The 54,714-nt window shown below is 72.6% G+C and carries 56 protein-coding genes (2 of these 56 only partly in view); 26 read left to right on the forward strand and 30 right to left on the reverse strand.

The window, feature by feature from the left end; all coding sequences use genetic code 11:
* From DSM112329_RS02665 to DSM112329_RS02675, 3 genes are all read right to left on the reverse strand, one after another.
* Nucleotides 1-50, reverse strand: partial view of a hypothetical protein gene (locus tag DSM112329_RS02665; protein WP_354700262.1) — the start only. 634 nt of this gene lie to the left of the window's left edge; 50 of the gene's 684 nt are visible here — the first part of the coding sequence; its start codon is at nt 48-50; the stop codon falls past the left edge of the window.
* A 109-nt stretch (nt 51-159) separates the two neighbouring features.
* Complete coding sequence (locus tag DSM112329_RS02670) at nt 160-3,576, reverse strand: VCBS repeat-containing protein (protein WP_354700263.1); 3,417 nt, start codon at nt 3,574-3,576, stop codon at nt 160-162.
* 259 nt (nt 3,577-3,835) lie between these two features.
* Nucleotides 3,836-5,227 (reverse strand): CAP domain-containing protein, encoded by a 1,392-nt coding sequence (locus tag DSM112329_RS02675; protein ID WP_354700264.1) that lies wholly within the window; start codon nt 5,225-5,227, stop codon nt 3,836-3,838.
* A gap of 293 nt (nt 5,228-5,520) precedes the next feature.
* Between DSM112329_RS02675 and DSM112329_RS02680 the strand changes: the two genes are divergently transcribed.
* Together DSM112329_RS02680 and DSM112329_RS02685 are read left to right on the forward strand one after the other, a co-directional pair.
* Nucleotides 5,521-5,733, forward strand: a complete 213-nt coding sequence (locus DSM112329_RS02680) for a type II toxin-antitoxin system VapB family antitoxin (RefSeq protein ID WP_354700265.1) — start codon at nt 5,521-5,523, stop codon at nt 5,731-5,733.
* A complete protein-coding gene (locus DSM112329_RS02685; protein WP_354700266.1) occupies nt 5,730-6,152 on the forward strand; it encodes a PIN domain-containing protein in 423 nt (140 codons plus the stop codon). Before DSM112329_RS02680 ends, DSM112329_RS02685 begins: the two co-directional genes overlap by 4 nt.
* Before the next feature lie 4 nt (nt 6,153-6,156).
* On the opposite strand, the gene DSM112329_RS02690 is transcribed toward DSM112329_RS02685, so the two are convergent.
* Genes DSM112329_RS02690 through DSM112329_RS02705 form a run of 4 tightly spaced genes read right to left on the reverse strand, consistent with a single transcriptional unit; the run spans nt 6,157 to nt 10,112 of the window.
* Entirely contained in the window at nt 6,157-7,269 is a 1,113-nt protein-coding gene (locus DSM112329_RS02690) for an aminopeptidase (protein ID WP_354700267.1), read from the reverse strand.
* A complete protein-coding gene (locus tag DSM112329_RS02695; RefSeq protein WP_354700268.1) occupies nt 7,266-8,426 on the reverse strand; it encodes an alanine--glyoxylate aminotransferase family protein in 1,161 nt (386 codons plus the stop codon). Before DSM112329_RS02695 ends, DSM112329_RS02690 begins: the two co-directional genes overlap by 4 nt.
* 25 nt (nt 8,427-8,451) lie before the next feature.
* Nucleotides 8,452-8,910: a hypothetical protein gene (locus DSM112329_RS02700; RefSeq protein ID WP_354700269.1), complete on the reverse strand. Its 459-nt coding sequence runs from the start codon at nt 8,908-8,910 to the stop codon at nt 8,452-8,454.
* 11 nt (nt 8,911-8,921) lie between these two features.
* Nucleotides 8,922-10,112 (reverse strand): ester cyclase, encoded by a 1,191-nt coding sequence (locus DSM112329_RS02705; RefSeq protein ID WP_354700270.1) that lies wholly within the window; start codon nt 10,110-10,112, stop codon nt 8,922-8,924.
* 207 nt (nt 10,113-10,319) lie between these two features.
* On the opposite strand from DSM112329_RS02705, the gene DSM112329_RS02710 reads away from it, so the two are divergent.
* Together DSM112329_RS02710 and metF are read left to right on the forward strand one after the other, a co-directional pair.
* Complete coding sequence (locus DSM112329_RS02710) at nt 10,320-11,222, forward strand: MBL fold metallo-hydrolase (protein WP_354700271.1); 903 nt, start codon at nt 10,320-10,322, stop codon at nt 11,220-11,222.
* 46 nt (nt 11,223-11,268) lie between these two features.
* Nucleotides 11,269-12,159 carry a methylenetetrahydrofolate reductase [NAD(P)H] gene (metF, locus tag DSM112329_RS02715; protein ID WP_354700272.1) on the forward strand — a complete coding sequence of 297 codons (891 nt, stop codon included), beginning with the start codon at nt 11,269-11,271 and terminating at the stop codon, nt 12,157-12,159.
* A 9-nt stretch (nt 12,160-12,168) separates the two neighbouring features.
* On the opposite strand, the gene DSM112329_RS02720 is transcribed toward metF, so the two are convergent.
* Together DSM112329_RS02720 and DSM112329_RS02725 are read right to left on the reverse strand one after the other, a co-directional pair.
* The gene (locus DSM112329_RS02720; protein ID WP_354700273.1) at nt 12,169-13,431 is read right to left on the reverse strand and encodes a hypothetical protein; all 1,263 of its coding nucleotides are present in this window, start codon (nt 13,429-13,431) and stop codon (nt 12,169-12,171) included.
* A 101-nt stretch (nt 13,432-13,532) separates the two neighbouring features.
* The gene (locus tag DSM112329_RS02725) at nt 13,533-13,814 is read right to left on the reverse strand and encodes a hypothetical protein (RefSeq protein WP_354700274.1); all 282 of its coding nucleotides are present in this window, start codon (nt 13,812-13,814) and stop codon (nt 13,533-13,535) included.
* 71 nt (nt 13,815-13,885) lie between these two features.
* On the opposite strand from DSM112329_RS02725, the gene DSM112329_RS02730 reads away from it, so the two are divergent.
* A complete protein-coding gene (locus tag DSM112329_RS02730) occupies nt 13,886-14,629 on the forward strand; it encodes a SprT family zinc-dependent metalloprotease (RefSeq protein ID WP_354700275.1) in 744 nt (247 codons plus the stop codon).
* On the opposite strand, the gene DSM112329_RS02735 is transcribed toward DSM112329_RS02730, so the two are convergent.
* From DSM112329_RS02735 to DSM112329_RS02745, 3 genes are all read right to left on the reverse strand, one after another.
* A complete protein-coding gene (locus tag DSM112329_RS02735; protein ID WP_354700276.1) occupies nt 14,593-14,934 on the reverse strand; it encodes a hypothetical protein in 342 nt (113 codons plus the stop codon). The genes DSM112329_RS02730 and DSM112329_RS02735 overlap by 37 nt on opposite strands.
* Nucleotides 14,935-14,961: 27 nt before the next feature.
* Nucleotides 14,962-15,459 carry a GNAT family N-acetyltransferase gene (locus DSM112329_RS02740; RefSeq protein WP_354700277.1) on the reverse strand — a complete coding sequence of 166 codons (498 nt, stop codon included), beginning with the start codon at nt 15,457-15,459 and terminating at the stop codon, nt 14,962-14,964.
* A 114-nt stretch (nt 15,460-15,573) separates the two neighbouring features.
* A complete protein-coding gene (locus tag DSM112329_RS02745; RefSeq protein WP_354702540.1) occupies nt 15,574-16,857 on the reverse strand; it encodes a citrate synthase in 1,284 nt (427 codons plus the stop codon).
* Between the two features lie 268 nt (nt 16,858-17,125).
* On the opposite strand from DSM112329_RS02745, the gene DSM112329_RS02750 reads away from it, so the two are divergent.
* Entirely contained in the window at nt 17,126-18,064 is a 939-nt protein-coding gene (locus tag DSM112329_RS02750) for an SDR family NAD(P)-dependent oxidoreductase (RefSeq protein ID WP_354700278.1), read from the forward strand.
* Nucleotides 18,065-18,160: 96 nt separating this feature from the next.
* On the opposite strand, the gene DSM112329_RS02755 is transcribed toward DSM112329_RS02750, so the two are convergent.
* The 5 genes from DSM112329_RS02755 to DSM112329_RS02775 form a co-directional block, all read right to left on the reverse strand.
* The gene (locus tag DSM112329_RS02755) at nt 18,161-19,003 is read right to left on the reverse strand and encodes a methyltransferase domain-containing protein (protein WP_354700279.1); all 843 of its coding nucleotides are present in this window, start codon (nt 19,001-19,003) and stop codon (nt 18,161-18,163) included.
* Nucleotides 19,004-19,088: 85 nt separating this feature from the next.
* Entirely contained in the window at nt 19,089-19,319 is a 231-nt protein-coding gene (locus DSM112329_RS02760; protein WP_354700280.1) for a hypothetical protein, read from the reverse strand.
* 55 nt (nt 19,320-19,374) lie between these two features.
* Complete coding sequence (locus DSM112329_RS02765) at nt 19,375-20,982, reverse strand: hypothetical protein (RefSeq protein WP_354700281.1); 1,608 nt, start codon at nt 20,980-20,982, stop codon at nt 19,375-19,377.
* A gap of 126 nt (nt 20,983-21,108) precedes the next feature.
* Nucleotides 21,109-21,390 carry a hypothetical protein gene (locus DSM112329_RS02770; protein ID WP_354700282.1) on the reverse strand — a complete coding sequence of 94 codons (282 nt, stop codon included), beginning with the start codon at nt 21,388-21,390 and terminating at the stop codon, nt 21,109-21,111.
* Between the two features lie 82 nt (nt 21,391-21,472).
* The gene (locus DSM112329_RS02775; RefSeq protein WP_354700283.1) at nt 21,473-22,708 is read right to left on the reverse strand and encodes a S8 family serine peptidase; all 1,236 of its coding nucleotides are present in this window, start codon (nt 22,706-22,708) and stop codon (nt 21,473-21,475) included.
* A gap of 168 nt (nt 22,709-22,876) precedes the next feature.
* Here DSM112329_RS02775 and DSM112329_RS02780 point away from each other — a divergent pair, with 168 nt between their 5' ends.
* Nucleotides 22,877-23,476 (forward strand): TetR/AcrR family transcriptional regulator, encoded by a 600-nt coding sequence (locus tag DSM112329_RS02780; RefSeq protein ID WP_354700284.1) that lies wholly within the window; start codon nt 22,877-22,879, stop codon nt 23,474-23,476.
* 68 nt (nt 23,477-23,544) lie between these two features.
* On the opposite strand, the gene DSM112329_RS02785 is transcribed toward DSM112329_RS02780, so the two are convergent.
* Both DSM112329_RS02785 and DSM112329_RS02790 read right to left on the reverse strand, forming a co-directional pair.
* Nucleotides 23,545-24,654 carry a CapA family protein gene (locus tag DSM112329_RS02785; RefSeq protein WP_354700285.1) on the reverse strand — a complete coding sequence of 370 codons (1,110 nt, stop codon included), beginning with the start codon at nt 24,652-24,654 and terminating at the stop codon, nt 23,545-23,547.
* Between the two features lie 21 nt (nt 24,655-24,675).
* Nucleotides 24,676-25,398 carry a hypothetical protein gene (locus tag DSM112329_RS02790; RefSeq protein ID WP_354700286.1) on the reverse strand — a complete coding sequence of 241 codons (723 nt, stop codon included), beginning with the start codon at nt 25,396-25,398 and terminating at the stop codon, nt 24,676-24,678.
* A gap of 146 nt (nt 25,399-25,544) precedes the next feature.
* On the opposite strand from DSM112329_RS02790, the gene DSM112329_RS02795 reads away from it, so the two are divergent.
* Both DSM112329_RS02795 and DSM112329_RS02800 read left to right on the forward strand, forming a co-directional pair.
* Complete coding sequence (locus DSM112329_RS02795; protein WP_354700287.1) at nt 25,545-25,883, forward strand: plastocyanin/azurin family copper-binding protein; 339 nt, start codon at nt 25,545-25,547, stop codon at nt 25,881-25,883.
* Nucleotides 25,884-25,935: 52 nt separating this feature from the next.
* Nucleotides 25,936-26,883, forward strand: coding sequence for a phosphotriesterase (locus DSM112329_RS02800; RefSeq protein ID WP_354700288.1), 948 nt, complete (start codon nt 25,936-25,938; stop codon nt 26,881-26,883).
* A 24-nt stretch (nt 26,884-26,907) separates the two neighbouring features.
* On the opposite strand, the gene DSM112329_RS02805 is transcribed toward DSM112329_RS02800, so the two are convergent.
* Genes DSM112329_RS02805 through DSM112329_RS02815 form a run of 3 tightly spaced genes read right to left on the reverse strand, consistent with a single transcriptional unit; the run spans nt 26,908 to nt 29,614 of the window.
* A complete protein-coding gene (locus tag DSM112329_RS02805; protein WP_354700289.1) occupies nt 26,908-27,840 on the reverse strand; it encodes a PfkB family carbohydrate kinase in 933 nt (310 codons plus the stop codon).
* Nucleotides 27,837-29,123: an MFS transporter gene (locus DSM112329_RS02810; RefSeq protein WP_354700290.1), complete on the reverse strand. Its 1,287-nt coding sequence runs from the start codon at nt 29,121-29,123 to the stop codon at nt 27,837-27,839. The genes DSM112329_RS02805 and DSM112329_RS02810 overlap by 4 nt, the downstream gene beginning before the upstream one ends.
* Complete coding sequence (locus DSM112329_RS02815) at nt 29,120-29,614, reverse strand: hypothetical protein (RefSeq protein WP_354700291.1); 495 nt, start codon at nt 29,612-29,614, stop codon at nt 29,120-29,122. The genes DSM112329_RS02810 and DSM112329_RS02815 overlap by 4 nt, the downstream gene beginning before the upstream one ends.
* Nucleotides 29,615-29,710: 96 nt before the next feature.
* Between DSM112329_RS02815 and DSM112329_RS02820 the strand changes: the two genes are divergently transcribed.
* The 6 genes from DSM112329_RS02820 to DSM112329_RS02845 all read left to right on the forward strand — a co-directional run bounded on the left by DSM112329_RS02820 (nt 29,711) and on the right by DSM112329_RS02845 (nt 36,153).
* On the forward strand, nt 29,711-31,132 hold the full coding sequence (locus DSM112329_RS02820) for a DEAD/DEAH box helicase (protein ID WP_354700292.1): 1,422 nt from the start codon (nt 29,711-29,713) through the stop codon (nt 31,130-31,132).
* Nucleotides 31,133-31,258: 126 nt separating this feature from the next.
* Complete coding sequence (locus DSM112329_RS02825; RefSeq protein WP_354700293.1) at nt 31,259-32,311, forward strand: hypothetical protein; 1,053 nt, start codon at nt 31,259-31,261, stop codon at nt 32,309-32,311.
* Nucleotides 32,312-32,382: 71 nt separating this feature from the next.
* A complete protein-coding gene (locus DSM112329_RS02830) occupies nt 32,383-32,841 on the forward strand; it encodes a peptidylprolyl isomerase (RefSeq protein ID WP_354700294.1) in 459 nt (152 codons plus the stop codon).
* Between the two features lie 133 nt (nt 32,842-32,974).
* Nucleotides 32,975-34,510, forward strand: coding sequence for an aldehyde dehydrogenase family protein (locus tag DSM112329_RS02835; protein WP_354700295.1), 1,536 nt, complete (start codon nt 32,975-32,977; stop codon nt 34,508-34,510).
* Nucleotides 34,511-34,591: 81 nt separating this feature from the next.
* Nucleotides 34,592-35,371 (forward strand): SDR family oxidoreductase, encoded by a 780-nt coding sequence (locus DSM112329_RS02840; RefSeq protein ID WP_354700296.1) that lies wholly within the window; start codon nt 34,592-34,594, stop codon nt 35,369-35,371.
* Nucleotides 35,371-36,153, forward strand: coding sequence for an SDR family NAD(P)-dependent oxidoreductase (locus DSM112329_RS02845; RefSeq protein WP_354700297.1), 783 nt, complete (start codon nt 35,371-35,373; stop codon nt 36,151-36,153). Before DSM112329_RS02840 ends, DSM112329_RS02845 begins: the two co-directional genes overlap by 1 nt.
* Nucleotides 36,154-36,217: 64 nt before the next feature.
* Here the strand turns inward: DSM112329_RS02845 and DSM112329_RS02850 are convergent, their stop codons facing one another.
* Genes DSM112329_RS02850 through DSM112329_RS02860 form a run of 3 tightly spaced genes read right to left on the reverse strand, consistent with a single transcriptional unit; the run spans nt 36,218 to nt 39,861 of the window.
* Entirely contained in the window at nt 36,218-36,589 is a 372-nt protein-coding gene (locus DSM112329_RS02850) for a response regulator (RefSeq protein ID WP_354700298.1), read from the reverse strand.
* The gene (locus tag DSM112329_RS02855) at nt 36,586-37,338 is read right to left on the reverse strand and encodes an HD domain-containing phosphohydrolase (protein ID WP_354700299.1); all 753 of its coding nucleotides are present in this window, start codon (nt 37,336-37,338) and stop codon (nt 36,586-36,588) included. Before DSM112329_RS02855 ends, DSM112329_RS02850 begins: the two co-directional genes overlap by 4 nt.
* A gap of 39 nt (nt 37,339-37,377) precedes the next feature.
* A complete protein-coding gene (locus DSM112329_RS02860; RefSeq protein ID WP_354700300.1) occupies nt 37,378-39,861 on the reverse strand; it encodes an ATP-binding protein in 2,484 nt (827 codons plus the stop codon).
* Nucleotides 39,862-39,990: 129 nt separating this feature from the next.
* Here DSM112329_RS02860 and DSM112329_RS02865 point away from each other — a divergent pair, with 129 nt between their 5' ends.
* From DSM112329_RS02865 to DSM112329_RS02875, 3 genes are all read left to right on the forward strand, one after another.
* Entirely contained in the window at nt 39,991-40,659 is a 669-nt protein-coding gene (locus DSM112329_RS02865; protein WP_354700301.1) for a hypothetical protein, read from the forward strand.
* Nucleotides 40,656-41,576 (forward strand): cytochrome c oxidase assembly protein, encoded by a 921-nt coding sequence (locus DSM112329_RS02870; RefSeq protein ID WP_354700302.1) that lies wholly within the window; start codon nt 40,656-40,658, stop codon nt 41,574-41,576. The genes DSM112329_RS02865 and DSM112329_RS02870 overlap by 4 nt, the downstream gene beginning before the upstream one ends.
* 91 nt (nt 41,577-41,667) lie before the next feature.
* Nucleotides 41,668-42,828, forward strand: a complete 1,161-nt coding sequence (locus DSM112329_RS02875; protein ID WP_354700303.1) for a CapA family protein — start codon at nt 41,668-41,670, stop codon at nt 42,826-42,828.
* Between the two features lie 112 nt (nt 42,829-42,940).
* On the opposite strand, the gene DSM112329_RS02880 is transcribed toward DSM112329_RS02875, so the two are convergent.
* Genes DSM112329_RS02880 through DSM112329_RS02895 form a run of 4 tightly spaced genes read right to left on the reverse strand, consistent with a single transcriptional unit; the run spans nt 42,941 to nt 46,531 of the window.
* A complete protein-coding gene (locus tag DSM112329_RS02880) occupies nt 42,941-43,585 on the reverse strand; it encodes an HAD family phosphatase (RefSeq protein ID WP_354700304.1) in 645 nt (214 codons plus the stop codon).
* Nucleotides 43,575-44,666: a phosphotransferase family protein gene (locus tag DSM112329_RS02885; RefSeq protein ID WP_354700305.1), complete on the reverse strand. Its 1,092-nt coding sequence runs from the start codon at nt 44,664-44,666 to the stop codon at nt 43,575-43,577. The genes DSM112329_RS02880 and DSM112329_RS02885 overlap by 11 nt, the downstream gene beginning before the upstream one ends.
* A gap of 3 nt (nt 44,667-44,669) precedes the next feature.
* Nucleotides 44,670-45,929 carry an acyl-CoA dehydrogenase family protein gene (locus tag DSM112329_RS02890; RefSeq protein ID WP_354700306.1) on the reverse strand — a complete coding sequence of 420 codons (1,260 nt, stop codon included), beginning with the start codon at nt 45,927-45,929 and terminating at the stop codon, nt 44,670-44,672.
* A complete protein-coding gene (locus DSM112329_RS02895; RefSeq protein ID WP_354700307.1) occupies nt 45,926-46,531 on the reverse strand; it encodes a TetR/AcrR family transcriptional regulator in 606 nt (201 codons plus the stop codon). Before DSM112329_RS02895 ends, DSM112329_RS02890 begins: the two co-directional genes overlap by 4 nt.
* A 165-nt stretch (nt 46,532-46,696) precedes the next feature.
* Here DSM112329_RS02895 and DSM112329_RS02900 point away from each other — a divergent pair, with 165 nt between their 5' ends.
* The 5 genes from DSM112329_RS02900 (at nt 46,697) to DSM112329_RS02920 (ending at nt 51,812) form a co-directional block, all read left to right on the forward strand.
* Nucleotides 46,697-48,097: a hypothetical protein gene (locus DSM112329_RS02900; RefSeq protein ID WP_354700308.1), complete on the forward strand. Its 1,401-nt coding sequence runs from the start codon at nt 46,697-46,699 to the stop codon at nt 48,095-48,097.
* Nucleotides 48,098-48,130: 33 nt separating this feature from the next.
* Nucleotides 48,131-48,622 carry a histidine phosphatase family protein gene (locus DSM112329_RS02905; RefSeq protein WP_354700309.1) on the forward strand — a complete coding sequence of 164 codons (492 nt, stop codon included), beginning with the start codon at nt 48,131-48,133 and terminating at the stop codon, nt 48,620-48,622.
* A gap of 13 nt (nt 48,623-48,635) precedes the next feature.
* Nucleotides 48,636-50,357 carry a thioredoxin-like domain-containing protein gene (locus DSM112329_RS02910; RefSeq protein WP_354700310.1) on the forward strand — a complete coding sequence of 574 codons (1,722 nt, stop codon included), beginning with the start codon at nt 48,636-48,638 and terminating at the stop codon, nt 50,355-50,357.
* A gap of 54 nt (nt 50,358-50,411) precedes the next feature.
* Entirely contained in the window at nt 50,412-50,867 is a 456-nt protein-coding gene (locus DSM112329_RS02915; RefSeq protein ID WP_354700311.1) for a hypothetical protein, read from the forward strand.
* A gap of 90 nt (nt 50,868-50,957) precedes the next feature.
* On the forward strand, nt 50,958-51,812 hold the full coding sequence (locus DSM112329_RS02920) for a DNA-formamidopyrimidine glycosylase family protein (RefSeq protein WP_354700312.1): 855 nt from the start codon (nt 50,958-50,960) through the stop codon (nt 51,810-51,812).
* A 14-nt stretch (nt 51,813-51,826) separates the two neighbouring features.
* On the opposite strand, the gene DSM112329_RS02925 is transcribed toward DSM112329_RS02920, so the two are convergent.
* The gene (locus tag DSM112329_RS02925) at nt 51,827-52,405 is read right to left on the reverse strand and encodes a dihydrofolate reductase family protein (RefSeq protein ID WP_354700313.1); all 579 of its coding nucleotides are present in this window, start codon (nt 52,403-52,405) and stop codon (nt 51,827-51,829) included.
* Between the two features lie 276 nt (nt 52,406-52,681).
* On the opposite strand from DSM112329_RS02925, the gene bcp reads away from it, so the two are divergent.
* From bcp to DSM112329_RS02940, 3 genes are all read left to right on the forward strand, one after another.
* A complete protein-coding gene (gene bcp / locus DSM112329_RS02930) occupies nt 52,682-53,143 on the forward strand; it encodes a thioredoxin-dependent thiol peroxidase (RefSeq protein WP_354700314.1) in 462 nt (153 codons plus the stop codon).
* Between the two features lie 33 nt (nt 53,144-53,176).
* A complete protein-coding gene (locus DSM112329_RS02935) occupies nt 53,177-54,151 on the forward strand; it encodes an RNA polymerase subunit sigma-70 (RefSeq protein WP_354700315.1) in 975 nt (324 codons plus the stop codon).
* Nucleotides 54,152-54,257: 106 nt separating this feature from the next.
* On the forward strand, nt 54,258-54,714 hold the 5' portion of the coding sequence (locus tag DSM112329_RS02940; RefSeq protein WP_354700316.1) for a hypothetical protein. The gene runs 5 nt beyond the window's last position; the window shows 457 of its 462 coding nt (coding positions 1-457); it begins with the start codon at nt 54,258-54,260; its stop codon lies off the right edge, out of view.

Below are 54,714 nucleotides of genomic sequence, written 5' to 3' on the forward strand. Positions count from 1 at the left end.
GGCAGCAGGGCGGCGACCGCGAACGCGGCGAGGACAGGTCGTGTGGACACACCAAGAGAACGCTGCTGCCACTCGCAGGTTGGCCGGTGGCGGGTCGGGGGACGGATGTTCCAGGGGCGTCGTCCGTGGTGAACCGCGCACCGGTCCCTCGGCTGAAGCTCAGCCGGGGATCGTGCGGACCACCTGACCGCCGGCTGTGCCCCGGGCCAGACTCCCCGTGTAGGCCACGATCAGCGTGCCTCCCGCGGGGGTCCCGGCCGGCAGGGCCACATCGAGCTTCCACGCGCCGCCGACGATGCTCGAGCGGGCGTCGAAGTTGTAGATCCTGCCGTCGCGGAGCGAGGCGTACCGCACGCGGACGATGCCGGTGGCCTTGCCGGCGATCGTCCCCGCCGCGGTGAGGCGGCCGTTCTTGACCGCCGCGTCGCCGATGGCGAGATTCGAGGGGCTGCGCGCGGCGCGGGCGCGGAGGTCGTCCCGGCCGAGCAGCGTGTTGCCGGTATACGCAAGCGTCAGGATGCCGGTGCCCAGGCGGGCCATCCGCGGCGGCAGCGTCGTGCTGAGACGGATCGGCCCGGCTTTGGCGGGGATCGGGATCGCGAACGACCGGACCAGGCCAGCCGCTCGGTACGTCGCGCGGATCATCCCTGTCGCGCGGCCGTCGATCGACGCGAGGAGGTCCAGCCGGCCGCCGGTCACGCGGGCGCGGTACAGGCGCAGGCGCGCGGGAAGCTGCGCGAAGCGGTCGGTGATGAACGGCGGCAGCACGGCCGTGCCGGGTCCGGCCGGCGGCCCGGGGTCGGGCGTGCCGGCCGGCGTGGTCGGGGTACTGGGCGTCATCGGCGTCATCGGCGTGGTCGGAGTACCGGGCGGCGTCGTCGGCGTGGTGGGGGTCGTCGGCGTCGTCGGGGTGGTGGGAGTCGTGACGGGTCCGCCGCCGCCGCCACCCCCGCCGCCGCCGCCGCCACCGCCGCCGCCGGTCCCGGTGCCGGTGAGGGCGACCGTGTTGGCGGCGCCGGCGCCCGCTCCGGCGTCGCTGGTCAGGCCGAAGCTGGCTGCCGCGGCGCCGGCGGTCGTCGGGGCGTACGTGACGGTGATGGTGCAGCTGCGCCCGTAGGCAAGCGTCTGGCCGGCGGTGCAGCCGCCGGGGCCGACCGCGTACTGCGCGGCACCCGCTCCGGTGATCGGCCCCGCCGTGGTCACGCTGACCAGCCCGAAGGTGCTCTTGAACGTCAGCGTGCGGGCGGTCGATGTCGTGCCCACGATCTGGGACGCGAAGGCCAGCGCGAGCGGCGTCAGCGTCGCCGCCTTCGCGGTGCTCGGCCCGTGCGGGAGCACGGACACGGTCGCTGCCGTGGAGTTGGCGGAGACGAGGTCAGGGAGGTTGTCGCCGTTCACGTCGCCGATGCCGACGGCCGCCGGGCCGCGTCCGGTCCCGTAGGCGACCCTGGTCGTGAAGGCGGGCGCCGTGCTGCCGAGCAGCACGGTCGTGGTGTCGTCGCCGGCGTCCGCGGTCGCGAGATCGGCCGTGCCGTCGCCGTCGAGGTCGCCGATCGCCACGGTGGTCGGCAGGGTGCCGGCGACGTAGTTGGTGCGCGCGGCGAAGACACCGGCGCCGGTGCCGAGCAGGACGGAGACCTGGCCCCCGCTGATGAGGGCGAGGTCGGGCACGCCGTCGCCGTTCAGGTCACCGACGGCGATCGACGCGGGGTTGGTGCCAGTCGGGTAGTCGACCCTGGCGGCGAACGTCCCGTCGCCGCTACCGAGCAGGACGGACACCGAGTTGCTGATGCCGTTGGTGGTGACCAGGTCGGCCTTGCCGTCGCCGTTCAGGTCGGCGATGGCCACTGACCCCGGTGCGGTTCCGGTGCCAGGCGCAGGTGCCTTGGGGGTGAAGGCACCGGCGCCGCCGGTGCCGCTCCCGAGCAGGACGGTGACGTTGTTGCTCAGCTCGTTCGTCACTGCGAGGTCGGGCTTGCCGTCGCCGTTCAGGTCGCCGACCGCCACGGCGGACGGGGATGCCCCGGTGGCGAAGGCGAACGCGCTGGCGAAGGCGGTGCCGGTGCTATTGCGTGTCAGCATCCACACGTTGTTCGTCCCGGAGTCGGTGACGGCAATGTCCGGGACCGCGTCGCCGTCCAGGTTGCCGATCGCCGCCGCTGTCAGCGTGTTGAACTGGATTGCGCTGTCGAGTGGGCTCAGCACAGGAAACCCGGCAGCCCCGTACTTGCGCTGGACCTTCACCTTGTCCGCGGACACGGTCACGGCGTCGGCCTTGCCGTCGTTGTCAAGGTCGCCGACGGCGAGGGCGGCGGGCCCGACCCCGCCCAGGACAACGTCGGTCCGGGCGGCGAACGCGCCGGCCGTGGCCGGGACGGGGTTCTGCAACAGCACCGAAACGGTGCCCGAGGTGGTGCTCGCGGCGGCCAGGTCGCGCCTGCCGTCGCCGTTGACGTCGCCGATCGCGACGCTGGTGAAGGAGGCTGGCGCGGGAAATGGGGCCGCGCTGGTGTTCCCGACGAGGTAGTCGAATCTGGTGCCGAAGCCGACGCTCTGACGCAGCACCGACACGCTGCCGTCGTTGCTGTTGGCGGTGACGATGTCGTCCATGAGGTCGCCGTCCACGTCGCCCACGGTCACCGTGTCCGGCTTAATCCCGGTGGCGTACGTCTGGGTGGGGCCGAAGGCGCCGGTGTTGAGCCCGGGCAGGACGAAGACCGAGGCCTGGAAGTTGCCGCCCGCGAGCACGAGGTCGCGCCCACCGCCCGCGCCGACGAGCTCGCCGATGGCGACGGAGAACGTGCCCGAGAGCCCGCCTGATAGCGGGACGCCAGTGGCTGCGACGGGGAAGAGGCCGATGTTGTCGCTGACCAGGACCGAGGCCTGGTTCGTGCCGTCGCTGTTCGCAGTGGCGATATCGCCGAATCCATCCGAGTTCAGATCGCCGATGGCGACCGAGTAGGGGAAGGTCCCGGTCGCGTAGTCGGTCTTCGGGAGGAACCCGGTGCCGACGGCGTCCGCGATGAAAACGGAGACCTTGCTGTTGTTGGAGTTGGTGACGGCCAGGTCGGCCTTGTTGTCGAGGTTGATCCTGCCGATCGCCACCGCCGTCGGCGCGCTGCCGGCTCCACCGAGGGCTCCGGATGGGTAGTCGGTCTTGGCGGCGAACGTGCCGTCGCCGTTTCCGAGCCGGACGGAGACGTCGTTCGAGCCGTTGTTCGCGGTGGCCAGGTCGAGCTTGCCGTCGCCGTTCACGTCGCCGACCGCCACCGACTGCGGCTTGGTCCCGACGCCGTAGTCGACTCTGGAGGCAAAGGTGCCGTCACCGTTGCCGAGCAGCACGGACACGTTGTTGGTGGTCTCGTTGACGGTGACGAGATCGAGGTTGGCGTCCGCGTTGAAGAGGCCCGTCGCGACCGCCAGCGGCCTCGTGCCGGTCTGCTTCGTGGGCGCCGGGAATTGCGGCACGACGGCGCCGGCCGTCCCGGGGATGACGAGGCTCGCCAGCGCGCCGAAGAGCACGGGAAGGCGCCAGGCGACCGGTCGGGTCGTGGTCCAGCGGGCAGCGAACGACATGGCGTCTCCTCGAGGATCCCCAGCGGCAGGCAACTGCGCGCGGGTCGGCAAACCGGACGACGCCCGGCCCCCGCACCGGCGCACGCGATCGTATCCGTTGCGCCGTCACTTGTGTGAATGCTTACAGCGAAGGCGGAAGAGCGCGCCGTGCGGGGGCGACGGCGGCTGGCTGCGGACGGCGTCGCGGTCCCGCCATGACATGACCGACGCCGCGCGCAGCCGAGGTCACCAGCGGCTCGCGGACGTCAGTTGCGTTGGGCTAACCCCGCACCCGGACGCTCGCGGTGCTGCGTCGCGCAACCGGCGCGCCCGAGGTCGGCGCGGCCGTGACCTGCACGTTGATCCGGAACCCCTTGTCGTAGGAGCGGACCAGGTACGTCGGCCGTGTCTCGCCGACGATCACCGAGCCGTTGCGGCGCCAGCGGTAGGCGACCAGACGGCCGTGGGAGAGCGGTGCCGCCACGGCCAGTCGAGTCCCGACCTTCACCCGCGGCCCGATCGGGCCTTTCGCTCCTGTGCGCAGCAGCCGCCGCAGGCCGGGGGCCCGGACGAAGCGCGGCACCACCGCCGCCAAAGCCGGGTTGCCCGGTGCCGCGCCGGGGCCGGGCGTGACCGGGCCCGGGACGGCAACGGTGCCGTTGTCGCCGAGCCCGACGGTCGGTGTTTCCCCGCAGCGGTCGACCGGACCCGGCGGGACGTACCGGTCGCTCAGCCCGATCGGCCGCTGAAGGGCGCAGACGGTGTAGGCGATCGGCAGCGGTTGGCCGGCGACCGTGACGCCCTTGATGTCGACGTGGATGACGTGGTCGGCCTCGGTGACGCCGTTCTCGCGGCCGGCGGAGTCGCGCAGCCCCGGGTTCCAGGACAGGTAGCGCCCGGCGTAAGCGGTCTCGAGCCCATCGCCGGCGTGGCGCTCCGCCGGCAGTGGCTTGCCATCGATGGTCATCGTGACTTTCGCCTTGGAGATGTCGACCGTCGAGGGGTCGCTGCCGATGGCGACGTACCAGGTGCGGCTGATGGCCCACGGCCACGGGATCCAGCCCGGTCCCGGAAACGCGTTGGCGCGGCGCGGCGGGAGCTTCGCGGTGGTCTTCGGGAACCCGACGTAGAGCGCGCTGAAGCTGGACGCGGTCCCGGTGCCCATCACCGTGCGGCCAGCGTCCAACCCGAGCTTCGCGTGAAACGGGTCTTCGATGAGGCTCGTCATGGCGTCGCCGCCCGTGATCCCGTCGGGTTTGTAATCGGCCGAGATGTTGCTGTTCGCCGCACCGTCGCGGCCGGCCGCCGAGTAGCACGGCGCGCTCGGCGCGGGATCGTGGTCGCCGACGCCCGCGGCTTGGCTCATCAGCGCGGCGGCGAGCGCCTTGCGGTTCAGGTCGGGGTCGAAGCGGACGGGGCCGACCCCCGCGTAGCGTCGGAAGCGGTTCAAGGACCGGAGCGTCGCATCGATCGACTCCTGCGACTCGCTTCCAACGACGCAGCCGCTTTCAGACCCGGTCCAGCCGGAGCGGATCTGCTCGTCGGCCTTCTGGGCGTCCCAGTCGGCCACGGCCGTAGCGCGGTCGGGCGGTCCCTCGGCCCGCGCGCTGCCGGCCGCCAGCAGGACGGCCGCTCCGGTTGCGATCGCCACGCGCTTCCAGCCCAGGCTCATCGCGACGTTCTACCTGATCGCGGGCGTTAGTGGTGATTGATGAGTCAATTGACACCGCTTGTCGACAGGTCGCAGATCGTGACCCAGTGGACAGCGCTCTCGTTCGTCCGCCCGTCGCGTGACACCAGCCGCCGGGGGGGCGACCTGCGCGGTCCTGCCGATCTGCTCACCGGACAGGATCCGTGGGCGCGGCTACCCGAGTCGCCACCCTGAGGGGAAGGGGTAGACGCCCACCGGGTGATCGTGCCCGTCGATGTGTATGGAAGGTGTTGGTTCAGGTGTATGGTCAGTCGGTGATCAAGCGCACGAACATCAATCTCGACATGGATCTCGTCCGGCAGGCGAGTGAGGCGCTGGGGACCGAGCGCACGACCGACACGGTCCATGAGGCGTTGCGCGACGTCGTCGCGCGCGGACGTCGCGCGCGGCTGGCGGGGCGCGACTTCGCCGACCTCACGCCCGAGGCCCTCGAGGGCATGCGGCGGTCGCGCGCCGGCGTCGCGTGACCGAGTTGGCCGACACGAGCGCGTGGGTCTGGTCGCGGAAGCCGGCCCGCGGCGAACTGCGCCACGAGTTCGATACCGCGCTGGTCGACGGGAAGATCGCGACCTGCGACATGGTCCGGCTCGAGCTGCTCTACAGCGCGCGCAACACCGAGGACTTCACGCAGCTCCGCGAGGATCTCGAAGCGCTGGCCGACTGCCCGGTCGGGCCCGCAGAGTGGAAGCGTGCGCTGTGGGTCTACGAGCGACTCGCCGCGCAGGGCGCGATGCACCAGCGCGCGGTCAAACACCCCGACCTGCTGATCGCCGCAGCGGCGGAAGCGGCCGGCGCGGCCGTGCTGCACTACGACCAGGACTACGACCGCATCGCCGCGATCACCGGACAACCGACGATCTGGATCGCTCCCCGCGGCACCCTGTAGATGGCTACGTGAAGCGGCCGTCCTCCAGGATCGGGACGCCGTCAGCGGTCAGCCGCCCGCCGGTCCCCTTCCGCAGGTCGCAGATCATGTCCCAGTGGATCGCGGACTCGTTCTTCCCGCCCGTCTCGGGGTACGAGCGCCCGACCGCGACGTGGACGGTCCCGCCGATCTTCTCGTCGAACAGGATCGCCCCGATCGGCCGGGTGATGCCGAAGTTCGTCCCGATGCCGAGCTCGCCGACGCGTCGCGCGCCCTCGTCGGTCGCCAGGACCTGCTGCAGGTAGTCGTCGCCCACGTCCGCGCGGGCGTGGACCACGACGCCGTCCTTGAACTCGAGCTCGACGCCCTGCACGTCGACGCCCGAGGGGGACGACGGGATCGTGAAGCGGATGCGGCCGTTCGCGCTCGTCTCGAGCGGGCCGGTGAAGACCTCGCCGGACGGCATGTTGCGCTTGCCGTCGCTGTTGACCCAGGTCCGCTTGCGCACGTCGAGCGTGAGGTCGGTACCCGGCGCCTCGATGCGGATAACCTTCGCCGGCTTCAGGCGGCTGATCAGGTCCTGCTGGAAGCGGCCGAGCTCGCGCCAGGCGTCGACCGGACCGGCGGGACGGTCGAGGAACAGCGCGGAGGCGACGAAGCGCTCGAACTCCTCGAGTGACATGCCTGCGTGGGCGGCACCCGCAGCCGTCGGCCACAGCGTCGAGCACCAGCGCTTCTTCATCGTGTGCTCGCGCAGCGGCCGCCGGGCGATCTGCGCGCGCGCCAGCCGTCGCGGGTCGATGCCGGCGAGTCCGTGGACGTCGTCCGGCGCCTGGATCCCGAGCTGCGCGTGCGACCGCTTGGCCTCGCTGAGCGCCAGGTCGGGGAAGTCGTCCAGCTGCCAGTCCTGCGCGTGCTCGTAGTAGCCGCGGGTCTGGCCGGGCAGCTCGATGCGCAGGATCGGCCAGCCGCTGCGCTCCAGCACGGCACGCTGCAGCTCGAGCAGCAGCGGCGCCGCCAGGGTCGTCGAGCGGATGAGCACCTGCTGACCGTGCTCGACCTCCAGGCAGTACCCCGCCAACAGGTCGGCCATCGCGGCCGGGTCGGGGATCGGGCGGGTGACCGGGATGTCCGTCATGCCGCCCACCCGGCGTGCAGCGCCGCAACGGCGCCGGCGGTGTCGCCACCCAGGCGCGACCCGAGCGCCCGCACCAGGCGCTCCTGCGGCTCGACCCGCGCGCCCTCGCCCATCACGCCGATCCGCCAGATCTTCCCGGCCAGCGGACCGAGGCCGCCGGAGATCTCGATCCCGTCCTCGGTCAGCAGCGGGACGCGGACCGCAGCGTCCTCCACACCGTCCGGCAGCCGGACAGCGAGCAGCGAGTGCAGCTGCTCCCCCTCGGGCGCGAGCCGCTCGAGGCCGAGCACGCCGAGGGCGTCGCGCAGCGCCTCGTGGGCGACGGCGTGCCGCGCCCACCGCGCCTCCAGCCCCTCCTCGTGCACGATCGCCAAGGCCTCGGCCAGCGCGTAGATCAGGTTGATCGGCGCCGTGTGGTGATACGCACGGGCGGCATCCGGCTTCTTGAGCCAGTAGCCGAGGACGAGCGACAGGTCGAAGTACCAGGACGGCACGCGGCCGTCCTCGATCCGTGCGATCGCCCGCTCGCCGACGGTGAACGGCGCCAGCCCGGGCGGCGCGTTCAGGCACTTCTGCGTCCCGCTGAAGGCAGCGTCCACCCCGGCGGCGTCGAGGTCCAGCGGGTGGCCGCCGAGGGACGTGACGCAGTCGACGAGCAGCAGCGCGTCGTGTGCGCGGCACGCGTCGGCCAGGCCGTCGAGCGGCTGCGCGACGCCGGTCGACGTCTCCGCGTGGACGACGAACATCGCCGCGAACGGCTCCTCGGCGGCGGCAAGGAGGGCGGTCAGCGGAATCGCGCGGCCCCACTCAGCCTCGACCCGGACGACGGTCGCGCCGTGCCGTGCCAGCTCGTCGGCCATCCGCTCGCCGAACAGCCCGTGCACGCCGCAGATCACGCGGTCCCCGGGCCGGACGAGGTTCGCGACCATCGCCTCCATGCCGGCGCTCCCCGTGCCGCTCACGGGAATCGCAACGGCGTTCGTCGTCCGGAACGTCGCCCGCAGCCCGGCGGCGACGTCGTCCATCAACGCCCCGAACGCCGGGTCCAGATGGCCGATGGTCGGCAGCGCGAGCGCGTCGAGGATCCGCTGGGGGACCGGTGACGGCCCCGATCCGAGCAGCAGTCGTTCGGGGACGGTGATCGTGGCGAGGCTCATGAGGGGGTGCTCCGTCCGGTGGCGTTCAAGGGGCCTCGACGTCAGGCAGGTGTGCAGCGAGATGGGCGCGCAGCGCGTCGCGGATGGCGGCCCGCTCGCCCGGGGTGGCGACGCGCAGCCGCTGCAGCAGTGCCTTCTGGCCGGTCGTCGGGACGCCGGCCACCTCCCACCCGGTCACGAGCCGCTCGTACAGGAACTCGACGGCACGGTGCCAGGCGTCCTCGCGGGCGGCGGACGGCGAGGAGCGGTCGCCGCGGCGGACGGCGGCGTACTCGGTCCGCGTGCCGGGGGACATCACGGTCCGCAGCGTCAGGACGCCGAGGCCGCCGGCGAGCTCGGCGGGGACGGTGCCACCCTCGGTCACGTCGTCCGCGCCCAGGTCCAGGTCGAGGTCCAGCCCGAGGTCCGCGAACGACGTCGGCCCGGCGCCGGACGGGTCCTTCGGCGCGCCGTCGCGGTCGCGCCGCCGTGATCGCTTGCCCATCGGACGCCGGCCTACGTTGCCGCGGCAGCCTGGCGCAGCTGCGCGGCGACGTCACCCGTCAGCGCGTCCGCGTGGCCCGGCCAGACCGACGAGGGCCCGATGTCGGCGAGCTTCAGGATCGACGCGCGCGCCTGCTCGGTATCGACGTTGAACGCGGCGTGGGGGACACGGGGTTTGCCCTTGATCCCGGTCTGGGGATCGACCGTGTAGAAGCAGTCGCTCGACAGGGCGAGACCATCGGACTCGCGGTAGAGCGCGATCAGGCCGTCGGCGTGGCCCGGCAGGTGGACGACCTTGAAGCCCGCGACGTCGTCCCCCTCGTCGACCGTTCCGGCGATGTCGACAGGGCCGCCGTCCCAGTGCTGCAGCAGCAGCGGGAACGCGAACTTGCCCGCGGCGTTCAGCTTGGTGAAGTCGAAGCCGGCCATCCCGCCGTCGCCCTCCGCGATCGCGACGTCCGCGGGGTGGCAGTGGACCGGGACCTTGAGGCCGGGCGCCGTTCCGCGATGGTCCTGGTGGCCGTGCCCGAGGACGACACGCGTCAGGCCGCCGAGGTCGGCCGCGACGGACGCGACCGCCTTGGTCATCGCCTTGATGCCGGCGTCGAACGCCAGCACGCCGTCCCCGTCGCGCACGAGGTAGACGTTCATCGTCTTGACCGGGAAGCCGCCGCGGACCAGCCAGACGCCGTCGGCGACCGGCTCGGCCTGTGCCGTCCCGCCGACCGCCCGGGCCACGCGCGTCTTGACGTTGAAGGCCGCCATCACGCGCTGGTCGGCCTTGGAACCCTCGGGCGGGAGCATGCCGATCTGACGCGCGAACGCCATCGAGTCGCTGAATGCGTTGTTCTCCGCGATCAGGCCGTCGCGGATCGTGAGCTCGTCGATGCCCTCGAGGTATACCCGGGCGCCCGTGGCGGCGATCCCGCCGAAGTCGGCCCCGGTGAACGTCCCGACCGCGGTCCAGCGGACGGCGGCGCGGTCCTTGTTCGACGTGGTCGAGACGACCCTGAACTGCATGTCGGGGATGGCGGCGAAGAGGCCGGTGAAGAACTCGCGCACGCCGTCCGGGGCGGTGGTGTCGACCTGTCCGCGGACGAACTCGCGGCCTCCCGGATGCCAGCAGGCGACCATCGCCTCGACGTCGCGGGCGGTGACGGCGGCGAAGTACTGCTTGGCGACTGCGGCAGGAGTGGCGGCCATGTGGTGATCGTATCCCGCAGCGACGGGCGCCCTCTGCATAGACTGCCCCCGGCCGTCCACCCTGTCGGCCGGCCGAGCCCCCGGCTCGGCAGAGAGACTCCTCCCATTCCTGCTCCTGCCCACAAGCGTGAGGTCGGCCGCGGCGAGCGTACGCTCCCCGGGGTCTGGCGCCTGCGTCTGCCGCTGCCCTGGCCCGGTGTTCCGCACGTGAACGCGTGGGCGGTCGCGCGTGGGGACGGGGTCGTCCTCTTCGACACGGGGATGCACGAGCCGGGGTCGCTCGCGCAGCTCGAGCGGGCGATGAACCAGGTCAACCTCAAGCTCGAGCACGTGCGGCTGCTGGTCTGCACGCACGCGCACTCCGACCACTACGGCCAGGCCGCCGCGATCGTCGAGCGCGCCGGCTGCGAGCTGTGGATGCACCCCAGCCACCAGCACCAGACCGAGCTCGGCGGGGATCCCGAGGCCGCGCTTTCGCGCCGGATCGAGGTCGCGCGGCAGTCTGGCGTGCCCGCGGCACCGCTGGCGGCCTACCGCGAGGCCGCGACCGGTCGCGGGACTGGGTTGAAGGGCATTGTCCTGCCCGACCGGGAGCTCGTCGACGGGACGACGGTCAGCACCGACCTCGGGGACTGGGTCGTGCACGAGACGCCCGGCCACGCGCCGTCGCACGTCTGCCTGCACCAGCCGGAGCGCCGTCTGCTGATCAGCGGCGACCACCTCCTGGGCCGGGTCAGCATCTACTACGAGCACGGCTGGTCGCCTGACCCGGTGGGCGAGTTCCTGGCGTCGCTCGACCGCATCGAGGCTCTCGACGTCCGGCTCTGCCTGTCCGGCCACGGGCGCACGTTCACCGATGTCGACGCGCACATCGAGACGAACCGCGCGCTCGTCGCCGAGCGCATCGACCGCCATCTCACCGTGGTCGGCGACGTCGACGTCACGGCGTTCGAGGCGGTCGCGCTGGTCCACGACGAGCCGATCACCGAGCTGAACGCCAGCTGGTGGCTCTCCGAGACGCTGTGCTACCTCGAGCACCTCGAGGTGACCGGCCGCGCCCGTCGTCTTCCGGTCGAAGGCGACGAGCCGGAGCGCTGGACGGCCGTCTGAACGACCCCGGCAAACCTTGACACGATCGTGTTAGGGTTTGCGCAGCATGCGCATCGACGAGATCCTGGCCCGGAGCGACGGCGACCCGCTGTTCTCCTTCGAGTTCTTCCCGCCGAAGACCGACGCCGGTGAGGAGAACCTGTTCGCCGCGCTCCGCGAGCTGCAGGCGCTCGAGCCCGACTACGTCTCCGTGACCTACGGCGCAGGCGGGTCCACGCGGACCAAGACCATCGACATCGTCGCCCAGATCAAGCAGCAGTTCGGGCTCGACGCCATGGCGCACTTCACGTGCGTGAACGCGACGCGCGATGAGCTGCGCGCAACGCTCGACCAGATGCGGGACGCCGGCATCGAGAACGTGCTCGCCCTGCGCGGCGATCCGCCCCCCGGGGTCGAGGGCTGGGAGAAGACGGAGGACGGACTCGAGTACTCCCGCGAGCTCGTCGAGCTGATCCGCGACGAGTACGACGTCGCGATCGGCGCGGCGGCCTTCCCGGAGACGCACATCCACGCGACGTCGCCCGAGGACGACCTGCGCTTCCTCAAGGAGAAGGTCGATGCGGGCGCGCACTTCCTCGTCACCCAGCTGTTCTTCGACAACGCCGTCTACTTCGACTTCGTCGAGCGCGCCCGGGCCATCGGCATCACCGTCCCGATCATCCCCGGCGTGATGCCGATCGTGAAGCTCGAGGGTCTCAAGCGGATGACCGAGCTGTCCGCGGCCGTGCTGCCGAAGGGGCTCGAGCGCGAGCTCGAGGCCCGCCGCGCCGATCCGGAGGCGGTGTCCGAGCTGGGGGTCAGCTACGCGACGCTGCAGTGCGCCGAGCTGCTGGCAGGCGGCGCGCCCGGCATCCACTTCTACACGCTGAACCGCTCACCGGCGACGCGGGCGATCCTCAGCGCGCTGAAGCTGCACGCGCCCTGGCGCCGCGGCTGAGCGTCCGGCTCAGCGGCCGTCGCGAGCCGACGGCTGGGCGCTCAGGCCCTGGTCGGCGAGCTGCGCGCGGATCTCGTCGAACCGCGTGAGCAGGTCGTCCAGGTTGCCTCCGCGCGGCGCAGCGGCCGTCGCGGCCGGTGCTGCCGCGGGCGCGGGACGGGGGGCCTGCAGGTCGCGGACATGGGCGAGCGGTCGGTCGGCCGGGGGCGTCCACGGCATCGGCGAGTCGCCCCTGGGGTCGGTGGCCGGCGTCCGGGCAGGCTCGCGCGGATCGCGTGGGTCGGCGGCCGCACCGCTGCGCCGGCGCTCGCGCTCGACCAGCGCCTTGGCGGCGGCCAGGACCTGCGCCGCCGCCGCGTCGGTGCGGGCGCGCTCGGCGCGCTCGGACTCGAGCTCGGCGCGGACCGCCTGCAGGCCGGCGCTCAGCTCCTGCGCCGCGCCCGTGACCTTGCTGATGATGGCGGCGCGCTCGGCCAGCTGCTGCTCGAGCTCGGCGGTACGGTGGCGGCGCTCGTCGAGCTCGCCCAGGAGCGCGGTTGCCCGTGTCCGGCGCGCGGCGAGCTCGTCGGCCATGGCCTGCGCGCGCTCCCGGTCCGCCTCGGCGTCCCGCACCGCCGTGGCCGCCTCGAGCCGTGTCGCCTCGAGCTCGGCCGCCAGCGCGGCGGACGCCCGTTCGCGTGCGTCCGCGTCGGCGACGGCCTCGGCCACGCGCGCGTCGGCGGCCGTCGTGGCCGCGGTGACGCGCTCCGCGGCAGCGGACTGCTCCTCGGCGAGCGCCTGCGCGTGGTCGGCACGCTCGCGCTGCAGCTTGCTGTCCAGGGTGGTGACGGTGGACTGGATCTCGCCGCTGAGCTTCGCGATGTGCTGCTGCAGCGCCTCGCGGTCACGGTGGTGCGCGGCCTGGACGGCGACCAGCTGCGCGTCGGACTGCGCCTGCACGCGGCCGACCTGCTCCGTAGCGGCTTGCACGCGCTCGCGCTCACGCTCGAGCGCCTCGTGCAGCGCCGCCTGGTTGCCGCGCTCGGTCCCGAGCTGCTGCTCGAGGGCGACGGTGGCGGCGCGCGCCTCGGCGAGGTCGGTGTGGAGCTTCGCGAGGGCGTCGGCCGCCCCGGTGGCCTCGTGGCGGGCAGCGGCCAGCTCCTGCTCGCGGACCAGAAGCAGGCCGCGCTGGCGCTCCCCGGCGATCCGCGCGGTCTGGGTCGCGACGCGGGCGGTGTCGAGCGCCTGCTCGATCTCCAGGATGCTGCTCGTGGTGTCGTCGTCCGGCGTCATGCCGGGGTGCACGGTACCTGAGCCCGTCCCCGCGGTCGACCGCGGCAAGGGCAGCGTCACCGGCGCGTGAGCACCGCTGCCGATGCCGGGTCGCAGGCCGGTCACTCCTCCACCGCGCTGATCTCGAGGCCCTCGGCCAGCGTCGGGCGGCCCCGGACCTCGTAGCGGACGTCCACGGAGTCGTTCTGCCGGTAGGTGCCGACGCCCCACGCGCCGAGGAACCAGCGCCAGCCGGAGATCTTGTCCTTCTGCAGGACGGACGGGAACACGAGCGTGCGGCCGTCGACCTCGAAGTCCTCGCCCGGGGTCTGCAGCACGCCGTTGAGGAACACCTGGAAGGGACCGTCGACCTGGGGCGGGAGCGGGACGAGGGAACGCGGCACGGTCCGGCGACGATAGCTCGCCGGCGGCGCCGCCGCCGTCGCCGTCCAGCCGCGCCACTACCCTGGCGCGCGTGTCATCCGGTCCCGCCCACCCCGGTCGCGCCGAGCCCGAGCCGGCGATCGCCTACCGCGTGCGCCGTTCGACGCGGGCGCGCCGGGTCCGCGTGGTGGTGCATCCGGACGCGACGGTCGAGGTCGTCCTGCCGCCCCGGGGCCGGGACCGCGACGCGGCCGACGCGGTGCGGCAGCTCGAGCCGTGGATCCGGCGGCGGCTCGACGAGGCGCTGGCGCTGACGCGGCGATCGGCACCGCCGGTCGGGACGGTCCCCTACCTGGGCGGGCTGCTGGAGCTGCGTCCCGAGCCGGGGCGCACGCGCGTGCACCGCCGGGGCGGGGTGCTGCTCGTCCCCGAGCGGGACGCGGGCGACGCGGTCGAGCGCTGGTACCGGCGGCAGGCCCGCGCCGAGATCGTCCCGCTGCTCGACGACGCCTGCGCGGTCCTCGGGCGGCCGTACACCCAGCTGACCATCCGCAACCAGCGCACCCGCTGGGGGTCGTGCTCGTCCAGCGGCGCGATGAGCTTCAACTGGCGGCTGCTCCTGGCGCGACCGGAGATCCTCGACTACGTCGTCTGGCACGAGGCCTGCCACCTGGTGCACCTCGACCACTCGCCACGGTTCTGGGGCCTGGTGGCGCGCCACTGCCCGGGGTACCGCGAGCCGCAGGCGTGGCTGAAGCGATACGGCGCCGCGCTGGTCCTGCCGGCGGTCGAGCAGCCCTATGAGCCGCCGAGCACGCGGCCGAGCGCCGCGTAGGCGTCCTCGCCCGGCTGCTGCGCGACGAGCTGCCGGCGCCAGCGTCCGGTCCACGCCTCGGCCGATCCGTCGCCGCGGACGTCGACCCCGGCGTTCAGGCCGCCCTTGCCCCGCAGCTCGCCGCGGGCCGCCACCTGGGCGCCGGGCGCGATCTCGCGCCGGAAGACCGTCACCGGGTCGCGCGCGATGTCGAGCGTGCTCAGCCGCTCGCGCAGGGCGAGCAGGGCGCTCAGGACGTCGTCGTGATGGGTGCGCTCGACCTTCGGGCCGATCCGGATCGTGGAGGTGACCTGCGAGCGCGCCATCGGACGGGGAGGGTAGCTCCCCGCGCCCTACGCGGCCAGGTCGGCGATCAGCTCGCGCACGCCGTCGTGGTAGCTGGTGCGCAGGTGCGCCGAGATCCGGGTCAGCAGCCGGAGGGCCGCGGTGTTGTCCGGCAGCATGATCGCCGTGAAGTGGAGGATCCCGGCCGCACGCGCGCGGTCCGCGAGCTGCAGTCCGAGCCAGGTGCCGACCCCGCGGCCCTGGAGGTGGTCGGCGACGACGACGGCGACCTCGGCCGACTCGGGATCGGTCTGGCTGCGGACGTACCGGCCGACCGCGACCAGCGCGCCAGTCCGGTCCACGGCGACGAGGGCGGCGTGATCGAGGCCGTCGACCTCGGTCAGGTAGCGCAGCTCCGTCGTGGTGAAGCGCGGCTTGGGCGCCAGGAAGCGCCGATAGATCGACGCTTCGGACAGCAGCGCGAGGCCGGCGGCCAGCTGCGCCTTGTCGTCCGGGCGAATGGGCCGGACGGTGAGACCCGGTACGGGGGAGCCGATCGCGAGCATGGACACATAGTAGGTAGCAAATCGAAACCCATGTGTGGAGTCGCGCACAGAACGACGACGGGCGGCCGATTGGCCGCCCGTCGGTGCTGCGTCCTGCGGTGAGCGGCGGCCGGGCTAGCGGTCGCCGATCTTCACGTAGTTCAGCTCGCGCTCGCCCGTGTAGATCTGGCGCGGACGGGCGATCTTCTGCTCCTTGTCCTGCACCATCTCGAGCCACTGGGAGATCCAGCCGCTCGTGCGCGGGATGGCGAACATGACCGGGAACATCTCGACCGGGAGGCCGAGCGCCTCGTAGATCAGGCCCGAGTAGAAGTCGACGTTCGGGTAGAGCTTGCGGGAGATGAAGTAGTCGTCCTCCAGCGCGATCTTCTCGAGCTCGAGCGCGATCTCCAGCAGCGGGTTGACGCCCGTGACCTCGAAGACGTCGTCGCACGCCTTCTTGATGATCGTCGCGCGGGGGTCGAAGTTCTTGTAGACCCGGTGCTCGAAGCCCATGAGGCGCTCGTTGCCGGCCTTCACGCCCTCGATGAACTCGGCGACCTTGTCCTTCGTCCCGATCCGGCGGAGCATGCGCAGCACGGCCTCGTTGGCGCCGCCGTGGAGCGGGCCGTAGAGCGCCGCAATGCCGGCGGCCGTCGCGGAGTACGGGTCGACCTGCGAGGAGCCGACCGCGCGTACCGCGCTCGTCGAGCAGTTCTGCTCGTGATCAGCGTGCAGGATGAAGAGGATGTCCAGGGCCCGTGCCAGGCGCGGATCGGCCTGGTACTTCAGCTCCGTCATCTTGTAGATCATCCCGAGGAAGTTCTCGGGGTAGGTCAGGTCGTTGTCGGGATAGACGTACGGCTGGCCGCGCGTGTGACGGAAGGCGAACGCGGCGAGGGTCGGCATCTTCGCGATCAGGCGGATCGTCTGGATGTCCCGGATCTCGGGGTCGTCGATCTGGTTCGCGTCGGGGTAGAACGTCGACAGCGCGCCGACGCCGCCGAGCAGCATCCCCATCGGATGCGCGTCGTGGCGGAAGCCCGCCATGAACTCCTTGACGTTCTCGTGCACGAACGTGTGCATCGTGATCGCGTCGGTCCACTCGTCGAGCTGGGGCTGCGTGGGCAGGTGACCCTTGACGAGGAGGTACGCGACCTCGAGGTAGGTCGAGTGCTCGGCGAGCTGCTCGATCGGGTAGCCGCGGTACTCCAGGATGCCGGCGTCACCATCGATGAACGTGACCGCCGACCGGCAGGCAGCCGTGTTCGTGAAGGCGGGGTCGTACGTCATCAGCCCGAAGTCCTCGGGCGAGTGCTTCATCTGCCGGAAGTCCATGGCGCGCACGGTGCCGTCGGTGATCGGGACCTCGTAGGTCTCTCCGGTCCGGTTGTCGGTCACCGTCAGGGTGTCGGCCATGCTCATCTGTCTCCTCAGTCAGGCTGGGTTTTCCTCGCTCGGGGCAACCCTAGCGCTCCGCGGGTGCGGGCCTGTTTCCCGTTCGATGCGGGTGCGCGTCACGGCGCCATCGCGCCATCCGTGCGCGTCGCCGGGGGCGATGCGGAGGCGAGGTCGCGCGCGCGGTGCGGGTGAAGCCGCGACGAGCTCCGCCCGGGCGTGCCGCGCCGGGTCGGTTGCCGCTCCACCGCCGTCGCGGTCCGGCGCGACCGTGCGATATTTGCACTCGATGCCCGCCCCGAGAGCCGTCCTGATCACCGGTGGCACGTCGGGCCTCGGCCTGGCCGCGGCCCGCGAACTCGCTGCCCGCGGTGGCGTCGCGGTGACGGCGACCGGCCGGACGGTGACGAGCGCGCCGCCGCTGCCCGGGGTGGCGTGGGCCGCGCTGGACCTCGCCGACCGGGACTCCGTCGCGCGCATCGTGGCCGGGAGCGAGCCGCTGCATGCGCTGGTGGCGAACGCCGGCAGCCAGTTCACCGGGGTCCAGCGCACCGCGGCCGGGTGGGAGGCGACCTTCGCGATCAACCACCTCGGGCACGTCGACCTGATCTGCGGGCTGCTGGCGGCGGGCCGGCTGGCGCCCGGTGCGCGGATCGTGATCGTGGGGTCGGGCACCCACGACCCGGCGGTGCGGACGGGGATGCCGGCGCCGCGGCTGACCACCGTGCGGGCAGCAGTGGACGACATCGGGCCCGACGCGGACGGGGACGGAGACGCGGAGCGAGGGCGGGGCGGGGCCCGGGCCGCGCGGCGGCGGTACACGACGTCCAAGCTCGCGAACGTCATGACGGGACTGCACCTCGCGCGGTGCCTGGCGGGGCGCGGGGTCACCGTCACGGCCTTCGACCCGGGCCTGATGCCGGGGACGGGCCTGGTCCGCGATGCGCCCCGCGCGGTGCAGCTGCTGTGGCGCACAGCAGCCCAGGGGCTGCGCGTCCTGCCCGGGGTCACGACTGCCGCTGTCAGCGGCCGTGTGCTGGCGGATCTCGCGGTGGGTGACGCGTGGGCGGGCCGGACGGGGATCTACGTCTCGCTGGACCGGGTGCGGGATGCATCGGTGCAGGCGCGGGACGTCGCAGGGCAGGAGCGGCTGTGGGCGGAGAGCCTTGCCCTCCTGGGCATCGCGCCGGACCCCGCTGCTGCCACCCCCGCCGCCCCATCCGTCTGACGTCCAGTTTTGGTCGTCGGGACGACCAGTTTTGGTCGCCAGACCGCACGGGGCTAGGCTGCACTACACCGAGCGCGCGCCACGGGGAGCGCCGGACTACGTGAGCGGGCGCGCGCGGACCGCGGTGTGCGGGATGCCCTTCACCCGCGTCACGATCCGCTCGCGGCCCCCCGCGGTGCCGAGGCGGCGCCACGCCTGGGTGAGCGGCGGCTTCGGATGCGCGGTCCCGAGGGGGAGGAAGTAGATGCCGGTCTGCTCCTCGATCGTGAAGCCGGCGCTGCGGACCATGCGCCGGAAGCCCGCCGCGTTCGGCTGCCACCACCACGACTGGTCGAGGCCCTCGAGGCGTGCGATCGCCGTGCGCGGGTGCGTGAGCGACGGGATCAGCTCGATCGACTCGGCGAAGACGGCCTCGCCGCCGCAGACGCTGCGGACGCGGTCGAGGGCGCGGATCGGGTCGCGCAGGTGCAGCAGCAGCGAGCCGAGGAAGACGAAGTCGAAGGTGCCGTGGACGGCCGGGTCCAGGTCGTACACCGAGCAGTCCAGGCGCTCGACGGACGACCCGAGCGCCTCCTTCGCGAGCCCGAACGACGCGGCGCCGGACTTGAACGTGCTCAGGTAGCCGAGGCGGCCGGTGTACGCCTCGCCGAAGTTCGACTGGGGCGGCCAGTCCCAGCGCGTGGGGTCCTCGATGTCGATCGCCGTGACCGACGCGGCCCCGCGGCGCTCCATCTCGAACGCCCAGAACCCGTCCCACGTGCCGACGTCGAGACACCGCTTCCCGGTCAGGTCGGCCGGCATCGGGACCTTCGCGACCGTTGGGCGCGTGTCGAAGTGGCCGTTGGTCAGCACCCCGGGGGCGAGCTCGACCGTGTGGTACCAGCTGAGGTCGGCCGCGCGGGCGGCGAGGTCCGCGGGGGAGGTGGTGCCTGGGGTCACGACGGGAAGGAAAGCAGGCCGGGCGGGCCGGTGTCCGCCCGCAAGTCGGGTGGGACGCGCCCGGGCGCCGGGGGCGTGCGGTCGCTCAGGCGGTCAGGAGGACCGTGGCCATCGCCACGATCGTGAGGATGACGCCGATGCCGACCACGCCGCGAGCGGCGCCGTCGGTCTTGGGGAACTCCGGCGACACCATCCCGAGCCCGCCGAGCACGACCGCCCACGCCGCCAGCAGCCCGCCACCGACGTAGAACGCCGTCTTGTCGGGCTCGTGGTGCTCTGCGGTCTCGGCCGCGAGGGCGATGAAGGCGCTCAACATGGCCGCGAGCCTATTGAACGCGGGCGACGCGCGGCAAGGCAGTCGTCCCGGCGCGTCAGTCGCGCGCGGGGCCGCCCTCGTAACGGGACTCCGTCGCCTCCACCTGGCCGTGGTAGTGGCTGCCGAGGTCCGGGTGTCCGTAGGGGCGTTCGGCCGGGGCGTCGAGCGTCATGAACGACAGCTGCGCGATCGGCTTCCCGGGCCACAGGATGATGGGGACGCGGGTCAGGTTGGTGATCTCGAGCGTGAGGGTCCCCTTGAAGCCGGGGTCGACAAAGCCGGCGGTGGCGTGGACGATGAGGCCGAGGCGGCCGAGGGAGCTGTTGTGCGTCGGGACGCAGGCGCGGGTGACCAGGAACAGGCCATCTGCGGCGCCGACCTGTATGCAGCGGACGGGAACGCTCGGCACGGGTCGGATGTCGACGATCGCGCGACCGGTCCGGAACTCACCGATGTCCTTCTGCCGCAGGCGCTTGCGCTGGAGACGGAAGACGGGCCGGTGCGGCGTGAAGGTCACGTCGTGCTTGAGGCCACAGACGCGACCGTCCAGCGTCGCGGTCTTCGTCGCGATGATCGGGCGGAACCCGAGGCCTGCGATGAGGTCCCGGTACTGGCGGGCCAGCGGGAGCTTGACCGTCGTCAGCTCGCAGCGGCCCCACTTGTCCGCGTAGCCGTCGGTGTCCATGAGACCGGTGAGCAGGGCGCTGCGCTGATTGAAGTCGGCGATCAGGTAATCGGCCGGAATGTGCTTGTCACCGAGCAGACCTTCGCGGCGCAGCGTGCTGTTGAGCGAGCCGTCCGCGACGAACCGGCCGGTGACGGGGTCCGCGACCCGCTGCGACTGTCCGCGGTGACCGATCCGGTAGCCGTACCGCGCCGAGGTCCGATGGATCGGGAGGCCGGCCATCTCGATCTCGCGGACGATCTCCGCGTCAGCGGTGGTGATCGTCGCCGAGGTGCTGGTCCCGTCCCCGATCCACGCGCCCAGGACGTACGGATCGATCGGCAGCTCGCGGGTGGGGTACCGCAGTGGCTGGGTCTGACGGACGTGGAACCGGTAGCCCCTCCCGACCTTGACCTTGTCCTCCATCTGGCGCGTCGTGAGGACGCGAGAGCGGCCCTGTGTCCGGTCGCCCGGCGTCGACACCTCCCATTGATGGTCGAGGTCGGCTACGACCGTCGTGCCGTCGGAGAAGACGACCTCGCGGCACTCTCGGCCGGTCATTACGTCGCTGACCGCGATCACGGGTCGTGGCTCGCCGTCGGGACCGAAGACCTGATCGCCCGGTCGGAGGGTCGCCATCGTGCGCCACCCGTCCGGGGTCGGCACCTCGGTGTCGAGCGCGAGTGCTTTCCCCTCGATGCGCGCCACGATGTCGTCCGGGATCTCGACGAACTCGGCGGTGCGCCCGAGGACGAACTCGCCCGGGTGGATCACGAACGAGTCGCCGTCCCCGAGCTCGACGTGCTCGGTGAGGTTCGTGGGCGGGTCGGCGAGGTCGATCGCCGGGACGCGGAAGTTGTGGAAGACGCGGAAGGACGGCCCGAGGTTCAGGTCGACGCTCGCGGGCTGGACCATGCCGGGGTCCCACGGGGTGATCGTGATCCGGCCGGCCTCGACCAGACGCCGGATGGTGCCGTCGGAGAGCACTGAGGTCGCCATCCGCGGGAGTCTGCCACGCGCGTCGGGGATCGGGCCCGTCGTACGCCGTCAGGACGACATCGGAAGGCCGCGTTGCCCGATGCGCTGCGAGCGGCGAGGCAGCAGGCCGGGGCGGCGGAGCGGCGCTCAGCGGGTGCTGCGGCGCCGGTCGGTGGCCGGCTTGCGCGAACGGGCGGGCGACGGGGTGGGCGGCGCGTCGCGGTGGGGACCACGACGGGCGGGACGCGGCTTCGGCCCGCGCGGATGCTGAGGACGCGCGATGCCGCCGTCGTCATCGCCGTTGTTGTCCTCCTGCGTCTCGCTCACCGGCAGCTCGGGAACGGCACGGATGGCATGCCACACGATCCAGCCGAGCAGCGCGATGGGGATCTTCAGGATCACCATGAGGAAGATGAAGGTCCAGACCACGAAAAGCGGACGTTACTCCGGTGGGCCAGCGTGTGCACGTCGGGTTTGCCGGGTGTCGGGTCGTCCGAGAACAACTGCGGCCTTACTTGGTTGTCGCCTTTACCCGCTTCCTGGCTGACGTCTTCGAGGTCGCCGTCCGTTTCTTCGCCTTCTTCCTAGCTCGCTGCTTCACTTTCCTCGGGACCGCGACCTTCTTCTTCGCCTGCGCTCTCGCGGGCGCTGCGACCGTCGGCACCCCACCCCCCAGCGCCCGACCCACGTCCAGCGCCCCCGCCCCCACCGGCAACCCCGTTCGCCGCGCGCTCCCCGCCAGCGCGGCCGCCACGCCGACCGCGTCCGCCGCCGGGTTCACCGCCAGCAGCAACGCCGCCGCCCCCGCCACCATCGGCGCCGCCATCGACGTCCCCGACCGGTACTCGTAGCCACCGCCGAGCGCGGTCGACAGGATCGCGTCCCCCGGGGCGGACAGGTCAACCCCGGTCCCGAAGCTCGACAACAAGCTCAGCAGGCCCTGCTCGGTGGTCGCCGCCACACCGAGCACGTTCGCCGCGCGCAGGGACGCCGGGTAGGACGGCAGGAGCCCCAGGTCCTGGTGGGCGTTGCCGGCCGCCGCGACCACCAGCACGCCGGCCGCACGGGCGTCCTCGACCGCATCGACCAGGTCCGGGGTGGCGATCGGCCCGGCGAGGCTCACGTTGATGATCCGCGCGCCGTGCGCGACCGCGTAGCGGATGCCCTGGGCGACGTTGCCGGTGGTTCCGGACGCGCGCCGGTCCAGGACCTTCACCGCCATCAGGCGCACGCGCCACGCCACACCGGACGCACCTTCGCCGTTCCCGCCGCGGGCGCCGATGATCCCCGCGACGTGCGTGCCGTGGCCGTTGTCGTCGGCCGGGTCCCCGTCGCGGCCGACAAGGTCGACGCCGTGGACGTCGTCGACCACGCCGTCGCGATCGTCGTCGATCCGGTTCCCGGGTATCTCGCCGGCGTTGGTCCACAGGTTCGGCGCGAGGTCGGGGTGGGTCAGGTCGATGCCCGAGTCCAGGACCGCGACGATCACGTCGCTGTCGCGCACCCGCTGCCACGCCGTCCGGATGCCCATCGGCGTATCCGTGGCGAGGTGCCACGCTTCGGCCTCCATCGGGTCGGCGACGGCAGGAGCGGCACGAACGGCGGCCGGCGTGCGGGCGGGCCGCGCCTGCTGCCCGTCGGGGGTGACCCGCGCGGTGCTTGCTGAAGCGGCCGCGCCGGGGGCGACGACGAGAGCGCCCGCGATCGCGAGCAGCGTCCGGTGAACGAGCATCTGGCTGGCCTCCATGGCGTGCGGGCGGCCGTCCGTGGCCGCCGGGTGCGTTGCTCCTGTCGTCGGCCGCGGCGGCGGGCGCGGAACCGCGCTGGCCGACTGGTCGGACGGCACCCCACAGAAGTGGGGATGCTGGCGTCCAGAGAACCCACCGGGCCCGCAACGTTCGGGTACCGTTGACCGATGCAAGCGAACAGCTCGGTCGAGGTCGACACGGACCCGTCCGCCGACCGGGTACGCCGGGTCGACGCCCGTCGCAACCTCGAGGCCATCGTCGACGCGGCGATCCCGCTGCTGACGGAGCGCCCGCGGGCCTCGATGCAGCAGATCGCCAGCGCCGCCGGACTTCACCGCGCGACGGTCCACCGCCACTTCCCGAGCCGGGACGACCTGCTCGACGAGCTCCGTCAGCGGGCGATCGATGCCACCGTGGCGGAGCTCGCCGCCGTGATGGACAACCCGTCCGACGACCCCGGCGACACGCTCGAACGCGCCACCGCCGCGCTGATCGGCGTGGGCGACCGCTTCCGCCTCTACCGCTTCACCACCTGGCGCAGCCCGGCCGCCGAGGAGACGGCGGGCGTGGTGGGGGAGGGGCTCATGAAGCTCCTGGCCGACGCCCAGGCCGCCGGTCAGGTCCGGACCGACCTGCCCATCGAGCAGGTCGGCATCGCCTTCGGCGGGCTGATCGTCGCGATGATGCCGCCCGTCGGGGAAGGCTCGCTCACCGCGACCGAGGCTGCCCGCACCGTCCGCACGCTGCTCGCCGCCCCGCAGGTCTGAGGCAGCGCCTCACTCGCGGACCCACCCCGCGGTGCCGGTCCGGTCCTGCACGCCCGCGACCCGCGGACTCAGGTGGGCGGCGGCAGCTCGACGAGCCCGCTGCGCCGGATGACGACGCCACGGTTGCCGAAGTCGCTGCGCGAGAGCTCGGTGATCAGCTTGGCGGTCTGGCCGGTCCGGTCCGGCCGCGGGATGTTCTCGGCGTCCAGCAGCAGCGACGAGAAGCGGCCGGTCAGGAACGCGCCGTCCTCGTCGAGCGTCGTGCGGAGGATCCCGCTGAGGGACAGGTTGCCCCCGCTCGCGAAGTTCTTGTAGCCCGCCAGGTTGCCCAGCGAATAGGCGATCAGCCGCTGCCGGTACAGCTCGATGCCCCGGACGACGTGCGGCCCCGACCCGAGGACGAGGTCCGCGCCCGCGTCGACCGCGGTGTGCGCGAACGCCCGCGAGTCCCCGCGCTGCTCGCCGAATGCCTCCTCGGGCCCGACCGGGACGTGCGTCTGCGCTGCGCCCTCTGCGCCCGCGTGCATCATCACGACGACGACGTTCGCGCGGGCGGCCGCGCGGGCGACGAGCGCGCGCACCCCCGCCAGGTCGTTGATCGACGACGCCCAGGGGTACGCGGCGAACCCGACGAACGCGACCCGCGCACCGTCGACCTTCAGCACGGTGATCTCCCCAGGTCGCCCGGTCACGGCGACGCGCTGGCGCTTCAGCGAGGTCACCGTCTGCCCGAGGCCGATCGCTCCGAAGTCGAACGCGTGGTTGTTCGCGAGGTTCGCGATGTCGACGCCGGCCCGGCGCAGCGCCGAGGCGTTCAGCGGCGGGGCGCGGAACGCGAAGCAGTTCGGCGACGGCGGCGTCCCGCACTTGGACGAGCCGCCGGTGGCGAAGGTGCCCTCGCTGTTGACCGCGGTCAGATCGGCGGCCCCCAGCAGCGGCGCGACGTACCGCAGCGCGGCGAACCCGTTCTGCGGGGGCAGGCCGAACGACGAGCCGAGCGTGGTGTCCCCACCCCAGGCGATCGTGACCGGGCGACCGGGCGGCAGCTTCGGTGCAGCGACCGCGGCGTGGTCGCGGGACATCAGGCTCACGCCGAGGACGAGCAGCCCGACGATCAGCAGCGCCGCGCCGGCGGCGGCCAACCTACGTCTGCGGACAACGGTGGCTTGGGTGGTCATGGGCAGGAGCGGCCCAGGGGATCAGGTTTCCTGACCATCAGGCCGCCGCTCACGGTAGCGCAGGCCCCCGGCAGCGACCCGTCCGTCCTGGCGGAACGCGGCCGACCGGTAGGGCGGCCCGCCCGCGTACCGCGCCGCGCGGCCCAGCAGCTGCGCGAGGCCGGCCGCGCCGCGGGGCGTCAGGTGGATCCCGTCCGGCTGCAGCCAGCCGGCGGCGGCGCGCGCACGCCGCGCCCAGTCGATCACGAGGATCCGGTCCGGATGGGCCCGGCCCGCCGCGCGGACCGCGGCCGCGCCGGACGTTCCACGGAGCTCGCGCGGCGTCAGGAGCACCAGGACGCGATGGCGTCCGGTGATCGCGAGCGCGGTGCGGATCGACGCGCGCGTGACCCCGCCGTTGGAGCCGAGCGCCACCACGACCTCGCGGGGCAGCGTCCCGGCGCGGCGACGGGCGCGGAGCACCGCCATCCCCTCGCGCCAGCCGCGGCATCCACGGGTGTTGATCTCGAATCCGGCCCGCGTGACCTCCCTCAGCGCGCCCAGCAGGACCGAGTCGCCGATCATCAACGGAGCCTGGCCCGTCGTGAGCCGTGTCTGCGCCGACCGCTGCTGCACACCGCCACAGCCGGCCTGGGCATCCGGGGCCGCCAGCAGCAGCACCGCGACCAGCAGCACCGGAATGGCCGCGGCCACCGACGAGCGGAGTCGGCCGGCCGGCCACGGGCGCACGCGCAGGATGGCCATCGCAGGACTTTCGCCGCGGGCTGGGAAGGATCCTGCCGCCGCCGGCGTCCTGGTCAGCGAACGCGCACTGCGGCCTGCTGCGGCGCGATCGGCCAGACTCCCGCCACAGGATGATCCGCCGTCCTCCCCGACCCGAAGGAACTCGCATGCCTACCCCCACCTCCGTGAAGCGCGCAGTCGTCGCCGTGGGCGTCACCGCCCTGCTCGCTCCCGCGAGCTACATCGCCGCCGCCGACGCCGCGTCGGCGAAGACGATCAACCTCAACGCCGTGCAGTTCTCGCCGCGCAGCGTGACCATCAAGAAGGGGCAGGCCGTCACCTTCAAGTGGAAGAGCGGGACGCACAACCTGCGCGGCCCCGGCGTGAACGTCCCGGCGAAGAGCTCCGGCAAGCGCGTCGTCACGTTCAAGAAGACGGGCACCTTCACGTTCATCTGCGACCTGCACCGCAACATGACGGCGAAGGTCAAGGTCAAGTCGAAGTAGCGGCCGCACCAGCTGGTTGACGCGGCACCCGCCGGGCGGCGAGTGTCGCGTCATGGATCAGATCCCCAGCACTGCCGGGCCGCTGACGGTCGCGGACCTCGGCCGCACCCTCGTCCACGAGCACGTGCTCACCGCCCACGAGGGCGTCCGGTTCCAGTGGCCGCACCTCGTCGACCGCGACGCCGAGCTCGCCGCGGCGGTGAAGCAGGTCACCGCCGCGCAGGCGCACGGCGTCACCGCGATGTGCGACCCGGCCGTCCTCGACCTCGCGCGCGACGCCGCCTTCAGCCTGGCCGTCACGGAGGCGACCGGCCTGCCGATCGTGATGGCGACCGGCGTCTACGGCCAGCACTACACGTTCCTCCCGCACTACTTCCAGACGCGCGAGATCGACGCGCTCGTGGACTGCTTCGTGCACGACCTGGAGGTCGGGATCCAGGGGACGGAGGTGCGCGCGGCGTTCCTGAAGTGCGCCGCGGACGAGCCCGGCATGACCGACGACGTGGAGAAGGTCCACCGCGCGGTGGCGCAGGCCTCGCTGCGGACGGGCGCCCCGGTCATGGCCCACTCCCACCCGGTGAGCCGGACCGGCCTGGAGTCGATGCGGATCTTCACCGAAGAGGGCGTGGATCCGGCGAAGGTGCTGATCGCGCACACCGGCGACACGGACGACCTCGACTACATCGAGGAGCTGCTCGCGACGGGCTGCACGATCGGCATGGACCGCTACGGCCTGGACATCTACCTGCCCGAGCCGCAGCGCAACGCGACCGTCATCGCCCTCTGCGAGCGCGGCCACTCCGGCCGCATGGTGATCGGCCAGGACCACTGCGCGACGATCGACTGGTTTCCCGCCGACGTCGTCAAGGCGATGGCGCCCAACTGGTCCTTCACCCACATCTTCGAGACGGTCTTCCCGGCGCTGGTCGACGGCGGGGTCACCGAGCAGCAGCTGGAGGACATGATCGGCGCGAACGTGCGTCGCTGGCTCGCCGCCTGACCTCGCGACGGCCCCCCAGGGCGGTCAGGCCTTGAGCGTGACCGCGGACCCGGTCAGCGCCGTGATCTGCTCGAGCGTCGCGATCCGCTCGTCGATCTCGGCGCCGGTCAGGCGCTCGACGCGCTCGGTACCGAACTCCTCGACGTTGAAGGACGCGAGCGCGGTGCCGTAGGCCATCGCGCGGACGAGGACGTCGTGCGTGACCTCGCCCCCCGCGGCGGCGATCGAGCCGACGAAGCCGCCGGCGAACGAGTCGCCCGCGCCGGTCGGGTCGGTCACGGCGGCCAGGGGGTAGGCCGGCAGCGCGAAGGTGCCCTCCGGCGTGTACAGCTGCGCGCCGTACTTGCCCTGCTTGGCGACGACCGCCTTCAGGCCCCACCCGAGCAGCTCGGTGGCGGCGGCGAGCGTCGTCGCCTTGCCCGTCAGCATCTCGAGCTCCTCGTCGTTGAGGATCAGGCAGTCGACGGCCTTGATCGTCCGCTCGAGCGACTCGCGCGCGATGTTGATCCACAGGTCCATCGAGTCCAGGGCGGTGAAGCGCGCGCCCTCGCACTGCTGCAGGACGCCGAACTGCAGGTCCGGCTGGATGTTGGCGAGGAACAGGACGTCGCAGGCGCGGGCCGCGTCCGAGAGCTTCGGCTCGAACGTCTCGAAGACGTTCAGGTCGGTGACGAGCGTCTCGCGCGAGTTCAGGTTGTCGCCGTAGACGCCCTTCCAGAAGAAGGTCTTGCCGCCGGCGATGTGCTCGACGTCGTCGGTGATCGTGCCGCGGGTGCGCAGCGTCGCCCACGAGGCGTCGTCGAAGTCGTCGCCGACCGGGCCGACCACGCGCACGTCGTCGAAGAACGACGCGGCCAGCGCGAAGTGCGTGGCGGCGCCGCCGAGCATCCGCTCGCGCTCGCCCGCGGGGGTCTTGACGCCGTCGTAGGCGATGGAACCGACAACTGTGAGGCTCATGAGGCGGGTGAGGCTACCGGGGCGCTGCGGGGCGGGGCCTTCAGCCCGCGGAGCAGGACCAGGCCGCCCGCGGCGGACAGCGCCAGCATGATCACCGCGCAGCGGCTCGCGTCGAGCTTGGACAGGCCGAGCTCGGTCCCCACCAGGACGGTCCCGCCCCACAGCACCAGCGGACCGAACCCGACCGAGAGCTTGCCGACCAGGGCGAACAGGCCGAACTCCTCGCCGCGGCGGCCGTCGGGGACCAGCTCGAGCATCAGGATCCGGTCGACCGTCGACAGCGCGCCGAGCGCCCCGCCGATGCACGGCCCCGCGACCCACAGCACCCAGCCCGAGCCGCTGACGGCGACGACCAGGAGCGCCGCCACGACGATCATCACCGTGCCGCGGATCACCGGAGCACTCCCGCGGCGAGCGGCCAGGAGCCCCGCCCCGACCGCGCCCGCGATGGCGGTCAGGATCGAGACGGCGAGCACGAGGTCGATCGTGTCGTCGTCGAAGTCCCCGGTGCGGCGCGCGTAGACCGCCATGAACTGGATCGCGGTGGCGACGGCGTCCACGTACAGGAACCGGGCGAGCAGGAGGCGGCCGTACGGCGTCCCCCGCGCGCGCCGCACGCCGGCGATCAGGCGGCGCACGGCCGTCGGGCTGCCATCGTCGACCGCGGGCCCGGGGCGCCGCGGCTCGCGCACCCCGACCAGCAGCGGGAGGGCGAAGAGGCCGTAGATCACCGCCGCAGGGAGGAACGCGTCCTGCGCGTGACCCTCGTCCACGAGTGCGCCGAGCAGCAGCAACGCGAGGAACGACCCGACCAGGCCGGCCGCGACGGCGGTACCGGAGACCCGTCCGCGGCGCTCCGGCGGGGCCACGGTCGCCAGCAGCGGGTGGTACTGGGAGTCGGCGACGTAGAACGCGAAGATCGCGATCCCGGCGACGGTGAGCGCGAGCCAGGTGGGCCCGACGAAGGCGAGCAGCGCGGTCGCCCCGATCGACAGGGCGCTGAAGGGCCGCAGGACGGGGAGGTGCCGGCCGAGCCGGTCGGCGCGGCCGCCGAGCGCCGGGAGCGTCAGCAGCAGGGCGACCGAGATGACCGCGGTCATGATCCCGATGACGATGTCCGGTTCGCCGCGCTCGTCGATGATCCAGTCGTTCAGGTAGCGGGTGACGACGACGAAGCTGAACGTCGTGGTGGCGAAGTCGAACAGCACCCAGCCGGTGACGCCGCCGCGCGGTGCCCGGTGGGCCTCCGCCGCCGGCGCCCCGGGCGGCTCGGGGGTCGTCATCCCGTGGCCGCGATGCGCACCGTGACGTAGGCCGGCGCGGAGACGCCCGCCGCGCCGCTCGTCACGCGCAGGGTCGCCCGGTAGCGACCGGGCGGCAGGCGACGGCCGGCGACGATGCCGTCGAAGCGCCTCGCGCCCTCACCGGGGTCGACGGCGGAGCGCAGCGTGCCCACCGGCACCGCCTGCAGGCAGGGCCTTGCGCCCGGCCGCGCCTTGGCGGGCGACACGCAGCGCGTCCCCTGGCGGCGGCCGACCACCTGCCGGTGCAGCGCGATGGTGACGGCGCCGCCGTGCGTCGTCAGGAAGCGGAACGTCCCCGTCCGGCCGGGCCGCAGCGGCTGGGGGGCGAACCGCAGCTCGCTCACCGCGGGCGCGGCGGCGGGCGCCTGGGCCGGGGCCGGCGGGGGTGCGTCGTCGGCGGCGGCCACGCTCGCGGTGAGCAGCGCCGGCCCGGTCAGGAGAAGGCCGAGGAGGACGGCAGGAGCGCGCACGGCCGCGAAGGCTACGCCACCCGCGCCCGCGTCAAAGCCGCACCCCGGAGCGCTGTACCCGAGGCGGCCCGGTCCATACGTCTATCCTTCGTCTGAATGACATCATTCGCTGATCTCGGGTTGTCCGAGACCACGCTCGCAGCGCTGAAGGACGTCGGCTACGAGCAGCCCAGCCCCATCCAGGAGCAGTCGATCCCCCACATGCTCCAGGGGAAGGACATCATCGGCCAGGCCCAGACGGGGTCCGGCAAGACCGCAGCCTTCGGCCTGCCGATCGTCGAGTACGTCGATCCGAGCATCCAGGAGGTGCAGGCGCTCGTCCTCACGCCCACGCGCGAGCTCTGCATCCAGGTGACGCAGGCGATCCGCTCGTACGCGACCACCAAGGGCATCGACGTCGTCGCCGTCTTCGGCGGCGCGCCGATCCGCACGCAGCAGGCGCAGCTGAAGGCGGGCGGCCACGTCGTCGTCGGCACCGTCGGTCGCGTGAAGGACCTCATCTCGCGTCACTCGCTGGTGCTGCACGACTGCCGCTTCGTGGTCCTCGACGAGGCCGACGAGATGCTCGACCTCGGCTTCCTGGAGGACGTCGAGAAGATCCTCTCGCTCACGCCGAACTCCCGCCAGACCGCGCTCTTCAGCGCGACCATGCCGCCGCCGATCGCGAAGCTGGCGGACAACTACCTGTACGACCCGGTGCTCGTGAAGGTCAAGTCCGCGACGCTCACGGTCGACACCGTCGAGCAGTTCCGGATGGAGGTCAAGACCTCCGACAAGCCGGCCGCGCTCGTGGAGGTCCTGAAGGCGGAGCGTCCCGACCAGGCGATCGTCTTCGTCCGCACCAAGATCCGCTGCGACCAGCTCGGGAGGACCCTGAAGGACAAGGGGCTGAACGTGAAGGTCCTCCACGGCGACCTCTCGCAGGGCACCCGCGACGGCGTGATGCTCTCCTTCAAGGGCGGCCGCGTCCCGATCCTCGTCGCGACCGACGTCGCGGCCCGCGGCCTCGACATCTCGACTGTCACGCACGTCGTCAACTTCGACGTCCCGATCAGCCCGGACGTCTACGTGCACCGCATCGGCCGCACCGGCCGCGTCGGGCGCCAGGGCCGCGCGATCACGTTCGTCGAGCCCAAGCAGCAGCGCGAGCTGCTCGCGATCGAGGACCACATCTCGACCGAGCTGACGCAGTGGGCGCCCGGGGCCACCACGAAGGCCGCCAAGGTCGTCGAGGAGCCCAAGCGCCACACCAAGCCCGTCATCACGCGCGACGCCGACGAGCCGTACAAGCGCCTGATCGCGCGGGTCGGCAGCGCGCAGGGTGTCGAGGTGGCGGACGTCGTCGCCGCCGTGACCAAGGCGGCAGGCCTCACGGGCGAAGCCGTCCGCGACGTCCGCGTCCTGGCCCAGTTCACGCTGCTCAGCGTGCCGGCCGCCGAGGCCGAGCGCGTGGTGGTCGAGGCCGAGGGCACCGACGCCGGCGGCGTCCCGCTCTTCCTCGCCATCGCCGGCGGGTAGCCGCCGGCCGCGCCGGGCCCCGCCCGGCACCGTTCGTGGCGGGACCGCAACTGCCGGCCCGCGGGTACGTCTTTGGGATGACCGGCGCAGATATGCGACCCTGCTGACCAGCCTTTGTCGACCACCATGCACCCCAGCCAGACGCCGGCACCGGACGCCGGCGAGCCGACCGCCACGCAGCCCTGCGCAGCGTGCGGCACCCAGATGCTGCCCGAGCAGGACTGGTGCCTGAGCTGCGGCACGGCCGCGCCCGGTCGTCTGGGGCGGCGGCCCGGTGGCCGCGCGGTGGGCGCCGTCGCGGCGGCGACGCTCCTGCTCGTCCTGGTCGCGGTCCTGGCCGGCTACACCGCGCTGACCGACGATGCGAACGACGAGGCGGGACGGCTCGCCGGCCCGAGTGCGGCGCCGCTGCCCGGCCAGGCCGCGCAGATCCCGGACGGCCCCGCGCCCCCGGTGACCACGCCGCCGGCGACGACCCCGCCGGCCACGTCCACCCCGACCGCGTCCACGCCCACGACGACGCCCCCGGTTACGCCGGTCACGCCGGTCACGCCGGTGACCCCCGTCACGCCGGTCACCCCCGTCACCCCGACGACACCGGCGGCGACCACGCCGACCACGACCACCGGGACGACGACGACCGGCACCGGCACGACCACCGGGACGTCCACCAGCACGACGCCGGCCAAGGTGACGCTCACCGCGATCGAGATCAAGAAGGACGCCGTCGACAAGTACGACCCGACTGCTCGCATCTCGAACTCCGGCGACCCGGCCGACGCCCAGGACGGCGACGCGAAGACCGCATACACCGTGACGACGCCCGACGACGGCTTCCCGATGCAGGTCGGCGTCCTCATCGACCTCGAGAAGGCCCGCAACGTCAAGGAGATCAGCCTCGGCACCACGACTCCCGGCGGCCGCGTGGAGATCTACGGCGCGGTCGGCAGCGCGATCCCGGACGACATCCTCGACACGCGCTGGGAGCACGTGCAGTCGCGTTCCAAGGTCGACGCGAACAAGAAGTTCGGCAACAAGACGGGCGACGGCGTCGAGCGCATCCGCCTCCCCGGCCCCGGCGCCGTCGGGTCGCGCTTCCGCTACGTCCTGGTCTGGTTCACGACGCCGCCGACGAAGGGCCCGACGGTCAAGGTGACGGAAGTCAGCCTCAAGGGCTGACCCGCGACGCGGTGTACTAGCCTCGGGTCGGTACCCACACGCAGCACCGACACCGACCGAAAGGCCACCACATGTCCCAGGCCGTGATGAACACGACCGCTGGTCCGATCACCTTCGAGCTCTTCGACGCCGACGCGCCGAAGACCGTGCAGAACTTCAAGGACCTTGCCGGGAAGGGGTTCTACGACGGCCTCGCCTTCCACCGGATCATCAAGGACTTCATGATCCAGGGCGGCTGCCCGCAGGGCACCGGCACCGGCGGCCCCGGCTACACGTTCGAGGACGAGTTCAACGACCACAAGGTCGTCCGCGGCGCGCTCGCGATGGCGAACGCCGGCCCGAACACCAACGGCTCGCAGTTCTTCATTGTCACCGTCGACGCGGCGTCGTGGCTCGACGGCAAGCACACGGTCTTCGGCCAGGTCACCGACGGGATGGACGCGGTCGACGCGCTCGAGGCGCTGCCGACCGACGGTCGCGACAAGCCGAAGGAGCCGGCGGGCATCGAGACGGTCACGATCAGCGGGTAATTGGCGGTTTGCCACAAGGACGCCTTCGCGCGACTGGCTGATCAGCCAGTCGCGTCGGCTCTGCAGCGCATCCCCGCTAGTGTCTGACGGACTGTCGAAAACAGCTCCGTGAGACCTTGGAGAGGGAATCCGAATGGCAACCATCGAAGAGCAGGCCGCCCGCGACACCACGTCGTCCACCGACATCCCGGTCGAGAACCCGGCGACGGGCGAGGTCATCGCCCACGTCCCGGACCTCGGGGCCGAGGAGATCGCCGCGATGGCGGTCAAGGGCCGTGCTGCGCAGCCGGCGTGGGAGGCCATGGGCTTCGAGGGTCGTGGCCGCGTCCTGCTGAACATGCAGAAGTGGCTGACGGACAACGCCGAGCGCGTCATCCGCGTGGTCATGTCGGAGACCGGCAAGGCCTACGAGGACGCGCAGATGGCGGACTGGGGCTACGGCATCAGCGCCTTCGGGTTCTGGCCCAAGCACGCGCCCGAGTACCTGGCCGACGAGAACGTCAAGACGGCGGCCAAGCTGCTCGCCGGCAAGAAGCTCATCCTGCGCTACAAGCCGCTCGGCCTGATCGGCGTCATCGGGCCGTGGAACTACCCGCTCGCCAACTCCTTCGGCGACGCCGTCCCCGCGCTCGCCGCCGGTAACTCGGTGATCCTGAAGCCGTCGGAGATCACGCCGCTGACCTCGCAGCTCCTGCTCGAGGGCCTGCTCGAGTGCGGCGTCCCGGAGGGCGTCTTCCAAGTCGCGACCGGCCGCGGCGGCGCCGGCGCCGCGCTCGTCGACGAGGTCGACATGATCATGTTCACCGGCTCGACGGCGACCGGCAAGAAGGTCATGGCCAAGGCGGCCGAGACGCTGACCCCCGTGTCGCTCGAGCTCGGCGGCAAGGACCCGATGATCGTGATGGCCGACGCGGACCTCGACCGCGCCGCCAGCCACGCCGTCTACTACTCGATGTTCAACGGCGGCCAGACGTGCATCAGCGTCGAGCGCGTCTACGTCGAGGAGCCCGTCTACGACGAGTTCGTCGCCAAGGTCATGGAGAACATGAAGGGGCTGCGCAACGAGGTCTCCACCGGGCCGGGCGCGACCGACGTCGGCTCGATGACGTTCCCGCCGCAGGTCGACATCGTCGAGCGCCATGTCGAGGACGCGAAGGCCAAGGGGGCTAAGGTCCTCGCCGGCGGCAAGCGGGGCGACAAGGCCGGGTACTGGTACGAGCCCACCGTCCTGGTCGACGTCGACCACTCGATGGAGTGCATGACGCAGGAGACGTTCGGCCCGACGCTGCCGATCATGAAGGTCGCCGACACCGAGGAGGCGATCCGGATGGCGAACGACTCCCCGTACGGCCTGGCCGCGTCGGTCTTCAGCAAGGACGTCGTGCGCGGCGAGGCCGTCGCGCGCCGTATCGACGCCGGCGCGGTCTGCGTCAACGACGCGCTGATGAACTACATGGCGCTGGAGCTGCCGATGGGCGGCGCGAAGGCGTCCGGCCTCGGGTCGCGCCACGGCGCGGGCGGCATTCGGAAGTACTGCCAGCAGCAGGCGCTGCTCGTCAGCCGGCTGCACATGAAGCACGAGGTGCACATGTACCCGTACAAGAAGGGCACCACGAAGCTCCTGCAGCGTGTCTTCGCGCGGCTGAACGGCCGTCGCAAGTCTGCCTGACTGGCAACCGCCACAGGCACGGCACCGAAGGTTGTACGAGGGCCACAGGCAACTGTGGCCCTCGCCACGTAGCGTCGCGCCATGAGCGACCTCGAATTGGAAGGGCGGCTGGCGCACGTCACCGGCGCCGCCAGCGGCATCGGCTGGGCCATCGCCCAGCGGCTTGCTGCGGCAGGCGCCCGCGTGGCCATCAGCGACATGGATGCCGACGGGGCGGTGGCCCGTGCGGCCGAGCTCGGCGACGGCCATTTCGGCATCGGCGCCGACGTGCGGAACATGGAGCAGGTGACGGCGGCCATCGAGGCCTCCGTCGAGGCCCTCGGTGGCCTGGACCTGCTCGTGAACAACGCGGGCGTGGAGATCGGGAAGCCGATCGTCGAGACGGGCGAGGAGGAGTTCGCCTGGCTCATGGACATCAACGTCAACGGCGTCTTCCGCTGCACGAAGGCTGCTGTGCCCGCGCTCGCTGCGTCGGCCGCAGCCGGGAAGGACAGCGCGATCGTCAACATCGCGTCGCTCGCCGGCGTCGGCGGCGTCCCGCTGCTCGGCGCCTACTGCGCCTCGAAGGCCGCGGTCATCCGCTTCACCGAGGTCACGGCGATCGAGCTGCGCGAGGCCGGCGTCCGCGCGAACGCGGTCTGCCCCGCGTTCATCGACACGCCGATGGTCGAGCGCCTCGCCCCTGCGGTCGCCGCGATGACCGGTATGGAGTTCGGTGACGTCGTCGCGGTCAAGCAGGGTCGCTACGGCACGCTCGAGGAGGTCGCGGAGATCGTCGCGTTCCTCGGGTCCGACGAGGCCGCGTGGACCACGGGCTCGCACTATGTCCTTGACGGTGGACTCTCGGGAGGGCTGCTCTGATGGCCGCCAAGCTTGAAGGAAAGATCGCACTCATCACGGGTGCCGCGCAGGGCATCGGGCTGGCCGTCGCGACGCGCTACGCCGCGGAGGGCGCGACCGTCGTGCTCGCCGACATCGACGGCGACGCGGCGCAGGCCGCCGCCGAGAACATCGGCGGGTCCGCGTCGGCCATCACGGCGGACGCCGGGGACGAAGGGCAGACGGCCGCGCTGATCGCGGAGATCGTCGACCAGCACGGTGGCCTGGACATCGCGGTGGCCAACGCCGGCGTCGCGCTCGTGGCCCCGGCCGTGGGCATGTCGCTCGAGGACTGGCGCAAGGTCACCTCGATCAACCTCGACGGCGTCTTCCTGACGCTGACCCACGCCGCGGGCGCCATGGCCGCGAGCGGCGGCGGGGCGCTCATCACGATCGCCTCGGTGAGCGGGCAGGCCGGATCGCCGCTGATCGGCGCCTACGCGTCGGCGAAGGCGGGCGCGATCAACCTGACGCAGACGATCGCGGTCGAGATGCGCGATCACGGCATCCGCGCCAACGCGATCTGCCCGGGCTTCATCGACACCGACATGGTCAAGCCGCACAAGCAGACGTTCGCGGACGCGCTCGGCCTCGAGGCGATGGGCATCCCGGACTTCGACGCCTTCATCGGCATGAAGCAGGGCCGCTACGGCAAGGAAACGGAGGTCGCGGCGCTGGCGACGTTCCTGGCCGGCGACCGCGCCGGCTTCTGCACCGCCGGGGTCTACAACCTCGACGGCGGGCTGCGGGCCGGGCTGCTGTAGCTCCGACAAGCCTCGATCGGGTCGCGGGCGTGCAGGCCCGCGACCCCGAGGCGCGCGCCGACGGTCAGGCGTTGCCGCCGATCTCGTCGACCAGGCGCAGCAGGTCGAGAGGGCTGAAGGGCTTGGTCAGGAAGAGGTCGGCGCCCGCGTCCCGGGCCGCGCGCTCGCGCTCGGTGCCGGCGGCCGTGAGCATGACGATCGTCGTCGACTCCGAGCCGGGCAGCGCGCGCAGCTCCGCCGCGGCGGTGATGCCGTCCATGCGCGGCATGTTGACATCGAGGAAGACGATGGTCGGGGCGCTTGCGGTGGCGATCTCGAGCGCCTCCACGCCGTCCCCCGCTTCGACCAGGTCGAAGCCGGACACGTCCTCGAGCGTCGTCACGATCAGCTTGCGGATGAACGGATCGTCGTCGACGATCAGCACGCTGCGGGTCACTGGTGGGCCTCGGCGATCGCCTCGAGGGTGGAGTTCGGAAGCGCGGCGAACGCGGCGGCGGCGACCGGGTCGAACTGGCTGCCGTCCCCCTCCGCGATGATGACGCGGGCCTCGTCGAACGAGCGTCCGGGACGGTAGGGACGGTCGCTCGTCAGCGCGTCGAGGGTGTCGGCGACGGCGAACACACGGGCGGCCGGCGGGATGTCCTCGCCGGCCAGGCCGTCGGGGTAGCCGCGGCCGTCCCAGCGCTCGTGGTGGGAGCGCACGACGTCCTTCGCCTCGCCCAGGAAGTCGACGTCGCGCAGGATCTCCCACCCGACGACCGGGTGCAGCTCCATCAGGGAGCGCTCCCCGGGGGAGAGCGGCTCGGGCTTGAACAGGATGGCGTCGGCCACGGCGACCTTGCCGATGTCGTGCAGCAAGAACCCGAACTCGACCTGCGGGTCGTCGGCCAGCTTGAGCCCGGCCTGCCGCGCGATCGCCAGGCCGTACGCAGCGACGCGCTCGGCGTGCTTGCCCGTGTAGGCGTCTCGCGCCTCGACGGCGTTCGCCAGCGCGCGGACGGTCGCCACGTAGGACGCACGCAGCTGCTGCGCCCGCGCGCGCTCCTGCTTGAAGGTCTCGCGCAGGTCGGCGGCGTACCGCTCGAGCTGTCGTTCCTTCTCGGCCGCGAGCTTGTGCTGGCGATCGAGTTCCGCGCGCAGCTCGGCGAGCTCCGCGTCCCTGCTGTCTGCGCCCACGTGCCCCATCCCGGTCAATCTACCCCGAAACCCGAGGCGACTCCCCCATCACTTCGGCGCCGCGCCGTCGGGGAGCCCGCGGCTGGCGGCCGGGTCGAGCAGGCCGAGGATCACGGCCCCGACGTCGTCGAGCGACACCGCGTCCGCCGCGCCCGCGGGCAGGGCCGGGAGCGGGGCGGCCGGGTCCGTGGCGACGATCAGCGTGTGCGCGGTCCGGCGGCCGCGGAGATCCATCGCGGCGACGACCGCCGCCGCGTCGTCGAGGCCGGACTCCACGACGCCGACCTCGTAGAAGCTGGCCGCGCAGGCGGTGGCCGCCGCGCCGGCGTCCTCCACCCAGTCGTGGGCGACACCGAGGTCCTCCAGCGTCCGGCCGAGCCGCCAGCGCAGTTCCGGGCGAGCCGCGACGAGGACGCGGACGCGGCTGGCCAGCAGCGCCGCGCCGAGCGTGTCGACCAGCTGGTCGAGGTCGATCGGCTTGCCGACGACCCACTCGCCCGTGAGGGCCTCGCGGCCGCTGAAGACCGAGACGACGACCACCGGGAGCGAGGCCAGCGCGGCGTCGGCGCGGACCGTCCGCAGGACCTCCATCCCGCTCATGCCCGGCATCAGGATGTCGAGGGTCATCGCGTCGAAGCGCTCGGTCCGCAGCCGCTCCAGCGCCTCCGCGCCGCTCGGCACGGTGCGCACCAGGACCCCGAGCTCGCCGAGGCGCCGCGCCAGCAGCTCCGCGATCTCCCGCTCGTCCTCCACGACCAGGATCCGCTTGCCGCGCAGCGCCTGCCGGGCGACCTGCGGCCGGGTCATCTCCGTGGCGAACGGCAGGACGACCGTGAACGAGGTCCCCTGACCGAGTGCGGTCTCGATGTCGATGCGCCCGCCGTGCAGGTCGACCAGCGACTTGACGATGGCCAGGCCGAGGCCGGTGCCCTGTCCGTCGTCGCCCCCGCCCGCGCGGTAGAAGCGGTCGAAGACGTGCGCAGCGTCCTCGGGGGACATGCCCCGGCCGGTGTCGCCGACCGTGAGCGTGATGGTGTTTCCGGGCGCCCGGACACGCACGCCCAGGGTGCCGCCCTCGCCGGTGTAGAGGTGGGCGTTCGTCAGCAGGTTCGTGAGGACCTGCCGGATGCGCGCGGGGTCGACCACGGCGCGCGGCAGGTCGGCGGGGACGTCGATGTTCAGCGTCTGCGAGCGCTCCTGCAGGCGGGGGGCGAGCATCTCCGCGATCTCGCCGACCAGCTCCCCGAGGTCGGTCGGCCGCCGCTGGATCTCGACCGCGCCGGCCTCGACGCGGGCGACGTCGAGCAGGTCGGCGACGAGCTCGACCAGGCGGTCGGTGGAGACGCTGACGATCCGCAGGAACTCCTGCTGCCGCGGGCTCAGGCCGTCGGTGTCGCCCAGCAGCTCGACGAAGCCCTTGATCGAGGTCAGCGGGCTGCGGAGCTCGTGCGAGGCCGTGGCGACGAACTCGCTCTTCAGGCGCTCGAGGCGGGCGCGCTCGGAGACGTCGCGGACGGTCAGCACGTGCCCGTCGCCGTGCTCGAGCGGCGCGGCCGTGACGGCGACGGTACGGCCGCCGGACTCGGTCTCGACCTCGGCGGCGAGCGCCTGGTCCAGCGGGACGGGCAGCCGGCCGGCCCCGGGGCCCGACGTGCTCGTGCCGGGCGTGAGCTCGGGGAGGAGCTCGGTCGCGCGCGGGTTCGCAGCGGTGACGACGCCGCCTGAGTCCAGGATGACCAGCGCGTCGCCGAGCGACCGGATGGTGACATCCAGGCGGCGGCGCTCGGACTCCAGGCGCGAGGTCGCCGAGCGGACGTCGGCGGCCATCACGTTGAAGGAGCGCGCGAGGGTGCGCAGCTCCTCCGGTCCGTCCTCGGGGACGCTCACGTCGCTGCGGCCGTCGGCGAGCCGGCGGGACGCGGTGACCAGGCCGTCGAGCGGGCGCCGGACGGCGGCGACGAGCGCAGCGACGAGCGCGATGGCGACAAGCAGCGCGAGCCCGCCGCCGACCAGGATCGCCGTGAACGCACGGCGCGAGGCACGCTTGGCCTCGTCCCGCGCGGACGCGATGCGATCGTCCTGGCGGGAGGTCAGGCGGACCAGGGGCTCGCGGGCGGCCAGCGGGGCGCCGCGCGCGCCGGGGTTCTTGCGCAGGACCGCCTGCGCACGGTCGGCCCGGTCCAGGAAGTCGCGGCTGGCCGCGTCGCCGGCCGCGAGGGTCCGGGCGGCGGCGAGCGTCTGGTCGAACGCGTCCCGGGCGCGTGCCCGGCGCTCCGCGGCGGCGGCGCGGGCGGCAGCGGACCCGCCCGACGCACCGGCCGGGGTCAGGCGCAGGGTCGCCTCCTCGACGACGCCGGCAGCCAGGACGCGGCCCGCGGCGGTCTGCAGCTGCAGCGCGTCGGACAGGCTGTCCTCGTAGTCCTGCCGGGAGCCGTAGAGCGCCGCGACGCCGACGGCGGCGACGACCGCGAGGACGACCGTCAGGCCGAGCAGGGCCCCGCGGAGCGAGGCGGCGATGGACAGGCGGCGCATGCGCGTGAGCGACGGTACTGCGCGCTGGGCCACGGCGCCACGGATGGGGCTGCGCCTGCACCCGCGCGGGGGCCGCGGGTGGGGCGGCGCCTGCACCGGCGCGGGGGCCGCGGGAGTAGCCTGCGTCGCATGAGCTTCTGGCGCTCATGGGCGGGTTCGCTGATCGGTGCCTCGGGCGCCGCGCTCGCCGTGCCCGTGGCGCTCGTCCTGGTGGTCGTCGTGGCCGCGGCGATCAGCGGTGGTGGCGGTTTCGGCGGGCTCGCGCAGCTGACGCGGGGCCCGCAGATCCCCGGGGTGTCCGGCGCGTCTCCGCTCGCGGCGTCGCCGCTGGACGGCGGGCTGCCGACGCTTCCGAGCACGCCTCGCCCCCCGCGGACGGTGACGTCGGCGGCCACGCAGACGCGGACGCAGGCGACGACGAGCACCACCACGACGACGCCCACGACGTCGACCGAGACGAGCCCGACGACCACGACGACGACCACCACCACGACGCTGACGCCGACCGTCACGACCGTCGTGCCGACCACGCCGACGGTGACCCCGACGACGCCCACCACCCCGACGACCAGCGGCCGGCCGAACCCGCTGCGCGAGGTCGTGCGCACGGTCCAGGGCGTGGTCAAGACCCTGCCGATCGTGGGGCCGGCGGTCTCCGATGCGGTCGGGACCGTCGCCGACCTGATCCTGCCGCCGTTGCCGCGGGCCGCGCCGTCGTCCCCGTCGCCGGTCGTCGCGGCTCCTGCGCCCGCTCCGGTGCCCGTGGTCACCGCCGCCGGGGACGCCGCCGCCCCGTGAGCTCCGCGCTGGGCTTCATCGGCGGGACGCAGCTGGCGCCGCTCGAGCTCGGGCCGGCGACCATCTCCGGCTGTCTCTACGCACTCGGTGTGCAGCGCGTCGCGAGGACCAGCCGCGCGGTGCCGGGCTGGCGCCAGGCGTGCTTCTACGCCGGCCTCGTCCTGATCGTGGGGACGCTCACCTCGCCGCTCGCGGTCGCCGCCGACGAGCTCTTCTGGGCTCACATGGCCGAGCACCTGCTGCTGGCCGACCTCGGCGCGCTGCTGCTGGTCCTCGGTCTCACGGGACCGTTGCTCGCGCCGCTGCTGCGCGTGGGCTGGATCGACAAGCTGCGCGGCCTCTCGCACCCGCTCGTCGCGCTGCCGCTGTGGGCGCTGAACTTCGGCCTCTGGCACCTGCCGTACTTCCACGAGGCCGCCGTCCGTCATGACGGGACCCACGCGATCCAGCACCTGTGCTTCATCGCGTTCGGCGCGAACATGTGGATGGCGCTGTTCGGGCCGTTCCCCAAGCCGGCGTGGTTCGGGAACGGCTGGCAGATCGGATACATCCTGGCCGTGCGGATGGTCGGCGCGATCCTGGGCAACGTCTTCGTCTTCGGCGGCCAGGCGTTCTACGGCGTCTACCTGCCGGGCGAGCTGATGCACGGCATCAACCCGGACGCCGACCAGAACACGGCCGGCGCGATCATGATGGTGTGGGAGTCGGTGGTGACGCTGCTGCTGTTCGGCGCGGTGTTCTTCCAGGCGGCGCGGGAGTCGATCGAGCGGCAGGAGCTGATGGAGCTGGCCGCGCGGTCGGGGGTGGAGCTGACGGCGGACCGCGCGCGGCGGGCGGTGGCGGCGGGACGGGGTCCGGAGCTGCGGGCGCGGATCACGGCCGGCGGGTCGGCCCCGATCGCACCGAGTGATAGCTGACGCACGGACGGGTGCGCGTCAGCGGTCACTCGGCGTGCGGCTGGTGGGGGACCGGTGGCGCTGGGTGCTGCGGATCGTCGAGGATGGGCCCATGCGCGTCCACATCGCCGCGACTGCCGCTGCCGTCGTCGTACTCACGAGCGCCGCATCCGCGGCGGCCGCACCGACGCTCGTCGCCGTGGGGGAGGTCGCCCCGGGCGGGCGCCTGGAGGTCCGCGCGACCGGGCTGAAGGAGCCGTTCCGCGTCCAGGAACGTCGCGGGGACGCCTGGGTCGACCGCGGTCCCGTCGTCTACGGGACCGGGAAGCCGTCCCGGTTCCGCGCCCCCGACCGCGTCGGCCGGCTGCGGCTGCGGGCACGCGGCGGCGACGGTGTCGCGACGCCCAGCCGCGACGTGCGCGTCCGGCCGCTGACGCTGGCGGCGGTGGGGGACATCAACCTCGGCGACGGTCCGGGCGCTGCGATCGAGCGGTTCGGCGCGGCCTACCCGTGGACGAGCGTCGGGCCGCGGCTGAAGGCGGCGGACCTCGCGTTCGGCAACCTGGAGTGCGCGGTCTCGAACCGGGGCGTGCAGCAGGACAAGACGTTCACGTTCCGCGGGCGGCCTTCGTCGCTCACCGCGCTCGCACGTCTGAGCGGACTCGACGTCCTGAACCTCGCCAACAACCACTCCGGGGACTTCGGGACGACCGCCCTGCTGGACACGCTGCGGGGCATCCGCGCGAACGGGATGCAGCCGGTCGGGGCCGGATCGAACGAGTCGCAGGCCTACCGGGCCGTCGTCGTCGAACGCCTGGGCCTGAAGGTCGCGTTCGTCGGCTTCGACGCCATCGAGCCGTTCGCGTTCCGCGCGGTCGGCGGGCGGCCCGGCAACGCTTGGGCGTTCCCGTCCCGGGTGCGCAGCAGCGTGCGCGCCGCGGCGGCGCAGGCGGACGTCGTCATCGCCACGTTCCACTGGGGCATCGAGCGGGTCTTCACGGAGAACGCCTCGCAGCGCGCGCTCGCGCAGACCGCGTTCGCGGCCGGCGCCACGGCGGTCATCGGCGCGCACCCCCACGTGCTGCAGCCGATCCGCCGTCCCCGACCGGGCCGGCTCGTCGCCTACAGCCTGGGCAACTTCGTCTTCACGCCGCGCTCGGCGGGGACCGAGCGGACGGGCATCCTGACGCTGAAGCTCGGCGCGGGCCGGGTCCTGGGCGACGCGTTCGCGCCGGCGCGGATCGTGGGTTCCCGCCCGATCCTGCGCGGCTGAGCGGCGCGCCCCCGGCCTCCCCAGCCCCGGAGGCCCCGGCCCCGGCCTCGTCCGTCTGACGACCAGTTCTGGTCGCGGTGACGACCAAAATTGGTCGTCAGACGGGAGGGGGTCAGGCCGTGAAGGCCGCGAACGCCTCGTCCAGCGCCGCGAGCGTCGTCGCGTTGTCCACGTGGTGCACCGTGTGGATCCCCAGCGCCCGCGCCGGCTTCAGGTTCCCGCGCAGGTCGTCCACGAAGACCAGCTGATCGGCCGGCAGGCCCATCCGCTCGACCGCGACCTCGTAGATCCCCGGCTCCGGCTTGCGTACGTCCAGCTCACCCGAGATCACGAGGACGTCGAACAGCTTCGTCAGCTGATCGGCCGGGTAGGTCGCCGTCCCCCACGAGTTCGAGAGCAGCCCGGTCTTCACCCCGGCGGCACGTAGTCGCTCGACCGCGTCGAGCAGCTCGACGTTCGGGCCCATCCCGCCGAACAGGCGCCCGATCAGGCCGGCCGGTTCGGCCACGCCCAGGACGGCGGCGAACCGCGCCTCGAAGTCGGCGTCGGCCAGTCGGCCGCGCTCGAAGTCGCCCAGAAGCTCGCGCGCGGCCGGGTCCTTCATGAACAGGTCGCGGACGGTGTCCGCGTGCAGTCCCTCGGCCACGCAGAAGGCGGAGAACGACGCGAAGATGTCCGTCGTCATCACGCCGCCCCAGTCCATCAGCAGGCCGGACCGGGGGGTGACCGCGGCAGCGGCAGGAGGATCAAGGGGCACCGAGCGCCACCTCCTCCGCGCGGTTCGCGAGGTCGACGACGCCGTCCCCGAACGACTTCAGGAACGGGTCGTCGCTCGCGCCCGAGATAGCCCGCTTGTAGTTGCCCTCCATGAACACGATCGCCTTCCAGAGCGCGAGCGCCAGGTACCAGCGCGCGTCGCTCATCGACCGGCCCGACCCCTCCTCGTAGCGGGCGACGAGCTCCTCGCGGGTCGGGAAGCCCTCCGCGCGCGTGACCGTGTTGAGCGACGCCATCCCCGTGTCCGGGTCGCCGGCCTGCGACCACATCATGCAGAGGTAGCCGACGTCCGCCAGCGGGTCGCCGATCGTCGACATCTCCCAGTCGAAGATCGCGTTGCAGCGGGACGGGGACTCGCGCTCGAACATCACGTTGCCCAGGCGGAAGTCGCCGTGGACGATCGTCGCCGGGCCGCTGTCCGGCAGGTTCGACGTCAGCCAGTCCGCGACCCGCTCGACCGCCGGGATCTCGCGCGTCTTGTTGTGGTCCCAGAGCCCGAGGAAGCGGCGCACCTGGCGTTCCAGGTAGCCGGTCGGCTTGCCGAACCCCTCCAGGCCCGCCGCCTGCCAGTCGACCGCATGCAGCTCGACCAGCGCGTCCACGAGCTCCTCGCCCATCCGGCGGCGGTCGGCCGGCGTGTCGAGCGCGGCGGGGACCTCGGTGGTGATGACCTCACCGTCGACGTGCTCCATCACGAAGAACGGCGCGCCGATGATCGACGTGTCGTCGCCCACCGCCAGGACGTTCGGGGACCGCACCGGCGTGGGCGCCACCGCGCTGAGCACCCGCGCCTCGCGCAGCATGTCGTGGGCGGAGGGCGGCAGGGGGCCGCGCGGCGGGCGGCGCAGGACGAACTGCGCGCCGCCGCGCGACACGGCGTACGTGACGTTCGAGTGGCCGTCGCCGATCGGGACGATCTGCGGCTCGGCGTCCCCCTCACCCAGGCCGTTCGCGTCGAGGAACGCCAGCAGCGGGTCGAGGACCAGCAGCGGCTCCCGCGCGCCCTCGGCGACCTCCTCGCGGGTCCGGACGATGTCGTCGGGTGCGATCTCGTGGCTCATGCGTTACCCCAGGTCTCCTGTTGCGGCGGTGGCGGACTGTCCCTGCATCGCGAGCTTCAGGCACTCGCGGGCGATGACCATGCGGTGGACCTCGGACGCGCCGTCGTAGATCCGGGCCGCACGCGCATCCTGGTACCAGCGGGCGATCGGCAGGTCGGTCGCGATGCCGGCCGCCCCGTGGATCTGGACGGCGCGGTCGACGATCCGGCCGAACGCCTCGGACACGAACGTCTTCGTCATGGCGATCTCCTGCCGGTGGGGCAGGCCGTTCTCGACCTTCCACGCGGTGTGCAGCACCATCAGCCGGGAGGCGTAGAGGTCCATCGCGCTGTCGGCGATCATGAACTGCAGGCCCTGGTGGCGGGCGAGCTCCTTGCCGAACGCCTTGCGCTCGAGCAGCCGCTGCGACGTGAGGTCCAGCGCGCGCTGCGAGACGCCGATCCAGCGCATCGCGTGCGCCAGCCGCCCGCCGGCCAGGCGCTTCTGCGCGATGACGAAGCCCGCGCCCTCGTCGCCCAGCAGGTTGCCCACCGGGACGCGGACGTCGGTCAGCGTGACGATCGGGTGCCCGCCGGGGGAGTGCGAGCCCATCCAGCCGGGGTGACGCTCAATCGCCCACCCCGGCGTGTCGCACGGGACGAGGATCAGCGAGTAGTCGCGGTGCGTCGCGGGCTCGGAGGACCCGGTCTTGGCGACGACGATCGCGAACGCCGCGCCCTCGGCCCCGGTGATGCACCACTTGCGGCCGTTGATGACCCACTCGTCGCCGTCCCGGACTGCCGTCGTCTGCAGGTTCGTCGGGTCGCTCGACGCGACGTCCGGCTCGGTCATGGCGAAGCACGACCGCGTCCGGCCGTCGGCGAGCGGGCGCAGGAACTCCTCGAGCTGGTCGGGCCTTCCGGCGATCAGCAGCGTGTGCATGTTGCCCTCGTCCGGGGCCATCGCGTTCAGGCCCAGCGAGGCGAGGCCGGACACGCCGCAGGCCTGGTTGATCAGCGACATGCCCAGGATGCCGACGCCGAGGCCGCCCCACTCCTCCGGCAGGTGGGGGGTGTAGATGCCGCGCTCGCGGGCCTTGTCGCGCAGCCGCTCGACGACGTCCCAGTCCTTCAGGATGTCGTCCGGGTCGGTGATCTCGAGCTCGGCCGGGAGGACGTCCTCCTGGATGAACGCGTCGATCCGGGCGAGCAGCTCCTGCAGCTCGGCGGGGATCGTGAAGTCGATCGTCCCCGTGGTGGGCGGGACGGCGGTGGGACTGCTCATGGGGTGATCATCTCCTGGATCAGGGAACGGAATCCGGCAACCCAGCGACGTTGCGTCGCGGCCGGTTCGAGCTGCTGGACGAGGAAGCCCTCGAGGGCGGCGTTGACGGTCAGCCCGAGCGCCTCCGCGTCAAGATCGGACCGGATCGAGCCGTCGCGCTGACCCAGCTGCGCCAGCCCGATCATGTGCTCGCGCTGGCGCTGCTGCACCCGGCGGGCGACCTCGACGAGGGCGGGACGGCTGGTTCCGGCCTGCAGGTGCAGCTGGGTCAGCAGGCCGTAGAAGGGGGTGCGGCTGGTGTACAGGCGGGTGCTCGAGTCGATCAGCGCGAGCAGCCGCTCGGCGCCGGTTCCGGACTGGCTCGCGTCCACCACACGGGCGGCGTGGCGCCGGATCGCCTCGCGGTAGACGGCGTCCACCAGCCCGTCCTTTGAGCCGAAGTGGTGGTAGAGCGCGCCCTTCGAGACGCCGGCGTCGGCGGCGACCTGGTCGAAGCTCGCACCCGGGCCGTCGGCGGCGAAGCGCTCGATCGCGGCGTCGATGAGCCGCAGCCGCGTCTGCTCCGCGGCGGTGGCGCGTGCGGTGGGCTGGCCGGTTGGCATACCTACGCAAAGGTATGCGAAATAGGAGGTTCCCCGCAACCTCGGGGTGCTTTTCGGTGTCTATAGGGCAACACCTCACGAGACCGGCATCGCGAACCACCCCTCCGCGTGTCGTCTGTTCGTCGTCCCTCACCCCTTCGCTGGAGGCTGGTCCGCATCCCACGCATGTCGAAGTCCTTGCTGTCCCTGCTCATCGTCGCTGTGGCGGCGATCGGTCTGTACGCCGCCCCTGCGCAGGCGTCCCGCAACCAGCTCGTCATGTTCGAGGCCCCGGCCGAGCTGAAGGACCCGGCCACCCGGGACGCGGCGTTCGCGCGGCTGGATGCGCTCGGCGTCAACTCGCTGCGGGTCGTCATGTACTGGCGTGACGTCTCGCCCGGGCCGAACGACCGCAACCAGCCGGACTTCGACACCACGGACCCCGCGGCGGGCTACAACTGGACCCAGTTCGACCCGATCTTCGAGGCCGCCGAACAGCGCAAGTGGCCCGTCCTGCTGACCGTGTCCGGTCCCGTCCCCAAGTGGGCGACCCGCAGCCGCAACGACAACCTCACGCGCCCGGATCCCAACAAGTTCGCGCAGTTCATGACCGCCGTCGGGCGCAAGTACGGCGACCGCGTCGCCTACTGGTCGATCTGGAACGAGCCGAACCACCCAGCCTTCCTCAAGCCGCAGTACGTCAACAAGAAGCCGGTGTCGCCCGACCTCTACCGCGACCTCTTCGACGGCGCGCTCAAGGGCCTGAAGTCGGCCAAGGTCGACAAGCCGCAGGTCCTCTTCGGCGAGACCGCGCCGACCGGCACGAGCAAGGACGTGGCGCCGCTCACGTTCCTGCGGCAGGCGCTGTGCCTGTCGGAGTCCTACAAGAAGCTCAGCTCGAAGTGCGCGAAGCTGCCGATCGCCGGCTACGCCCACCACGCGTACACCCCGAAGGCCGGGCCGAACTTCAAGGCGACCGGACCGAACAACGTCTTCATCGGCGTGCTCGACCGGCTCACGACCGCCCTCGACCGGGCGGCCCGCGCCGGCGCCATCTCCCCGAACCGGCCCGTGTTCCTGACCGAGTTCGGGATCCAGTCCGAGCCGGACAAGATCCAAGGCGTCCCGCTCCAGCAGCAGGCCGAGTACCGCTCGATCAGCGAGCGGATCGCCTACGACAACAAGCGCGTCAAGACGTTCTCGCAGTACCTGCTGAAGGACGACCAGCCGCGGCAGCCGCCGGCGTCCATGTACGGCGGCTTCGAGACGGGCCTGATGACGGCCGCCGGCAAGGAGAAGCCGTCGTACGACGGCTTCCGCCTCGCGCTCGCCGCCACGCGCCGGAGCTCGCGGTCGGCGTCCGTGTGGGGCCTGGTCCGCCCGGCCCGCGCGGCGGGATCGGCCACGCTGGAATACCGAAACGGCGCGTCCGGGGCGTTCAAGAAGCTGCGGACGGTCAGCTACAACCGGCTCGGGTTCTTCCGGGTCACCGCGACCTACAGCAAGGGCCGCCAGTACCGGCTGACCTGGACGAACGCCGACGGCAAGGTGCTGCGCGGGTCGCCGACCCGGGCCTACGACTTCTGAGGATCGTGGCGGTGAGGCACTACGCTCACCGCAATGGCACGCCAGCTCTGGATGCTCCGTCACGGTGAGGCGGAGCCGCACGGCTCCCGGCCCGACGCCGATCGCCGCCTGACCCCGCGCGGGGAGCAGCAGGCGGCCGACGCCGGCGCTGCGCTGGCCGTGCTCGGGATCGAGTTCGCCGCGATCTTCACGAGTCCGAAGGTGCGCGCCCACGGGACGGCGACGGGTGCGGCGCAGGGCCTCGGGAAGGACGTGGTCCTGCATGCGCCGCTGGCGTCCGGCTTCGACGCGGACGAGGCGCTGACGCTGGTGAGCGCCGCGGACGACGGCGGTCACATCCTCGTCGTCGGGCACGAGCCGGACTTCTCGGGCGTGGTGCACGAGCTGACCGGCGCCGGCGTCGACTTCAAGAAGGGCGGCGTGGCCGGGATCCGCCTGGAGGGGACGACGGGCCGTGGCGAGCTCGTCACGCTCCTACGCCCGCGCGAGCTCGCCGCCATCGCCCGCTCGTCGTCGTCGCAGTAGCGGGACGCCGCCCGTGGACGCTGCACGAGTCCGCGCGCCTGAGCTGGCCGGGGCCGGCGAGTGGATCGGCACCGACGCGCTGTCGTTGGCCGACCTGCGCGGCAAGCTCGTCCTGCTCGACTTCTGGACCACCGGCTGTGTGAACTGCCAGCACGTCGCCGAGGAGCTGCGGGCGCTCGAGCGCCGGTACGCCGAGGTCCTGATCGTGATCGGCGTGCACTCGCCGAAGTTCCCCCACGAGCGGGATGCGGACGTGGTGCGCGCCGCGGTCGCGCGGATGCGGGTCGAGCATCCGGTCCTCAGCGACCCGGCGCTGAGGCTGTGGGACGCGTACGCCGTGCGCGCATGGCCGACGCTCGTCCTGATCGATGCCGCCGGCCGGGTCGCGCTGACGGTGGCGGGGGAGGGGCACGACGAGCAGCTGGCGTCGGCCATCGACGTGCTGATCGCCGAGGCCGAGGCGGCAGGCGTCCTGCGGCGTGGTCCGCTCGCGCTGACCCCGGTGGCGGGCGGGACGGGCGAGCTGGCCTTCCCGGGAAAGGTCGCGGTCGGCGACGGCGCGGGCGGTGACGTGCGGCTCGCGGTCGCCGACAGCGGGCACGACCGCGTCCTCGTGACGACGCTCGGCGGCGAGGTCCTGCACGAGCTCGGCGGCTTCTACCAGCCGCAGGGCGTCCGCTTCGACGGGCCGGCGGCGTCGGCGTCGGCGTTGCTCGTCTGCGAGACCGGGGCGGGGCGGGTGTGGCGGGTGGAGCTGGGCCACGGCGTGGGGGACCCCGGGCGCCGCGAGCTGCTGACCGACCGCCTGAAGTCCCCGTGGGACGTCTGCCGGTGGGCCGGGCACGTCGTGATCGCCGAGGCCGGGCGCCACCGGCTGTGGGCGATCGACCGCTCCGGCGAGCCGCAGGTGATCGCCGGGACCGGTGGCGAGAACCTGGTCGACGGCCCGGCGAACGGCGCGCTGCTCGCACAGCCCTCAGGGCTGACGGTCTCCGCGCACGACGAGCTCGTGTTCGTCGACGCCGAGACGAGCGCGCTGCGGGTCCTGGACCGGCCGGGCGGCGCCGTCCGCACGCTCGTCGGCCAGGGGCTGTTCGTCAGCGGGACGGCCGACGGGAGCGCCGAGCGTGCGCGCCTTCAGCACCCGCTCGGCGTGGCCGCCGCCCGCGACGGCGCGCTGCTGGTCGCCGACACGTACAACGGCCTCGTCCGCGTCTGGCGCGGCGAGCACCTGTGGACCGTCCCGGTCGAGGGCTTCAGCGAGCCGGGCGGCATCGACGTCCTGCCCGACGGGCGCCTGGTGGTCGCGGACACCGGCAACCATCGCGTGGTGCTGGTCGACCCGGTCGACGGACGTGCCGAGGCGATCGACGTCGGGGGCTCGGGGTCCGGCGACATCGCCGGACCGGGGACGTGGGCGCCGGCCGCCGTCGCCGCGACGGTGATCGCCCGGGCCGGGGGCGTCCTGGACGTGGAGCTCGACCTGCCGCTCGACGGCGACGAGCTCGACGGGCTGGGCGGCGCGCCGGTCCGCGTCACGGCGTCCGCGCTCGATCCCGCGCTGCTCGGCGACGAGACCGCGTGGTCGCTCGACGCGCTGCCGGCGCGGGTCGCGGTCCCGCTCGGGCACGGGTCGGGACGCATCACCGTGGAGCTTCGCGTGGCGACGTGCGACGGTGCGCTCTGCCGGCTGCGGCGCACGCAGCGGGCGTTCGACGTGATCCTCACCGACTGAGCCTGCGACCGGTTCGAGACCGCGCGGCTCACCGGTGGGCGTAGGCTGCGGCGCATGTCCCGTCGCTTTCTTGCCGCTCTCGCCGCCGTCCTCGTGCTGGCCGCGGGCGTCGTCGCGGCCGTGGCCGCCGTGGGGACGGGCGACGGCGCCGGCGACGCCCGGGCGTCCTCCGGCTCGCAGGTCGTCGTCCGCTTCGACAAGGGCGGCGGCTTCGCCGGCGTCGACGTCCGCACGCGGATCCGCGGCGACCGCCGCGTCACGGTCACCGAGCGGGGCCGGGCAACGCGGCGGCACACGCTGAAGGCCGCGACGCTCACCGCGCTGCGGAAGACGCTCGACGCGGCGGAGCTGGGAGAGAAGCTGCCCGGTCCGCAGGGCGGGTGCGCGGACTGCTTCGTCTACTCGATCACCTACAAGGGGCGCAGGGTCACCTTCGACGAGGCCGCGGTCCCAGGTCGGCTGAAGAAGCCACTGGCCGAGCTGAGCCGGATCGCGCGCGGGAGCCGCTGACCGGCGAGCGTCACGCAGACGCAATGCAGCCGGTGACGGTCGGCGTCACCCACGACCTCGCGTCTGCCCGGGATAGGCTGGACCGCAGCGATGCCCGAGCTACCCGAGGTCGAGATCACCGCGCGCCGCCTGAGCGAGGCGCTCGCGGGCGTGAGCATCGAGTCGGTCACCGCGCCCGGGATCAACGCGCTGAAGACGTTCGCGCCGCCCCTGGACTCGCTCGCCGGCCATCAGATCGAGGGCGTCCGGCGGATCGGCAAGCACATGGTCGTCGACGTCAGCGGCGACCTGCACCTGCTGCTGCACCTGATGTCCGCCGGGCGGCTGCAGCTCTACGACAAGCGCGCGTCGTTCAAGGACCGCACCTCGCGCCTGCTGGTCCGGCTGGACGGCGGCGGCGAGCTGCGCCTGCGCGAGTTCGGGACGAAGCAGCGTGCCTGGGTCAAGCTGCTGGACGGCCCGGGGCTGGCCGAGGACGAGGCGCTCGCCAAGCTCGGTCCCGATGCGTACCCGGACCCGCCGGCCGACCTCGCCGCGCTCCTCAAGCCTCAGAAGGGCCGGCCGCTCCAGGCCGTCCTGCGCGACCAGCAGGTCATCACGGGCATCGGGCGCTCGTGGGTCGACGAGATCCTGTGGGTCGCCAAGCTGTCGCCGTTCAAGCGGGCGGGCGAGCTCGATGCCGACGAGGCAGCGGCGCTGCGTGCCGCGATCGTCGACCGGCTCGGCGCGGCGCTCGACCTCTACGAGGAGCAGGTGAAGCTGCCGATCCCGGACAAGCTGCCGCTGCCGCTGCAGGTCCACCGACACCACGGTGAGCCGTGTCCGCGCTGCGGGACGACGCTCGAGGCGATCCACTACGACGAGCAGGTCCTGGCGTACTGCCCGGCGGAGCAGACCGGGGGCAAGGTCCTGAAGGACCGGCGTCTGTCGCGGCTGCTGAAGTAGGCCGCGGTGATCGCTCAGTGGCGGGTCGGGCGGTAGACGAGTTCCTGGGTGTGGCCGTCGAGGGTCCGCTGCTCGAGGAGCTCGAGGTCGAAGTCGCCCGCGCCACCGAAGATCGGGCTCTTCCCGGTCTGCCCGGAGACCACGGGGAAGATCGTCACCTGGACGCGGTCGACGAGCCCGGCGGCCATCAGCGACCAGTTCAGCGACAGGCTCGCCTGCGAGCGCAGGGGCACGTCCGACTCCTCCTTCAGCCGGGCGACGATCTCGGCCGCGTCACCGCTCACGATCGTCGCGTCGGGCCAGCCGAGCGTGTCCTCGAGCGTGGACGAGATGACCGTGGCCGGCATCCGCAGCGTCCGCTGGTTCCATTCGTCGAGCGCGAGCGGATCGACGCCCGACGTCAGGATCTCCGCGTTCTCACGGAACGTCGTGGCCCCGAAGACCATCCGCTGGTCGGTGCTGAAAAGGGAGGCGCGGTGGGCGAGGAGCTCGGGCCCCTGCTTGCTCCAGTACCCGCCCCAGTCGGCCTCCGGGCCAAACGAGCCGTAGCTGTCCAGCGTGGAGAAGACGTCCCAGGTGTACGTGGCGGTCATGTCGATGTCCCTCGGGTCGGAGTGTCGGTCGGGCCGCGCGTTCGTGGTGTCCGAGCGGCTGTCCGAGGGACGCAGCACGCCTCCGGAACTCATCGACAGCTTTCGAGATGCAGTGCGAGCGCGTGCGACGGACCCCGTTGGCAGCTGCCACGCGTGCAGCTCGGGTTCGTGCCGGCGCGGCCACACCGCCGCTGCGCAACGGCAATACCCGGACCGGGTTCGCGGCAGGCTGCCGGCGCACCTGATTCCGCGGCCATCGCGGTACCGTGGCCCGACATGCTCGAGACCGGAACCACCGCCCCCGCCTTCACCCTCCCGAGCCAGGACGGTGAGGACGTCAGCCTCGCCGACTTCAAGGGCCAGACCGTCGTCGTCTACTTCTACCCCAAGGCCGACACGCCCGGCTGCACGACGCAGGCCTGCGGCATCCGCGACGCGTCGGCCGCATACGCCGAGCAGGGCGTGACCGTGCTCGGGATCTCACCCGATCCCGTGAAGGCCGTGAAGAAGTTCCACGACAAGCAGTCCCTGAACTTCACCCTGCTGGCCGACGAGGACCATGCGGTCTGCGAGCAGTTCGGCGTCTGGGTCGAGAAGTCGATGTACGGCCGGACCTACTGGGGCGCGCAGCGGGCGACGTTCATCGTCGGCGGGGACGGGACGATCGTCCACGTGATCCCCAAGGTCTCCCCGAAGACCCACGACGAGGTGGTCCTCGCCGCGCTTGCCGAGGCGTGATGAGCTTTCGGGTGTCCTGCCGTCATACAGGCCATGACCAGCTCACCCGACCTCACCACCACGGCCGCCGACCGCGACGCGTTCGAGGCGCAGGTGCGCCGCCACGCCCGCGAGCTGCACGTCCACTGCTACCGGATGACGGGCTCCGTCGAGGAGTCCGAGGACCTCGTGCAGGAGACCTTCCTGCGGGCGTGGCGGCGGCGGGAGCAGTTCGCCGGCCGCTCGACCCCGCGGGCCTGGCTCTACCGCATCGCGACGAACGCCTGCCTCGACGCGCTCGACAAGCGCCCCCGGACCCAGGGCCCGGACGGGGAGGTGCTGTGGCTGCAGCCCTACCCCGACTCGATGCTCGACGCCGTCCCCGCGAGCGAGGACGGTCCCGAGGACGCGGTGGTCGCCAAGGAGACCATCGAGCTGACGTTCATCACCGCGATCCAGCGGCTGCTGCCCCTGCCGCGGGCGGTCTTCATCCTCCGCGACGTCCTGGACTGCTCGGCCAGGGAGACCGCCGAGCTGCTGGAGACGACGGTCGCCTCGGTGAACTCGGCGCTGCAGCGCGCCCACGCCGGCCTGCGCGAGCACCTGCCCGAGCCCCGGGCGCAGTGGCGCCCCGAACAGGAGCCGACGGCCGCCGAGCGGGACCTGCTCACCCGCTACGTCGAGGCCGGCGAGCGGGCCGACCCGGCGGCCTTCGTCGCCCTCATGCACGACGACGTCCGCTTCTCGATGCCGCCGTACCCCGGTGTGTGGGACGGCCGCGACACCGTCATCGGCGCCTGGGTCGAGGGCGGCTTCGGCGAGGAGGGGTTCGGGGCGATGCGCTGCGTCCTCACGCGGGCCAACCGCCAGCCCGCGGTCGCCGCCTACGTCCGGCGGCCGGGGGAGGCGGAGTACCGGCCGCTCGCCGTCGATGTCCTGCGGATCGAGGACGGCCTGGTCCGGGAGATCGTCACGTTCGACGCGGCGGTGTTCGCGCGCCTGGACCTCCCCGCGAGCCTCCCGGCCTGAGCGGTACCCGCCGCGTTCAGCGCAGCGCAAGGGAATGGACCCAGAAGCGCAAGCTCTGTCCGGGAAGGTGAAGGGCACCCGCTGAACCCCGACCATCGGAGTCGCCATGCCCGCCGCGCCGTACCGCCTGATCCTCGTCGCCAACCGCACCTGCCCGTGCCCGGGCCTGCTGGAGGACATCGCCGACCGGGCCACGCGCTCCTGCGGTGAGGTGCTCGTCGTCGCCCCCGCGCTGAACTCGCGGGTGCGGCACTGGGTGTCCGACACCGACGCGGCCCTGGCCGCGGCGGGCGCCCGGCTGCGCTACGCGGTCGAGCACCTCCGCAGCGCGGGCGTGGTCGCCGACGGTGAGGTCGGCGACGCGGATCCCCTGGTGGCCATCGAGGACGCGATGACCGCGTTCCCTCCGGACGTCGTGATCCTGTCGACGTGGCCGGCCGAGTCGAGCAACTGGCTCGAGCGTGACCTCGTGGGCCGGGCGCGGGCGCGCTTCGACATCCCGATCGAGCACCTCGTCTCGCGCTACGACGCGCCGGCCGCGACGCTCGCCGTCTCGAACGGTG

Origin of the sequence: Paraconexibacter sp. AEG42_29 (assembly GCF_040581415.1) — a bacterium.
In the GTDB taxonomy this organism is placed as follows: domain Bacteria; phylum Actinomycetota; class Thermoleophilia; order Solirubrobacterales; family Solirubrobacteraceae; genus Paraconexibacter.

Bases quoted from the DNA above. Each gene is read 5' to 3' on its own strand.
- DSM112329_RS02670 (WP_354700263.1), bottom strand. From the start codon at position 3,576: ATGTCGTTCGCTGCCCGCTGGACCACGACCCGACCGGTCGCCTGGCGC.
- DSM112329_RS02675 (WP_354700264.1), bottom strand. From the start codon at position 5,227: ATGAGCCTGGGCTGGAAGCGCGTGGCGATCGCAACCGGAGCGGCCGTC.
- DSM112329_RS02690 (WP_354700267.1), bottom strand. From the start codon at position 7,269: ATGACGGACATCCCGGTCACCCGCCCGATCCCCGACCCGGCCGCGATG.
- DSM112329_RS02695 (WP_354700268.1), bottom strand. From the start codon at position 8,426: ATGAGCCTCGCCACGATCACCGTCCCCGAACGACTGCTGCTCGGATCG.
- DSM112329_RS02700 (WP_354700269.1), bottom strand. From the start codon at position 8,910: ATGGGCAAGCGATCACGGCGGCGCGACCGCGACGGCGCGCCGAAGGAC.
- DSM112329_RS02705 (WP_354700270.1), bottom strand. From the start codon at position 10,112: ATGGCCGCCACTCCTGCCGCAGTCGCCAAGCAGTACTTCGCCGCCGTC.
- metF (WP_354700272.1), top strand. From the start codon at position 11,269: ATGCGCATCGACGAGATCCTGGCCCGGAGCGACGGCGACCCGCTGTTC.
- DSM112329_RS02720 (WP_354700273.1), bottom strand. From the start codon at position 13,431: ATGACGCCGGACGACGACACCACGAGCAGCATCCTGGAGATCGAGCAG.
- DSM112329_RS02735 (WP_354700276.1), bottom strand. From the start codon at position 14,934: ATGGCGCGCTCGCAGGTCACCTCCACGATCCGGATCGGCCCGAAGGTC.
- DSM112329_RS02740 (WP_354700277.1), bottom strand. From the start codon at position 15,459: ATGCTCGCGATCGGCTCCCCCGTACCGGGTCTCACCGTCCGGCCCATT.
- DSM112329_RS02745 (WP_354702540.1), bottom strand. From the start codon at position 16,857: ATGGCCGACACCCTGACGGTGACCGACAACCGGACCGGAGAGACCTAC.
- DSM112329_RS02750 (WP_354700278.1), top strand. From the start codon at position 17,126: ATGCCCGCCCCGAGAGCCGTCCTGATCACCGGTGGCACGTCGGGCCTC.
- DSM112329_RS02760 (WP_354700280.1), bottom strand. From the start codon at position 19,319: ATGTTGAGCGCCTTCATCGCCCTCGCGGCCGAGACCGCAGAGCACCAC.
- DSM112329_RS02765 (WP_354700281.1), bottom strand. From the start codon at position 20,982: ATGGCGACCTCAGTGCTCTCCGACGGCACCATCCGGCGTCTGGTCGAG.
- DSM112329_RS02775 (WP_354700283.1), bottom strand. From the start codon at position 22,708: ATGGAGGCCAGCCAGATGCTCGTTCACCGGACGCTGCTCGCGATCGCG.
- DSM112329_RS02780 (WP_354700284.1), top strand. From the start codon at position 22,877: ATGCAAGCGAACAGCTCGGTCGAGGTCGACACGGACCCGTCCGCCGAC.
- DSM112329_RS02785 (WP_354700285.1), bottom strand. From the start codon at position 24,654: ATGACCACCCAAGCCACCGTTGTCCGCAGACGTAGGTTGGCCGCCGCC.
- DSM112329_RS02790 (WP_354700286.1), bottom strand. From the start codon at position 25,398: ATGGCCATCCTGCGCGTGCGCCCGTGGCCGGCCGGCCGACTCCGCTCG.
- DSM112329_RS02795 (WP_354700287.1), top strand. From the start codon at position 25,545: ATGCCTACCCCCACCTCCGTGAAGCGCGCAGTCGTCGCCGTGGGCGTC.
- DSM112329_RS02800 (WP_354700288.1), top strand. From the start codon at position 25,936: ATGGATCAGATCCCCAGCACTGCCGGGCCGCTGACGGTCGCGGACCTC.
- DSM112329_RS02805 (WP_354700289.1), bottom strand. From the start codon at position 27,840: ATGAGCCTCACAGTTGTCGGTTCCATCGCCTACGACGGCGTCAAGACC.
- DSM112329_RS02810 (WP_354700290.1), bottom strand. From the start codon at position 29,123: ATGACGACCCCCGAGCCGCCCGGGGCGCCGGCGGCGGAGGCCCACCGG.
- DSM112329_RS02820 (WP_354700292.1), top strand. From the start codon at position 29,711: ATGACATCATTCGCTGATCTCGGGTTGTCCGAGACCACGCTCGCAGCG.
- DSM112329_RS02825 (WP_354700293.1), top strand. From the start codon at position 31,259: ATGCACCCCAGCCAGACGCCGGCACCGGACGCCGGCGAGCCGACCGCC.
- DSM112329_RS02830 (WP_354700294.1), top strand. From the start codon at position 32,383: ATGTCCCAGGCCGTGATGAACACGACCGCTGGTCCGATCACCTTCGAG.
- DSM112329_RS02835 (WP_354700295.1), top strand. From the start codon at position 32,975: ATGGCAACCATCGAAGAGCAGGCCGCCCGCGACACCACGTCGTCCACC.
- DSM112329_RS02840 (WP_354700296.1), top strand. From the start codon at position 34,592: ATGAGCGACCTCGAATTGGAAGGGCGGCTGGCGCACGTCACCGGCGCC.
- DSM112329_RS02845 (WP_354700297.1), top strand. From the start codon at position 35,371: ATGGCCGCCAAGCTTGAAGGAAAGATCGCACTCATCACGGGTGCCGCG.
- DSM112329_RS02855 (WP_354700299.1), bottom strand. From the start codon at position 37,338: ATGGGGCACGTGGGCGCAGACAGCAGGGACGCGGAGCTCGCCGAGCTG.
- DSM112329_RS02860 (WP_354700300.1), bottom strand. From the start codon at position 39,861: ATGCGCCGCCTGTCCATCGCCGCCTCGCTCCGCGGGGCCCTGCTCGGC.
- DSM112329_RS02865 (WP_354700301.1), top strand. From the start codon at position 39,991: ATGAGCTTCTGGCGCTCATGGGCGGGTTCGCTGATCGGTGCCTCGGGC.
- DSM112329_RS02875 (WP_354700303.1), top strand. From the start codon at position 41,668: ATGCGCGTCCACATCGCCGCGACTGCCGCTGCCGTCGTCGTACTCACG.
- DSM112329_RS02885 (WP_354700305.1), bottom strand. From the start codon at position 44,666: ATGAGCCACGAGATCGCACCCGACGACATCGTCCGGACCCGCGAGGAG.
- DSM112329_RS02890 (WP_354700306.1), bottom strand. From the start codon at position 45,929: ATGAGCAGTCCCACCGCCGTCCCGCCCACCACGGGGACGATCGACTTC.
- DSM112329_RS02895 (WP_354700307.1), bottom strand. From the start codon at position 46,531: ATGCCAACCGGCCAGCCCACCGCACGCGCCACCGCCGCGGAGCAGACG.
- DSM112329_RS02900 (WP_354700308.1), top strand. From the start codon at position 46,697: ATGTCGAAGTCCTTGCTGTCCCTGCTCATCGTCGCTGTGGCGGCGATC.
- DSM112329_RS02905 (WP_354700309.1), top strand. From the start codon at position 48,131: ATGGCACGCCAGCTCTGGATGCTCCGTCACGGTGAGGCGGAGCCGCAC.
- DSM112329_RS02915 (WP_354700311.1), top strand. From the start codon at position 50,412: ATGTCCCGTCGCTTTCTTGCCGCTCTCGCCGCCGTCCTCGTGCTGGCC.
- DSM112329_RS02920 (WP_354700312.1), top strand. From the start codon at position 50,958: ATGCCCGAGCTACCCGAGGTCGAGATCACCGCGCGCCGCCTGAGCGAG.
- DSM112329_RS02925 (WP_354700313.1), bottom strand. From the start codon at position 52,405: ATGACCGCCACGTACACCTGGGACGTCTTCTCCACGCTGGACAGCTAC.
- bcp (WP_354700314.1), top strand. From the start codon at position 52,682: ATGCTCGAGACCGGAACCACCGCCCCCGCCTTCACCCTCCCGAGCCAG.
- DSM112329_RS02935 (WP_354700315.1), top strand. From the start codon at position 53,177: ATGACCAGCTCACCCGACCTCACCACCACGGCCGCCGACCGCGACGCG.